Source organism: Brevibacterium sediminis, assembly GCF_024895295.1.
In the GTDB taxonomy this organism is placed as follows: domain Bacteria; phylum Actinomycetota; class Actinomycetes; order Actinomycetales; family Brevibacteriaceae; genus Brevibacterium; species Brevibacterium sediminis.
The window spans coordinates 115344-165842 of sequence record NZ_JAHQRN010000008.1; the positions used below are offsets into that span (position 1 = coordinate 115344).

The following is a 50499-nucleotide window of genomic DNA, read 5'->3' on the forward strand; positions in this document are numbered from 1 at the left end:
CGGGTGATCGTATCGTCGGCGTCGGGGCTCGTCAGGCCCGCCGTGAACACCTTCTCCGGGCCTTGGAAGCTCCAGTGCCAGGGAACATCGGACCAGACTTTCGGACCGTCGTCCGGCCCAGAATCTGAAGCGGATTCGGGCGCATTATCACCGTCGTTCGAAGCCGTGTCTGATCCTTCAGTGAGCAGTTCAGCGAGGAATTTTCCGTGGCTTTCGGCCACCGGTTCACAGGCCCAGGGGTGGTCGAGTGCATAGGGTCCGGCGGTGACGATGGCACAGTCACCAGCGGCGAAGACACCCGGATTGGATGTTGCCAAACTCTCATCCACACCCCACGCCTGAGCGGGTCGGTGACCATCGATCGGGATCAGCCGAGGGCGAGCCCCGACGCTGGTGACGAACAGGTCGTGAACATCGGCCGGGATGTCATCCGGGCTCGCAGTGTGGGTGACGAATTCGACTCCGGCGGCCTTGTGCTTGTCGAACAGCGCCTGCCTCACGGGAGCGGAGAGCTGCTTGCGCAGGGGTTCGTCCCCGCGCAGGTAGACCGTGGCGTGGTGTCCGGCCGCCACCGCCGAGGTGGCCACTTCCATTCCGAGATAACCGGAGCCCAGCACCCCGACGTTGAGGGCCTCGGTTGCGCTATTCACACGTTCAAGAATCCATTCGGCGTCGCCGAGGTCATAGACCGGCAAGGCGTCCGGATAAGCGGGGACATCGGGGCGATTCGCCTCCATCCCGGTGGCGAGAATGCAGTGGGTGAAGTCGATGGACTCCCCCGAAGCCAGCTGGATGGTGCCCGCGGTCGCGTGGTGGTTCGCCAGCGGATGGGGGTGTCGCTGGGTCTCGGCGGTGTAGCGGGAGTCCGCGACCGCCTCGGCGAGGGTGATCTCTTCTGCCCGGTCACGGACGAAGGTGATGTGCTCGGTCGATTCGAGGTGGTACGGCAGGTGGTGGCGGGAGCCGTCGAAGAGGTGCTTCGACAGCGGCGGCCGCTCACACGTTTCGCCGGCCTGGGGGTCGATGACGGTGACGGCCTGACCGCGCGCGTTCAGTTCCCGCGCCGCGGTCGTGCCGGCCAGTCCCGCACCGATGATGACGATCCGCTTGCTCATGCCTCCATGCTAATCCTCGCCGAGGCGGCCGGGTGGGAGGTGCGGGTGTGAAACCGACCTGGTCAGCCCTCGGTGACGAAATCCTGGATGATTTCGGGGGAGGCATGGATGCACACCATTTTGAGATTCTCAGTTCCGATGTTGCGGAAACGATGGACCGTTTCGGCTCCGACGGTGACGACGGCGCCGGCCTCGGCAGCGACGGTTTCATCAGCTGCGTCGATGCGCACTTGCCCCGACAGGACGATCCATGTCTCTGTGTAGGGATGCCAGTGCAGATCGGGACCCTTTCCCGGTCCGGTGTCGACCCAGAAGAACGAGACGTCGGCACCGTGCTCGGCGCCGATGAACTTGGCCGTCGGCGATCCGGGCAGCAGCAGGTCGGAACGCTGCATGACGGTGATCATGCCGGTCTGCTCGCCTTGCCGTCGAGCCAGAGCATGTCTGATTCATCGTTGTGTGTGCCGCCGGTGCCGACGTGTTTGGCGTCGATCTGCGGGCCCTTCTTGATGACGTGGACGAGGGCCATGCCGTGCCCGCGGCCAAGTCCATAGTCGATTTTGAGCCACTCGAGGATGGCTCCGGCCTTGACCGAGTCGTCGTCGAACCCCTTGTCTTTGGCCAGGTCGATGAACTGGCGAGGAGTGAGTCCGGTCTTGTCTTCGATGGTGTCGAGATAGGCCTGGAACGACATGGTGGGTCCCTTCAGCAGAACATGATGCCGAGCGACCTTGCGCGACACCGCGAGGCCCCGCACCGGACCCGCCTGAAAGAGAGCATAGTCTCTTCGGCGGGCCCGCTCCACAGTTATGTGAGTGGCTGATCCAATAGACCGTGCAGTCGCCTCGGCCGCTCGCTCCATGCGTTCAGATGACTCACCCGCTCAGAGCTCCGTGGTCTGCGTGCCGCCGGACGGGCGGTCTCCGGTGATCTTGGACTTGACCATGCGGAACAGGCCCGATGCCTTGCCGCCGGGCAGGCCCCAGTGCTGTGCGGAGTGTGTGACGACCTTGATGAGTCCGAGGTTCGGGTCGCGGCGGTCATCGAACCACGCCTTGGCGGAATCCGACCACAGTTCATCGACCTTGGCCTCGTCGTCGACGAACTCCACGCGCCCGGCCACCGACAGCCAGTTGCCCGCCTCAGCGATGCTGATATTGACTTCGGGGTTCGTCTGCAGCGCCTTCGCTTGGTCGCCGTCGAGGGCGAGGAAGAACCAGACGTCGGCATCCTCGGTGACCTCCTGAGGTGCCATCGGGTGGGCGAGGATCTTGCCATCGGCCAACGCGGTCGCGAGCATGACGGAGTCGCTGCCGCGCAGGATCTTGACGACGTCGGCCTGGTCGAGCTCATCGGTAGCCGCCTGGCCTGCAGGAGCCTGCCCGTCACCGGCTGCGGAGACCTGGCCGGCCTCCGTATCATCGGTGGCTGCGGTGCGGGCCGGGGGCCCGGAGTCCTCAGATTCGGCGCTCAGGGCTCCCTCGGCGGCTTGAGATTCGTCGACAGCCGTGTGTGAGCCGTCGGGGTTGCGGTAGAGGTTCGCACCTTGGCTGGCAGCGGCGTCGCGCGCCCGGGTTTCGACGTCCCCCTCGGTGTATCCGCCCTTTTCGCCCGGGGCGATGTTCGAGGTACCGGCGAACTTCTCGGTTGTCTCGTCGAGAAATGCGGCGGCGTCGCGAGCCTTCTCCTCGCCGCGGCCTTCGGTGCTCTTGTCTCTGCTCATCAGACTTCCCCTCTTCGTCAGCGGTGGTTCGTCATTCTTCCATGCGATCGCGGTGCGGAACGCTGACTGACTGAACATGGTGGGCTTTCCCAGTCGGCGCACAGACGCGCCGCCCTAAGAGACCTGCCCCACCTCACAGAGACGGGGCCCGGCCCGAGGCGCCAGACACCGCGCCATTTGGAGCTCGGGTGGTGAGCAGATCGGTCCGGCAGCCCATTGCGTCCGTGTCCTGGCCGATGTCTACACTGAAGCCATGGATGAAGAAACGACCGTCACCGTCAACGACATCCCCGAAGGGGCCGCCATCATCGACGTCCGCGAGGACGACGAATGGGAGGCCGGCCATATCGAAGGCGCGATCCACGTGCCGCTGGGCGAACTGCCGAGCCGCCTCGACGATCTCCCCCTCGATGACGACATGTACGTCATCTGCCGCACCGGCGGGCGCTCCAACCGGGCCGTTGCCTGGCTCAACCAGAACGGTTTCGACGCCTTCAATGTCGACGGCGGCATGGGCTCGTGGAACCTCGACAACGGCAAGCCCATCGTCTCCGAGACCGGCGAAGAGCCCTGGGTGAAGTGATCCTCTCCCCTGCCGTTTTCAGCCGCTAGATTCAGGCCGTTGATAAAGCTATCAAGCTGCTCTGCCTGGTCTAGTCAGCCTCGGCGGGGTCGGGGATCTCATCCGGGCGGTACTTCGGCAGCCTTGAGGCCGGCACTGCCGCGATCAGGCTGATGCCGGCGAGGATGAGGAAGCCGAGCTTGAGCGTGCGCAGCCGCTGTTGGGAGTTGAGCTCGACGGCATGCTCGACCTGCTCCGGTGTCGCCGTCGTCCCCGCGAGGACGTCGCGCAGTTCGTCGTTGCTCACGAAGTTCGCATTGTCGAGGTCGACCTGCTCGACGAGTTCCGGCGGCAGGTCGGGATGGTCACCGGCGGCCGATGCCAGACCGGCCGAGAGCACCGTGACCAGCAGCGCTCCCATCACCGCGGTGCCGACCGCCGAGGCGAGATTCTGCGCGGTGCCGCGGATCGAACCGACATCACCGGCCAGATGCTTCGGCGCGGCAGTGACGAGGACGTTGAAGACCAAGGTCACGAGCGCACCCTGCCCGATGCCGAAGACGATGAGGCCGAGGATCGTCGGCAGAGTCTCCCAGTTGTTCGTCACGACGAACGCCAGCCAGACGAGTGCCGCCGTCGTCAGCCCGAAGGAGAAGAGCGCAATGGTGCGCGGGGAGTAGCGCTTGTAGAAGCGGACGATGAGGGTGGCGGTGACGAAGACCGTGAGGTTGAACGGCAGCATCGCCAACGAGGTGTCGAAAGGGGTGCGCCCCTGGACGACCTGGATGTAGGTGGGCACAGTGAAGTTCACCGCCGCTTCCATGGCGACGATGACGAACATCGCATAGACCGCTGCCCTCTCACTCGGACGACCGAGCACGCTGATGTCGACGAGCGGCACCTTTCCTGCGGCCTTCCGACGCTTCGTCCAGACGAAGAACAGCTGCCCGAGGACCACGCCGACGACGATGAACACCGGCGCCGGTGACAGCCCCGCGATCGAGAACGGCGCCCCATCCTCGGCGCGGATGATCCCCCACCCGTTGAGGTTGTTGAACCCCAACGTCAGCAGCACGACCGCAGCACCGATGAGCGCCGAGGCGACGAGGTCGATCCGGATCGCAGCGTCCCCCTTGTCCGACTTTAGCGTGAACGTCAGCGCGAAGACGATGACGGCCAGGCCCAGCGTGATGAAGAAGATCGGCCGCCACCCGACAAATGTGCCCAATGTGCCGCCGATGAGGAAGGCGCTCATCCCGGAGAAAGCGCGCGCCGAACCGAGCGAGCCGACCGCTGCGGCCTGCTGCGCACCCCGGTAGTTCTCCGCGATGAGCGCGACCAGGGCCGGCACGATGATCGCGGCGGCGGCCCCGGCGAGCAGCTGACCGGTGATGACCCAGGTGACCGTCCGGGAGAAGATCATCAGCAGCGATGAGGCCGCGAAGACGACGAGGACGACGCGGAAGATGAGCACCCACCCGATCCGCTGTCCCAACTTCGCGCCAGTCATCACGAGCGCGGCCACGGCAAGGCCGTAGACGACGATCGTCGACGAGGCGACCGTGGGCGGAACACCGAAGTCCTCGACCATTCCGCCGAGCGAGATCGGCAGGGCGGCGACGTTGAACGACATGAGCACCTGGGCGAGGAAGAGCCCGATCATCGGTGCCCAGGATCTGCGCTCTTCGGCGATGTCGTGCGGTGTGGTTTCGGAGCTCATCATTGTCCTTTCCCTGGACGTTCGACGGCCGCGTTCGATGCGAAGAGGTTCATGCCCAGGACTCTGGAGATGTGAAAACACGCCCATTGACCGCGCACGCTGTTGCCCGCGGAGTCCAACCTCGGCGAAAAAGTGCCCAGCGCTCCCTTGCCTGGGGCGATGGCGACGATGCCGCCTGCGACCCCGGACTTGGCAGGCAGTCCGATCTCGAAGAGCCATTCGCCGCTGTTTTCGTACATTCCGCACGAGGCGAGCAGCGCGAGCGTGTCACGCGCCACTTCGGCGGAGACGACCTGCCGACCGGTCAGTGGATTGATTCCTCCGTCGGCCAGCGTCGCTCCCATCACCGCGAGATCGTGCGCGGTGACCAGCAGCGAGCACTGCCGGGTGTAGATGTCGACGGTGTCGAGCGGATCCGTGATGATCCGCCCGTAGCTCTCGAGCAGGCGAGCCAGGGCCTTGTTGCGCTGATTCGTCTTCATCTCCGATTCGTACACCCGTCCGTCGAGGCGAAGCTGCCGCCCGGCGAAGCGGGAGAGCCCGGAGCGGATGTTCTCCCATTTCTCCGCCGAGGTGGCCCCGGGCATGAGTGCGGTCGTGGCGATGGCGCCGGCGTTGACCATCGAGTTCAACGGTTTGCCGTCGTTGAGTTCGATCGCCATCACGGAGTTGAAGGCGAGTCCAGTGTTGTTGACGCCGACGCGTTCGTGGACGAGTTCGGAGCTGCGGGCCTGACAGACGAGCGCGAAGACGAAGGCCTTGGAGATGGATTGGATGGAGAATTCGATATCGACGTCTCCGGCCTCGTGCACGGTCCCAGCCGATTCGATGAGGCTGAGTCCGAACCATCGGGGATCCGCCTCGGCGAGGATCGGGATGTAGTCGGCGACCTCACCGTCGTCGAGTCCGCTGTACCGTGCGTGGATGTCTGCCAGGGCCGAATCGATGAAGCAGTCGGCAGGCAGGTCCCCGGTGAAAGCTCGCTGTCTGACCGTTTCCTGGTCGGGCCCGATCATCTTTGATCCTCGTCCCAATCTTCGGGGGTTGCCGTGGGACGGGCCGCTAGGCGCCTGTCCGCAGAATGATTTCACTCTAACTCAGGGCGCTTACCTTGCACAGGTCCCTGACCGCCGGTTTGACCCCCTTGCCCGCATGCCACGATGGGTCTACCGTCGGCACCATGGATCACTGAGGCACATCTGGTGATCTCCATTCCTCCGCCGAACGGCGAGAGCATGTTCAACTCCGAAAGGAGCGAAGTCATGAGTGACGAGAAGAAGAATCTCCCGGAGAACGCAGCAGAAGAGCAGACCGAAGACGAGCAGGAGATCGAGAGCTCTGCCGTCGGAGTCGGTGCAGATACCGACGCCGAAGGCAGTTCCAAGACTCCCGAAGAGAAGCTTGAGCGAATCGCGGCTGAGCACGATGTTCCGATCGATCGGGATCCTGAAGACGCCCAGGCCAAGGGCGAAGGGTCCTCCTCCCCCGACCAAGACCGGGATATCAGCGGCGGAGACACGAAAGAAGAGGAAGACGACTCCGTGGAGCCGCCTGACTGAGACGGCCACCGTTGAGCGAGGCTGCTAGTTCTCGCTCCGTGGAGCCGCCGAAGTCCACGATGCAAGAACTCCGTGGACACAACTGTGCGCAACCGCTGTCATTTGGTTAGGTAGAAGAATGACAACACGCGCCGGCCAGTTGGCCCAGGACAAGGATCTCGTTGACGTCCCTGCCCTTCTCGATTCCTATCACGACTTGGTTCCCGACCCTTCGGTGCCTTCGCAAGCAGTGAGCTTCGGGACCTCCGGCCACCGCGGTTCGAGCTTCAACCGCTCTTTCAACGAGGCGCACATCGCGGCCATCACCGCAGCCATCGTCGATTTCCGCCGAGACAAAGGCATCCGCGGACCGATCTTCCTCGGCCGTGACACTCACGCGCTCAGTGAGCCCGCGTTCCTCACCGTCCTCGAGGTGCTCGCCGCCGCCGAGGTGCCCGCGCTCATCGACGAACGCGACGGCTTCACCCCGACCCCCGCAGTCTCCCACGCGATCCTCGGCTTCAACGCCGGGAAGTCGCGCGAGGATGCGCAGGCCGACGGCATCATCGTCACTCCCAGCCACAATCCGCCCGCTGACGGGGGCATCAAGTACAACCCGCCGCACGGCGGGCCTGCCGGAACCGAGACGACGACCTGGATCGCTGATCGCGCGAACCAGTACCTCGCCGAGGGGTGGGAGAAGATCCCGCGCACTCCGTTCCAGCGGGCGTTCCATCTGGAGAACACCGAGAACTTCGACTACGTCTCGAACTATGTCGACGACCTCGAGTCGGTCATCGACCTCGATGTCATTCGCAGCTCCGGGCTGAAGATCGGCGCCGATCCGCTCGGCGGAGCCAGCGTCGACTACTGGGCGGCCATTGCAGAGGACTACGACCTCAACCTCGACGTCGTCCATCCGGACGTCGACCCCACCTGGTCGTTCATGACCCTGGATTGGGACGAGAACATCCGCATGGACTGCTCCTCCCCTTACGCGATGGCCGGCCTCATCGCCTCGCGAAACGACTTCGACATCGCCACCGGCAACGACGCCGATGCCGATCGCCACGGCATCGTCACTCCCGATGCCGGCCTGATGAATCCGAATCACTATCTGGCATCGGCCATCGACTACCTGATCGACTCCCGCACCGATTGGCCGAAGGACGCGGGGATCGGCAAGACTCTGGTCACCTCGTCGATCGTCGACCGCATCGTCGCCGCGCATAATCGCACCCTCTTCGAGGTGCCTGTCGGCTTCAAATGGTTCGTTCCCGGCCTGCTCGATTCGACGCTGGCATTCGGCGGCGAGGAATCGGCCGGTGCTTCGTTCCTCCGGCGGGACGGCAAGGTGTGGTCGACAGACAAGGACGGCATCATCCTCGCCCTCCTTGCCGCCGAGATGACAGCGAAGACCGGGCAGACTCCCTCGCAGCGCTACGCGGGACTGGCCGCGAATCACGGCGCCAGCTCCTATGCCCGCCAGGATGCTCCGGCGACGCGAGCGCAGAAGGAACGACTGGGGTCACTAGATGCCTCTCAGGTGAGCGCGAAGACCGTCGGCGGTGAACCCGTGAAGGCGGTGCTCACCTCGGCGCCGGGCAACAACGCGCCCATCGGCGGACTCAAGGTCACCACTGACAATGCGTGGTTCGCCGTACGGCCGTCAGGCACGGAAGACGTCTACAAGATCTACGCCGAATCCCTGCGCGATGAGGACCACCTGCTCCAGGTCCAGCACGATGCCCGCACTCTCGTCGACGGGGTTCTGGAGTAAGGTCCAACAGTCCTACGGCTGGGCTTTTGGGTGCGACGCAGTGAGCTGGCCCTGGTCTCGAGAGGCCCGGGCGGCGATTTCCCGGCGCGCCGTCTCTGAATTACTGCATCCGCGTGTTCAAAGTGTGAGCGCAGGGATCCTGATCGCTGCACCCACACTTTGAACACACGGCTACGTATGCGCGGGCGCAGGTGCGGCCGGTGATCGCAGCTTCACGGCACTGCGCGGACCCCTGCTCAGTCCCTCGCGGACTTCTGTTCATTTTGTAAGCCCTCAGCGGGTCACGGTCGGATATCGCTGTCCGGTCGAAATTGTCGCAGAACGGGCTCCCCAACGACTCCCAAACAGAACGAACTTCAGAGCGGTCAGCTTCATGTTCCGCCAGGTCGCACAGGCAGGAACCATTGCCGTTTACCTGGCGTTCGCCACCCTTTGACATCGCATGTCGCACGACTGCAATATTCCTGTCTTCGCGCTGTTATCCGCTTTGATTGTGCTCACAGTCACCGTTGCCTCTCCCTCAGGATCGGCGACAAGACTGATCTGCGACAACGACCCGTCGCCTAGTCACGACGACACAAAAGCAGAAGGGAAAGCACAATGAAACCCACTATCCGCACACGAACTGCAGCTCTCGGAATCGCCACCGTCGCCGGACTGGCCGGTCTTGGACTCGCGTCCGGACCGGCCATGGCCGCTGATTCCGGTGCTGCCGATGCCTCGACCCAGTCGGCCGCCACGGACGTCGACACGCAGTCCATCTATTATCCGATCGAAGCCGGCAAGTATGCAGATGAACTCGTCATCGCCTGGGGCCAGGACAACACCGACCGAGTCGAAGCGTTTGCCAACGACGAAGTCGCCGAGAAGCTGTCAGACCACGGCAATGACGACGGTTCTCACTGGAGGAACTCCGGAGCAGAAGGCGCCGCAGGAACAACGTACATCACGTACCGGAATACCGAGACCGGCGAGAAGATGACGCTCGGTGTCTCCAACCAGGCCATCGGCGACCAGGACGAATGGGGTGCAGCACCCCACGCTGTGCACCAGGTCAAGTTCGAAGGCTGACTCGCCTCGACCTCATCGCCTTTAGTTCCAGTCATCGATCTAAAACTCGATGACTGGAACTAAAGGCGATTATGCGTCCGCTGATATCGGCCGAAACTCGCCGTACAACAAGAGCCCCGCTCCAGAACGATCCTGGAGCGGGGCTCGGTGTGTGACTCCGCAGAGCTGGGCCTCGGCGTCCGCGGCTAAGGTGAGCCGCCTCGGCGAGGGTTGCCCGGGGACGAGCCGCCCCGGCGAGGTTTTAGAGGTGGGCCTCCGGGGCGTTCTGCACGTAGTCGGCCACGGTATCGTTCTTGAACGCGTCGCGGACCTTCTTCAGCTCATCCTCGTCGACGTTGACGATCGACTGACCGTCCGGGGAGGTGCCGACGCCGGCGACGGGCGCGGTGAAGAACTCGATGTCACCGGGACGGACGTCGCGCATATTGAACGCGGTCGCGGAGATGTACTTCGCGTCCATGCCCGAGTCGACGTACATGTACGGCGCGAAGTTCTTGACCATGTCCTGGATCTTCTTCGGGTTCGACAGCGTATCGGCCGAGATCATCTCATTCGTCAGACCGCGGATGAACGCCTGCTGATTGCGCGCACGCTGGAAGTCGCCGTCCTTGAACTGCTTGCGCTCGCGCACGAAGGTCAGCGCTTCGTCACCGTTCAGCACGTTCTCACCCTGGGTGAAGGTGTGGCCGTTCTTCTCGAACGCCTGCTCGGAATTCACGGTCACCCCGCCGAGGCTGTCGGTCAGTGCCTTGAATCCTTCGAAGTCGATGATCGCCACGTGATCGAGTTCGGTGCCGATGAAGTCCGAAACCGTCGATACGGCCAGCGGCAGACCGCCGTATGACAGTGCCGCGTTGATCTTCGACTTGCCGTGGCCCTCGATATCGACGTAGGTGTCGCGCGGGATCGACATGATCTGGACGTTGCCGCCGTCTTCGGGCAGGTGCATGACCATGATCGTGTCCGAACGCAGGCCGCGCGAATCGTTGACGTCGACATCTTTCATCGACTCGTCCGAGCCCAGCAGCAGGATGTTCGTGCCGTCGCCGTCCTTGCCGCCGCCGGACTTGCCGAAGACCTGCTCATCGCTGAGCTGGTTCGCGTTCTTGTCGAACGACCGGCCGACGCTCCAGACGTAGAGCCCGATGCCGAGCACGCCGAGGATGACGATGATCAGCAGTGCGACGAGTACCTTGCGCCAGACGCGCTTCTTCTTGCGCGGGCGCTGCTGTTCCTCGTTCTGGTGGTCGAAGAGATCGTCGAAGGTGGTGTTGTCCGTCATCGGCACTCCGGGGTTTGAGCGGTCGGCGCCGGGCGCCGGGGTCATTGGGCAATCCCGCTCATTGTATAGCGACCGAGGTGACCCATTTCTCAGCCACGCGACTCACCCCGTACCGCACTGCGGAGGCGAACGGGAGGGCAGGGCCGCCTCGGCGAGGTGTTCTGCCTTGTCAGACGCAGTGATCCCCGGTTTCGACCGGGTGGACCGGGACTGATACCGGTTCGTTACCCACCAATGACCTCCGGCGCCGAGGTGAGGGGACTCACCAGTAATAACGCACAATTCGTCTGGCTGTCGCTGAGGGCGCTCGGTAGACTTTCCTGGTGTTCAATAACTATCGGGAAATTCTGTCGCTTCCCGGTGCTCTCAAGTTCTCCTTGGCCGGTCTCGTCGCCCGAATGCCCATCGCAGTGCTGGGGCTGGGAATCGTCCTCTTCATCCAGGGCGTGACCGGGTCGTACGGCATGGCGGGCATCGTCTCCGCCGTCTACATGATCGTCCAGGCGCTTGCGGGCCCCGGGATCGCTCGCCTCGTCGACCGCCTCGGCCAGGCGAAGGTCATGGTGCCCATCGTCATCACCCACCTCATCGCGTTGGCGCTGCTCATCGTCTCCGTGTACGAGGAATGGTGGACGGGATTCGTCTTCGTCTTCGCCGGCATCGGCGGCGCCACCGTCGGCTCCGTCGGTTCGCTCGTGCGCTCACGTTGGTCGCATATCGTCGACACCCCGAAGAAGCTGCAGACCGCGTTCTCGTGGGAATCGGTCGCCGATGAGCTGATGTTCGTCTCCGGGCCGGTTCTGGCCACGGTGCTCGCCACCGCTGTGTGGCCGCCGGCCGGAATCATCCTCTCGATGATCACCGTCGGCGTCGGCTCGCTGCTGCTCTACATCCAGAAGTCGACCGAACCCCCACCGGTGGAGCGGACCACCGAGGCGAAGGGCCACGTGTTCTCGAATCCGGGCATCTTCGCGATCATCATCGTCAACATTTTCCTCGGCGTAAACTTCGGTGCCGTCGACGTCATCGCCGTCGCCTTCGCCGACGAACTCGGCGTGAAGTCCTCTGCCGGTGTGCTGCTGTCGTGCCTGGCGCTGGGATCGCTCATCTCCGGCGCGCTGTACGGGGCCCGCAACTGGCAGGCCGCCGTCCATCACCGCTTCGGCGTGGCCGTGTCCGCTCTGGCCGTGGGCGCATGTCTGATGCTGCTGGCCAACTCGATGATCACCTACGGCATCATCCTCATCGTCGTCGGATCCGCGATCGCACCGAGCCTCATCGGCGCGAACTCCGTCATCGAGCAGCTCGCTCCCCCGCGCAGGCTCACCGAGGCATTCGCCTGGTTGGGCACCTCGCTGGGCTTCGGCGTCGCCTTCGGATCGGCCGTCGCCGGCAACATCATCGACGCCTTCGATGCAAAGACCGCGATGCTGCTGCCTGCCGGCTGCGCAGTGCTGGGAGCGATCATCGCGCTGTCGCTGCTCAAGCTGCTCAACCCTTCGCGGTCGAGTCACGAAGCCCGGCTGGAGAAGGACCGTCGGCGCGAGCGAGTTGTGGAGGCGTAAAGCGCGCTGAGGCGCGCTTGCGCGATCGCTGTCTCGCGCGCTGGTGTCACGTGCAATGGGCGGCAGTGCCGCCTGCCGGCGACCGCCTCGGCGAGCATCCGTCACTGTTAGTGTCACGCCCTCACGTGAGTCTCTTTTCGCACCGGCCGGTGAGCATCCGTCACCCATAGCGACAAAACACCCCGTTGCGGCGGGGTGTTTTCGCGTTTGCGGGAGGTGATGTACGGAGGCGGCGACGGCCCGCTGGCTCAGCCCGGCCGTGGTGGCGCGATCGCGAGCCTGCGCGATCCCGCTACTGCAGGGCCTCCTCGGCGAACTCCCCACCAACTCTGCTGTCCACCTGTATGAACGACCCCAGACTGCCTGTACCAATGCCGCATAGCGGGCGGATGAGGGAGCGCGCAGGGTGGATCTGACACAACTACGAGGAGGTAGTCACGTGAAAGAAGCACCCACCGGCTCACCATCGAGCACGGCGACCGACGGCGGGAATCAGCTGAAGAAGGGCCTCAAGCAGCGTCACCTCACGATGCTCGCACTCGGCGGAGTCATCGGCGCGGGCCTGTTCGTCGGGTCAAGCGCCATCATCGCCGATGCCGGACCGCTGGCCTTCGTCTCCTACGGCATCACCGGGATCATCGTCTTCCTCGTCATGCGCATGCTCGGCGAGATGGCCGCTGCCAAACCGACCACCGGCTCATTCACCGACTATGCCCATATGGGGCTCGGCCGTTGGGCGGGCTTCACCACCGGCTGGCTGTACTGGTACTTCTGGGTCATCCTCGTCGGCTTCGAAGCCGTGGTCTGCGGGCAGACGATCCAACGCTGGTTCCCGGACATCCCGGTCTGGGCCACCGCCGGCACCGTCCTGGTCATCATGACGCTGGTCAACCTCATGTCCGTCGGCACATTCGGAGAGGCCGAATACTGGTTTGCGAGCATCAAGGTCGCGGCCATCATCGTCTTCATCGCCATCTGCGCGGCCTTCGTCGTCGGACTCTGGCCCGGTCAGTCCGCGGACTTCAGCAACCTCACCGCACACGGCGGACTGCTGCCCAATGGCGTGCTCACCCTCTTCACCGGAGTCGTCGCCGTGGTCTTCTCGATGACCGGCGTCGAAGTCGCCACCATCGCCGCAGCCGAGTCAGAGGAACCGGTCAAAGCCATCCGCCGGGCGGTCAATTCCGTCGTGTTCCGCATCCTCGCGTTCTTCATCCTCTCGATGATCCTCATCGTCATCGTCGTTCCCTGGAACACCATCGTGCCGGGCGAATCACCGTTCGTGACTGCGCTCGACCACATCGGAGTGCCCGCAACGGCTGACCTGCTCAACCTCGTCATCGTCATCGCCGCACTCTCCGTCCTCAACACGGGGATGTACACGGCGTCGAGGATGCTCTTCGTCATGGGCAACCGCCGGGACGCACCGAAGGTCCTGACGACGACGAACAAACGCGGCGTTCCCGTCATCGGCATCCTCTCGTGCACCGTCATCGGGTATGGATGCGTCGCACTGTCGGCGCTGTTCCCCGAGGATGTCTTCGACTTCCTCATCAATTCCTCAGGAGCCGTGTTCCTCTTCGTCTACCTGATGATCTGCCTCTCGGAACTCAAGCTGCGCCGCAAGTGGGAGAAGGAGCGTCCGGAGGTCCTCGTCTTCAGGATGTGGCTCTACCCGTACCTGCCCGCAGCAGTGACGATCGTCATCGCTGCCGTGCTCATCAGCATGCTCTTCCGCTCCGACCTGCGCATCGAGCTCCTGCAGGGACTGGCGGTGTGGGCGATCCTGTCGATCATCCACTTCGCCACCCGCCGTCGCCAACAGACTCCTTCAGTCGGCGACGATGTCGGCGAGGTCAATGCCGGTGCGGCGAGCGCTCTCGATCGCCAACCACAGCAGCGCCGTTCCCCGCGATGACGCGGGCGCGAAGCCGATGAGTTCGGTGACCTTGTTCATTCGGTAGACGAGGGTCTGCCGGTGGATGGTCAGCTGTTCGGCGCTGCGACTCCAGTTGCCGTCGTTGCCGAGGAATACCCTCACCGAGGCGACCAGATCGGTGGAGTTCGCCCGATCGTAGTCGATGACGGGACCGAGGATCCCTCGGACCAGGTTCCTCACTTCGGCGGGTGTCGCGGGGAACATCGACACGGTCTGGTCGTCGTCGTACCTGACGACGGGTGATTGCAGCTCCACTGCACGTGATCCTGCCAGCTTCGCTTGGCGGACCACCTCGGGGAAAGAGGAATTCGAGGTCAGCGTCGAGCTGACACCGGTGACGACGTCAGGGCCGACCGCCTCGGCGATTCTGTGCAGAAGATCAACGTCGTCGGGGACGACGCCCAGCAGCTGAGAGCCCTGGCGGAACAGCAACGGGGCAAGTCCATCGAGCCACGTGCGGCGGTGCACATCGCCATCGGCCGGTTCGGCCTCGGAGGTCGACCTCCAGCAGGCGATGACCACCGCCTCTGTCAGTCCGCGCCGGTTGAGCTCGGGCCACACAGCCGAAGGTGTGATCGTCTCTGCCAACAGTCCGGAGAACAGCTCCTGACCCGATTGCCGCAGACGGTCCTGCTCTGCACCTCGGTAGCGGAATTCCATGGTGAGCAGCCCGACCACATGAGCCAACAGGGGTTTGTCCGGCAGCGCATCGGCGAGCGGTGAGGCGACCAGTCGGAGGTGGGGATCACCGGGCAGCGCGATCGCTTCGGCGGCGGTGTCCGGGGCATCGCTGAGACCCGCGCGCTCGGCATGACGACCGGCGAACAGAACGGTGTCCTCCCGTCCATCCCATAGGCACAGCGCCCACCCGCTGATCTTCTCCAGAGCGCTGAGCCGGTTGCCGATGCTCTGTCCGGTTTCGACCTCCATGCTGTTGACGTCATACAGACGTCTGATCGCTGCGATGCGACGTCGTTCGGCGTCGATGGAGCTTTCGATGACGGCTCGGGCCAGAGTGACGAACTGCAGATCGAACCGACCGGTGAGCACCGGGAACTTGCGCGCGGTCGCAGCTTCCAGCATCTGCTCGCTTGCCGCGGGACTCTTCGGTCCGAGCGCGAGAACGAGTGCGCTGACTCCGGCGTCGACGATCTTATCCAACCATTCCACCTGGTCAGCAGGGGCTTTGGGGATTCCCGGGCCGGTGGTCATCACCAGGTCTCCGGATCCTACCCAGTTCCATGGGTCGTCGAGATCGCACACGTGTGCCCACGTGACCATCCGATGGCCGCCGGCCTGACCGGCCACGAACTCGAGGCCCATCGTCGGCAGGGCAGCCAGATCATCTACCGAGATCATCATCATCCTTCATTGGAGTACCCTGTCGAATCGGGCGGACAGATCCACATCATCACATGCGCGAGCCGGACGAGACTAGCCAAACGTATGAACGGGAGACAGAAGGCTGTGCACATCACGGGTGCCTGGGCGCAGAACGACCGCGAATACTGATCTCATACAGCTCAACAGCACTCCACTGACCCTCCAACGAAGGAGACCCCGTGCGCACTTCTCACTCCCCCAATACGCTCGCAGACACCACCGGCTCGACTGTCGCAGCGACACCGGCTGAGGGGACACCGACCACGTCGCAGGAGACAGCCCTGTGGAAGACCGACCGGACCGGGCAACGGCGGGCGGCTTTGGATGAGGACGTCACCGTCGACGTCGCCGTCGTCGGGGCCGGCTACACAGGACTGTGGACCGCGTATTACCTGCTCAGGGAAGACCCGAGCCTCAGGGTCGCCATCGTGGAGAGGGAGGTCGCCGGCTTCGGTGCATCCGGTCGCAACGGCGGCTGGGCCTCGGCGATCTTTCCTATCTCGCTGGCTCGGGTCGCCCATTTCCACGGGCACACTGCGGCACTCGACCTGCAGCACGCGATGAACGACGCCGTCGACGAGATCGGTCGGGTCAGCACTGACGAAGGCATCGACTGCGACTATGCGAAGGAAGGGTTCATCTCCTTGGCGCGCAACCCGGCACAGCTGGCCAGGGCGCGGGCATCGGTCAAGGCGACGGAGGACTTCGGTGCCCACGGTCAGTTCAAATTCCTCGACGCCGCCGAGGCGGCCGACCAGGTCAGGGCCACCTCGGTGCTCGGTGCGACGTTCACCCCACATTGCGCGGTCATCCAACCCGATCACCTCGTGCGCGGCCTCGCGGCGTGGGTCGAATCCCACGGCGGCGCCATCTATGAGGACACCCCCGCCCTGACGATGGAATCCGGTCGAGTGGGGACCCCTGGCGGGGTCGTCTCCGCCGAGGTGGTCGTGCGGGCGACCGAAGCCTATACTCCCGAGTTCCCTCAGCATCGCCGCGAAGTCGCACCGCTGTATTCGCTGGTGGTGGCCACTGAACCGCTGCCTGCCGACCTCCGCTCCGAGCTCGGGCTCGACGGCCGGAAGGCATTCAACGATCTGCGGAATCTGCGCATCTACGCCCAGTCGACAGCCGATGGACGGATCGTGTTCGGCGGACGCGGAGCCCCGTATCACTTCATGTCCCGGGTCGATCCGCGGTTCGACACCGACACTCGCATCCACAACAAGATCGTCGACACCATGCACGACTTCTTCCCACAGCTGCGCGACGTGCCCATCGCCCACCGCTGGGGCGGACCGCTCGGAGTCCCCCGCGACTGGTTCCCCTCGGTCGGACTCGACCGCTCCCGCGGAATCGCCTGGGCCGGACCCTACGTCGGCGATGGAGTCGCCACCAGCAACCTGGCGGCGCGAGTCCTGCGCAACCTCATCCTCAATAAGCCCGACGAGCTCAACTCGCTGCCGATCGTCGACCACCGATCACCGAGGTGGGAGATCGAACCGTTCCGATGGGTCGGGGTCAATGCCGGACTGGCGGCAGCCGAACTCGGGGACTTCGAGGAGCGGATCACGAAGCGGCCCTCGAAGATCTCGGCCCTGCTCGAAAGGCTCACCGGGGCGCACTGACCTCAATCCGTTCCACGTCTGCCAACCACCAATACTCACTTCCAAACTCAAACTCACACTCAGAAGGGATTCCCATGACCACTCTCACTCACATTCCCACCAACGACATCGACGGCTCACTCAAGGATGCCGGCGTGCGCGCAGGCGCCGACAGCGGCAATCCCCTGCTGCGCACTCTCCCTGTCGACCCGGGCAACAGCGCTCAGACCGGGATCTGGGAGTGCCAGCCCGGCGGCTGGCCGGTCATCGACCGCCCCGATACCGAGGTCTGCTACATCCTCTCCGGGCGCGCGACTCTGACCGATGACGAGTCCGGGCAGCAGGTGGAGATCTCGACAGGTTCGTTCGTCGTCTTGCCTGTCGGCTGGACCGGACGCTGGGATGTCACAGAGACGGTGCGCAAGGTCTACGTCATCTACTGAGCGCCCAGGCCCTGTGCTGCAGCCCTCACCATTGGTGCCACACCCTCGCGCTAGCTTCTCTTCACACCGCTGGATGCACATCCATCACCCATAGCGCGAAAACACCCCGTTGCGGCGGGGTGTTTTCGCGTTTGTGGGAGGTTGTGCGCGGAGGGGATGGCGGCGCGACCGCTCAGCCCAGCACCAGTGGCTCAAACGCGAGCCTGCGGGGTACGGAACTGCAGGGCCTCCTCGGCGATGTCAAAGATCATTGACATCACAATGTCAAACATGCTTTACTTTTAGATGTAAAGAGAAGTTGACATCAAGGAACGGTATGGAAGTTCAGACCTCGGACCTCAAGCAGGTTCGCAAGGCTGCGGTGCTGACGCAGGCACAGTTGGCCCAGCTCACCGGGGTGTCGCGGCAGACGATCATCGCGACCGAGCGCGGCGACTACGCCCCCAGCGTCTATCTGGCGCTGCGCATCGCCCGAGCCTTGGACACGACAGTCGAAGAGATCTTCTCACTTCAGGAGGAATCGTCATGAACAACATCAGCGACAACAAGAACCGCCCCAACGCCTTTGCCGACAGAATCGCCGGCTTCGACGACCCCTCGATGGGAGACGAACGCGAACGCGACGTCATTCTGCGGGCATATACCTTGGGGGCCGTCGTCTCCACCTACGTGTTCTTCGCGCTTGCACTCATCTTTGCCGTCTTCGGCGCGGGAATGTGGAGTGTGCTCATCGTCTTCGGCTCCATGGTGACCAGCATCGTCATCTCTGCATACTGCCAGCGTGAGAATGTGGACTTCTCCATGTCGATGGCTCGCGTCTCGCCGAGGCGGCTGATCGTCGGCAATATCGTCGGCGCCCTGTTCGCCATCGTTTGGGTCGGTGCAATCGTCTTTCATATAAGCAACGGCTACCCGCTCATCGATGTCGGAATGGGCAATCAAACGATGCCAGGTGCTCCCTCCAGCACCTATTCCATCGCGATCGGCGCTGCGTTCGGCTTCATCGTCGCGCTGACCATCATGACGATCTCCCGGGTACGAAAAATCAAGCAGGCCCGCGCCGAGGCGGCCGCCGCCGCTGAGATCGAAGACGAGGACTGATTCCGCTCGGTTCTTGAGGAGCAGTGATTGAGCGTCCATCACCCTCAACGCAAAAACACCCCGTTGCGGCGGGGTGTTTTTGCTGTCTGCGGTGCGACATACCACCTAGTTGCCACTGCTACGCTTGAGACTCCGTGAAAGAGACCGAGGAGGTGGTACCAGTGAACGCAGTTTCGAAGGTGCTCCCCTACGGAGTCACGGTCGGACGGTAGGTCGTCCGGGAGCGCCGATCATTCATCGCACTCCCGAAAGGCACGACCATGCATTTCACCTCCGAACAGCACTTCGACGGGGATTTCGTCGAACGTCAATTCCGCCTCGGCGATACTCCGGGCATTCTTTGGACTCCGTCCTCCGCATCAGAAACCGAGCCGGTTCCGATCATTCTCATGGGTCAGCCCGGCGGCATCGGCATGGAGCGGATGTACCCGCGACTGATGGCACGCGCCCGCAGCACCGCCGCACTCGGGTTCGCATCCGCTTGCCTAGAGATGCCCGGTTTGGGTGAGCGTCCACGCCTCCCCGGCATGGATCAGGCACGCAATCGGCTGCGTTCTGCCATCCTCGCCGGCGAATCACCCTCCACTGATGTCATCAACGAGCTCATCCTGCCGCTCGTCGAGCAGGCAGTTCCCGAATGGCAGTCGCTGCTCGACGAACTCCTGCGCCTTCCCGGTCTTGCTGACAGTGTCGGCTTCTCCGGCGGAGTGATTGCGATCGCTGTCCGGCTGGCTGCGATCGATTCCAGGGTCGCGGCAGCCGGGCTCTTCGCCGGCAGCTTCATTCCCCAGTCGACCATGGAAGAAGCCCGGCGCGTGACCATTCCGCTGCACGTCCTCCTGCAGTGGGATGACGAAGGCAATGACCGTGCGGCCGCCCTCGAACTCTTCGATGCTTTCGCTTCAACCGAGAAGACGCTCTACGCCAATATGGGCGGACACACAGGAGTCCCGGAATTCGCCGGCGAGGATGCCGCCCGGTTCTTCGCCCGCCACCTGAAATGAGCTGACCGCTGCGGCGGGGGCCCTGGGGACGAGGAGATACTCCATCGGCCCCGCCGCGTCAGGCCCAGTCCTTCTTCGCCGACGTTTCGCCGACTCCGGCGTTGAAGACGTTGTGCGGGTCGAGGTCCTTGAAGTGCGCTTCCATCTCCGGCGGCACGGGGTAGAGCCGGCCGTAGTTGTGCTCGGCGGGCACGGCCGCACCGCGGGCCTCGAGCAGCTCAATCATCTGCTGCTTCAGCGCCACCGTGTCGACGCCTTTTTTCGCCACGTGGTCCTGGTGGAAGACGTGGCAGAAGAAGTGCCCGTAGTAGGAGCTGATGTGCAGCTGGTCGGCGATCTCGTCGGGCAGCACCTCGAGCCAATCGTCATCGTCGCGGCGCAGCGCCACATCGAAGGTGATCATGTCCGAGGAGTCCTCACGGTTGAGGTTGAAGTACCGGGTCGCCGCACTTGCGGCACCGAAACGGTGGAGCATCGCGGACTGAGCCTCATCGGCACTGCACACGAAATAGTTACCGTGGTGGGCATCCTCGGCGAAGAAGTCGTTGAGGAACGCACCCATGCGATTCTTCTCCTCGGCGCTGACGACGAGGAGAAGATGATGCTCGAAGCGGTCGCGGTACTCGAGCATCCGCTTGGGCAGCTGCTGCGGCAGCAGGCCGAACGCGTTCTGCGCGATCGTGTCGGCGACGGTCTCGCCGAAGAACGGCAGCTTCGCGAACACGCCGTTGGCCCAGTTCTTCAGCGCGAACAGCTTGATCTGCTCGCGGCTGCCAGCGTGCTTGACCGAGACGAACGTGTCTTTGCCGTACTTCTCGGCGAGGTCGAACGAGGGTCGGCCCATGTATTCGCCCGAGATCGGCAGCGGCATCTCCGAGGTCAGTATCGCCCGTCGCAGATCTTCGAGTTCGGTCGAGGAGTTCGTGCCGACGTAGAACGTGGTCGCTCCCTCTTCCTTCGGGAAGGTGCGAGTGCGCACGGCGAAGACCATGAGTTTTCCGGCCGAACCGGAGGCCTCGTACAGGTAGTCGGAGTTCGAATTGAATCGAGCCGGTGAGTCGACGATCCTGCGGACCTGCTCGCCGTATTCGGTCTCCGTCGTGTCCTTTGGGGCGGGCGTGACCCCGGCGGGATCCCAGTCTCCGCGCTGGAGTTTGTCGAGGATGTGGGCGGGGTCGTCACCGAGCTCCACGCCGAGGTGGTTGACCAGTTCGAGTCGCCCCTCCTCGTTGACGCGGGCGAAGATCGCGTGCTTCGTGAACGCCGGACCCTTGCGGATCTGGGAGCCGCCGGAGTTGTTGGCGATGCCGCCGATGACGGAGGCGCCGATCGAGGACGAGCCGATGACCGAGTGGGGTTCGCGGTGGAACGGGGCGAGCGCCTCGTCGAGTTCGTACAGTGTGGACCCGGCCAGACAGATCGCCTCGCGGGCATCGTTGATGAGATAGATCTCGTTGATCCGCAGGGTCGAGATGATGACGATCGGACGGTCGTAGTCCTGCGCGCCCGGACCGGAGCCGCCGGTCAGGCCGGTGTTGGCCGACTGCGGAATGACGATGAGGTCGTTGTCGACGCAGACCTGCAGGGCCCGCCACATGTCGACGAGGCTGCCGGGTCGCAGCACGGCCAGCACATTGCCGCCGCCGAAGCGGTTGCCCTTGGCGTACGGTGCGGTCGCCCGCGCGGAGGTGAGGACGTGGCGCGGCCCCATGATGTCGATGAACGCGTTGACGGCTGGGGACTGGTGACGTGTCTTGCCGGGCATATGGTCGATCCCTATCGGTAGGCGACGGTTGTTCTCATGGTAGGTGTCTCGGTTCGCACCCCGCACCCCCTCTCAGAACTACCCGACGGCGGCCCAGCTACCTGGCGCCAGGTTGCTGGGCCGCCGTCGGGTAGCAATTAGGGGTGTTTGGTGGATATGGCGACTGCTGTGAGGCAGGCCAGGCAGATGACGGCCACGGCGGCCAGAGACACCGTGTACGACAGCACAGTCAGCAAGGCGGCGAGCACCGTGGGCAGCAGGAACCCGGAGTACGCCAGCGAATAGTAGACCCCGGTGATGCCGGCGAGCTCCTGCGGTGAGGCGATGGCCTGGACGATGATGAGCCCGGAGACCACACAGATTCCGTACGCGACACCGAGCACGATCGCCACGATGAACGCGAGGATCGGGTCCGCCAGAAGTGCGGCCACCGCCCCGAGCCCCATCCCCACGGTCATCAGCCCGAGTCCGACGACGAGCGCCCGCCCGCCGGTCAGCCGGTTGATCCACGGCACGATGTTCTGCACCAGCGCACCGGCTCCGAGCGTGACGACGGTGAGCACCGTGGCGTACAGCGTCGTCCACTCCCCCAGCTCGCCCTGCACGATCGCCGGCATCACGGCATAGGCGACCCCGGCGGCACCGAACACCCAGGGCGCAGCCGGCACGATCAGTCGCAGGATCGTCCGATGTGCGACGAGCGGAACACGCAGACCGTGCCACCAATGGCCTGCTGCCCGGTGGTCGCGAGGCATCGATTCCGGCGCGAAGATCACCAGGATCAGGGCGGCGAGGTTGAGCACTCCGTGCACGGCGTAGGGCACGACTTCGGGCACCGGTCCCCATTGGGCCAGGCATCCGGTGACCGCCGCGCCCATGGCAAACCCCAAGGTCAGCGTCAGTGAAGGACGCCGGGCACCGGCGGTGATTCCGGCCTGGTGATCGAACGGCGGGGCCGAGAGCTCCTTGATCCAGCTCGTGCCCACCGACATCGCCACCCCGACGCCGATTCCCGCGAGCACCCGGCCCAGGCAGAGCAGCCAGAACAGATCGAAACCGAGCCCGAGGCCGAGGCTGCCGGCTATCGCGGCGAGCGATCCGGCGATGAGGACCGGTTTGCGTCCGTGCCGATCCGACAGCGCCGAGGCGACCAACAATCCCGGAATGAGTCCGCCCACGTACATCCCCAGCAGCAGGTTCGCCTGCCAGATGGCGTATCCGCCGTCCTCCTCATACATGTGCACGAGCGGGGTGAAATGATTGCCGCCCCATGCGAGCAGGAACATCGCCGGGGCCACCATCAGCCACGCCCGTGCCCGCCATGGCCGTTCCGGCCCTCGATCGGGAGCCACCTCGCCGAGGTGGGACCGGGCAGGGTTCGGAACCGGCGTTTCGATGTCCGTGGTGGGGGCCGCCTCGGTGCGGGTATTCCTATTCCCGGTGGGGACTGCCTCGGCGGCGGTATCGGTCGTGGAGGTCGAGGGGTAAGCGGTCATGGTCCTCCTCAGCGGGACTGCGGGAAGTGGGAGCCTTCGATGTGGTCGCGGACGAGACGGGCGAAGCCTTCTGCGTCGCCCGCCTCGGCGCGGTCGGTGAGCGTTTCGTGCTCGGTCAGGAGCGTGTCGAGGGCGTGCGGCGCGTCAATGGCGACCTGGAAGGTCAGGCGGGCCAGGCGCGGGCCCATGGTCGTGAGCATCTCGGTGACGATGGCGTTGTCGCCGCTGCGGATGAGGCGGGCGTGGAAGGCATAGTCGGCGCTGGCGAAGCCGAGCGGATCGCCCCCGTCAAGTGCCTTCCTCTGCTCGCCGAGCAGGGTGCGCAGATCGGCGGCCAGAGCGGTGAGGTCGCCGCCGTCGGCCAGTGTCTCCACGGCGTCGATCTCGAACATCGAGCGCACGGCGAGCAGGTCGCGGCGCTCCTTGCCCGTCACGGTGGTCACGAGCGCGCCCTTCTTGGGGACGAGGCGGACGAGGCGCCAACGCTCGAGCTGGAGCATCGCCTCCCGGGCGGGGGTGCGACTGGCGTTGTGCGCAGCGGCGAGGTCGGACTCGATGAGGAGGTCGCCGGGTTCGTGTCGGCCTTCGATGATCTCCCGGGCGGTCGCCGCGGCCATCCGAACGGCGATCGGAGCGGAGTCGTCGATGCGCTGCCAGGGCAGTGTCAGCAAATCATTCACGGACCCACGATAACAGATGCATACATTGATGCATGCATCTAACGTTTCGGACTACCTGACGGCGGCCCAGCAACCTCGCGCGAGGTTGCTGGGCCGCCGTCAGGTAGTAATTATCGGGAGGGCACTTGGCCGGTGGTGAGCAGGTGGGTGAGTACGTCGGTGACGGTGGCGACCGCGTGGCTGCCGTCGGCCCTCTCCACCAAGGCCAGCTGCACGCTGTCCTCCCGCATCGCCTCGAACGCCCGCACCACGGTCATCGATCCGTCCACGACGGTGACGGGTCGGGCCGCCTCGGTGATGGGAGCATCCTCGGCGAGTCCGAGCACATCCCTGACGTGCACCACATGACTCAGCGGGCCGTCAGCCTCGGTGTGCACGAGGATGCGACGGTGACGGTCACAGCGCGACGCCTCGCGCACCTCCCCTGCAGTCGCTGCCGGACCGACGGCCGTCGGCTCCGGGCGACCGGCCACGAGCTCGTCAAGTGTGAGCCGGGTGAGGTCGAGGGCTCCGAGCAGAGCCTCCGAGGACTCCTTCTCCAAGGTTCCCGCCTGCGCCGAATGCTGCAGCAGCTGCCGCAGGTCCTCGGGCGTGTGCGCCTGATCGACCTCGTCGACGGGTTCGACCTTGACCAGGCGCAGGCACGCGTTCGCAGCGTTGTTGAGCACATGCAGCAGCGGGCGGGTGAGGAACATGAACGCCCGCATCGGCAATGCGAGCATGATCGCCGAGCGTTCCGGGTGCGCCACCGCCCACGACTTCGGCGCCATCTCACCGACGACGAGGTGAAGGAAGGTGACGATGATGAGGGCGAGGACGAAGCCGACGATGTCGGCGATCCACAGCGGCAGGCCCAGCGCCTCGGCGACCGGGGTGATCCAGTGGTGGACGGCCGGTTTCGTGATCGCCCCGAGCGCCAGGGTGCAGGCCGTGATGCCCAGCTGCGACCCTGCCAGCAGCACCGACAGCTCAGTCGAGCTGCGCAGGGCGGCTCGGGCCGAGCGGCTGTCCGCGGCCGCGTCTTCGAGACGGTGCCGTTTGGCGGCGATGAGCGCGAATTCGACGGCGACGAAGAACGCGCTGAGGCCGATGATGACGATCGTGATCACGGTGATGACCCAGGGGTTGCTCATCGTTCCACCTCGATTCCGATCCGCAGCCGCGCGGGCACATGCGTGGCCACCTCGATGACGTCGATGACGAGGCGCTCGGTCTCCGGGGTGTCGTCTCCGCCGAGGTCGGCGGGGTCGATCGGCAGTTCGATCGAGACCCGGTCGCCCACCTCGGGGAATCCGCGGAGGTGTTCGATGACGAGTCCCGACAAGGTCTGCGCCGAGGTGGTCGGCAGTTCTCGTTGGAGCACGCGGGCCACCTCGTCGAGGGGGATGATCCCGGGCGCCGTCCAGGTGCCGTCGCCGGTCTCGATGAGTTCTTCGACGATGTGGTCGTGCTCGTCGGCGATGTCACCGACGAGTTCCTCACCGAGGTCCTCCATCGTCAGGATTCCGGCGAAGCCGCCGTATTCGTCGACGACGCAGGCCATCTGCTCCCGCCGTTTGAGGAGCGTGGCCACCGCGTCCGGCAACGGGAGGGATTCCGGAACGAAGACCGGGTCGCGCAGGAGGGAACGGACCCCGGTCGCGGTGACGGTGTCGGTGGTGCCCGACCCCGCCTCGGCGAGGACGTCGAGGAGGTCGATCGTACCGATCACCTGATCATCGGCGTCGAGCACGGGGTAGCGGGAGTGGCCGCGGCTCATCAGTTCGCGCACCTCGTCCAGGGGCGTGTCGATGTCGATGACGTCGACGCGGGAGCGCGGCACCGTGGCGTGGGCGACGCTCTGCTGTGGGAAGTCGAGGATGCGGTCGAGGATGAGCGAATCGTCGTCGACGATCTCGCCGCCCTCCCGGGATTCGGCGACGATGTGCTTGAGGTCGCGCCGGGTGGCGGAGTGGTCGACGTCGTGGACCGGTTCGATGCCGAGGACGCGCAGCAGGGCGTTCGAGGCTTTGTCGAAGATCCTGATGAGCCAGCCGAAGACGGCGAGGTAGATCGAGGTCGAGCGGGCGAGCCACGTGGCGAGCGCCTCGGGGCGGGCGATGGCCAGGTTCTTCGGGAACAGTTCGCCGAAGAGCATCTGGATGAGCGTCGAGACGAGCAGGGCGAGGACGGTGCCGATGAGCACGCCTGTGCCGGCAGGGATCGGGGTGCCGCCGAGTGCCTCACCGACGGCGGTGCCGATGAGCGGTTCGGCGACGTAGCCGACGAGCAGTCCGGTGACGGTGATGCCCAGCTGCGCGCCGGAGAGCATGAAGGAGGTGCGGCGGGTGATGGACAGGGCCCTGTCCGCGGCGCGATCACCGGAGGCCGAACGTGCGGCGAGTCGGGAGCGGTCGACGGCCATGTACGCGAATTCCTGCGCCACGAAGTAGCCGGTGGCCACCGTGATGAGGAGGACGACGAGGAGGCCGACGAGAAGCGAGAGCAGCCAGGTCAACGGCGACCACCTGCCCGCGCGCTCTGTACTCGCAGAGCGTCTGCCCGCGCATTATTGAATTGTTCTGAGGTGCGAAGTGTGATGTCCCAGCAGGGACTTCGATAGTCGTCCATGGTCCTTCCGAAAGTGATCAAGTGGGCGGCCAGTCACAATTATCCTGGCCCCGGCTGGCAGAACGCTGAGCACGGACGGGCGGTTACCGACGAACCGTCAGACCGCCTCGGGAACCTTCCTCACCGCTCCCTTGTCTGCGGACTGAGCGAAGGCGGCATAGGCGCGCAGCGCGGTCGATACTGTGCGTTTGCGCTGGCGAGGACGGTAGGGCCCCTCCGCCTCGAGGCGGGACCGACGGCGGTCGAGTTCAGCCTCGGTGACCTCGAGGCTGATCGACCTGCGGGGGATATCGATGCCGATGATGTCGCCGTCTTCGACGAGGGCGATCGTGCCGCCCGCTGCCGCTTCGGGCGAGATATGACCGATCGACAACCCCGAGGTCCCACCGGAGAAACGTCCATCGGTGATGAGCGCGCACGACTTCCCCAGGCCCAGGCCCTTGAGGTACGAGGTCGGGTAGAGCATCTCCTGCATGCCGGGTCCGCCCCGCGGTCCCTCGTAGCGGATGACGACGACGTCGCCTTCCTTGATCTGTCTGCTGAGGATCTTCTCCACCGCTTCCTCCTGTGACTCGCAGACCACGGCGGGCCCGGAGAAGACGTGGATGGATTCGTCGACGCCGGCGGTCTTGACCACGGCACCGTCGACGGCGATGTTCCCGCGCAGCACGCCGAGACCGCCGTCTGCCGAATATGCGTGGTCGATGTCGTGGATGCAGCCGCTGACGGCGTCGAGGTCGAGACTGTTCCACCGGGCCGACTGCGAAAATGCCGTCGAGGAGCGCTTCCCTCCGGGGCCGGCATGCCAGAGTTCCTCAGCGGCAGATGCGGCCTTGCCACCGCGGACGTCCCATTCGTCGAGCCACGCGGACAGGGACGGAGCATGGACGGAGTGGACCTCCTCGTTGAGCAGACCCGCACGGCGCAGCTCCCCCAGAAGTGCGGGGATCCCACCGGCACGGTGCACGTCCTCCATGTAGAAGGTGCGGTCCCCGGCCACGTTCGGGGCGACCTTCGCCAGACACGGCACCCGGCGTGACAGGTCGTCGATATCGTCGAGGTCGAAGTCGACCCCTGCCTCATGGGCGGCGGCGAGCAGGTGGAGGATCGTGTTCGTCGACCCGCCCATCGCCAGGTCGAGAGCCATGGCGTTGCCGAAGGCCGCCGAGGTGGCGATCGCGCGAGGACGAACCGAATCGTCATCGTCCTCGTAGAGGCGACGTGCGAGTTCGACGACGAGGCTGCCCGCCCTTTCGTAGAGGGCCCTTCGCGCGGTGTGCGTGGCGAGCACCGAACCGTTGCCGGGCAGGGAGAGTCCGATCGCCTCGGTGAGGCAGTTCATCGAGTTCGCCGTGAACATGCCCGAACACGATCCGCAGGTCGGGCACGCCGCCTCCTCGATGCGGAGCGCATCGGCATCGGAGGTCGCCTCGTTGACGGCCTCGGACATCGCATCGACGAGGTCGAGCGAGCGGACAGTGCCGTCGGCCAAGGTGGTCCGCCCGGCCTCCATCGGTCCGCCGGAGACGAACACCGTGGGAATATCGAGGCGCAGCGCGGCCATGAGCATGCCGGGCGTGATCTTGTCGCAGTTGGAGATGCAGACGAGGGCGTCAGCGCAATGAGCGTTGGCCATGTACTCGACGGAATCGGCGATGAGGTCGCGTGAGGGCAGTGAGTAGAGCATGCCGCCGTGACCCATGGCGATGCCGTCGTCGACGGCGATGGTGTTGAATTCGCGGGGAATGCCGCCGCCGGCGGTCACTGCCTCGGAGACGATCCGCCCGACCGGGGCGAGGTGAGTGTGCCCGGGAACGAATTCGGTGAAGGAGTTCGCCACGGCGATGATCGGTTTGCGGCCGAGGTCGGCACCGGGGACTCCGGCTGCGCGGAAGAGGGCGCGGGCTCCGGCCATATTGCGGCCGTGGGTGACTGTACGAGAACGATAGGTCGGCATGGAATCTATCTCAGCGCGGTAGTGGCTTCGGCGGAAGCTACCATTGGTACCAGTACTGGGAGTACTATCAATCCATGATTCGACCCCGCACTCCCCGCCGTGAGCAGCTCGGTGAGTTCCTCACCAGCAGACGCAGGGAACGGCAGCGTTCGGCGGCTGGTCTGCCGCCGAATGCCAGGCGCGGTGACAGCGGACTCAGCCGCGAGGAGGTCGCCACCCTCGCAGGGGTGAGCAGCACCTGGTACACGTGGCTCGAACAGGGCCGGGACACCAATGTCTCCAGGCAGGTGCTCACCGCTGTGGCCCGGGTCCTCGACCTCAGCGCCGCCGAGACCGACTATATCCTCGGACTCGTCGAACGAGTCGAAGCTGCTCGGGACGATGAGCCTGCTGAGGTCTCGGAGTCACTGCAGCGTCTGCTCGATGCGCTCGATTTCCCAGCATTCGCTGTCGCCCCTGACTGGACGGTCGCCGGCTGGAATGCGGCCTACGAATGGCTGTATCCGGCGATCACGTCGATTCCGAAGCCCGACCGGAATCTCATCTGGCTCATCTACACCGATCCCACTCTGCGCAGGATGCTTCCCGACTGGGAGGCAGAGAGCCGTCACTTCCTGGCCGAGTTCCGGGTCGAGTCCGGGGTGCGCTTGAGCACGCCGGGGCACCGTGCGCTCATCCAGAGGCTGAGTCAGGCGAGTGAGGACTTCCGCGAGCAATGGGCCGAGCAGACGGTGGAGCGATTCGCGAGCAGGCGGCGCGTCTTCGACCACCACGCGCAGGGCATCGTCGAGTTCGAGCACCACCGACTCATCCCCTCCGAAGACTCCCGCCTGCACGTCGTTATGTACGTCCCTGCTACCTGACGGCGGCCCAGCAACCTCGCGCGAGGTTGCTGGGCCGCCGTCGGGTAGCAAGGGAGGTCAGGGGGTGAAGCGGTAGCCCATGCCCATCTGCGTGTGCAGGTACTGCGGTCGGGCAGGGTCGGTTTCGAGCTTCTGCCGCAGCTGGGACACATAGACCCGCAGGTAACCGCGCTCCCCTGCGTATTCCGGCCCCCATACCTCGGTGAGCAGGGTAGTCGCGTCGACGAGGGCGCCGCGGTGTTTGGCGAACACGCCGAGCATGTTCCACTCGATCGGCGTCAGATGCACCTCGGCGCCTTCGACCGTGAGAATGTGGGAGGCGAGGTCGATGACGACCCGCCCGTCGCCGGTGCGTACGAGAGACGAATCAGCGGCCGAACCCGAGCGTCGCTCGATCGCGCGCAGCCGGGCGAGCACCTCGCCGAGCGAGAAGGGCTTCGTCACATAGTCATCGGCCCCGGCGTCGAGGGCGGCGATCTTGCCGTGGGCATCGTGCCGGGCGGAGACGACGACGATGGGCACCTGACTCCACCTGCGCACCTGGGTGATGAGTTCGATTCCGTCGACGTCGGGCAGACCGAGGTCGAGGAGGATGACGTCGACGGCCGCCTCGGCGAGCGCCTCATTCATCTGTCGCCCGCTTCCGGCGATCGTGACCTCGTGGCCTTTGCCGCGCAATCCCACGCTCACGGCACGGGCGATGTCGGTGTCGTCTTCGACGATGAGCACATGCTTCATGGGGCTTCCTCCCTGCCCGTCAGTCCCGCACCGTCCTGACTCGCTGTTCCCGATTTCAGGGGCGCCCCGTCTCGGAACGGAATGGTCAGCACCGCAGTGAACCCGCCGCCGGGGGTCGGTTCCGCGCTGAGCTCGATGCCCATCGCCCGGCACAGTCCCAACGCCACCGCCATCCCGAGACCGAGGCCTTTCGTGTTGGACTCGTTGAGCCTGGTGAACGGTGTGAAGATGCTCTCAAGCGCCTCCGCTCCCACGCCGGGACCGGAGTCGGCGATGCGCAGGTGCACCGCGTCGGCGCCGGCGGAGGCATCGATCGTGATCGGAGCCCCTTCGCCGTACTTCACGGAGTTCTCGATGATGTTGACGAGCACTCGTTCGACGAGCCCCACATCGACCTCGACCCAGGTTTCGGGGTCGATGTCGACGGCGATGGGCGGGCAGGGGCCACCATCGACCTCGCCGAGCTCGGCGGCCCGAGTTTCCCCGCCGGTTTCATCGATCCCGGTCTTCCGGGCCTCCCCGCCGATCTCGTCGAGCGCCGAGGCAACGAGGTCGGCCACGAGCACCGGAGCGGTCGTAATCGCCACCGCACCGGACTGGATGCGGCTCAGATCGAGGAGGTTGTCGATGAGCTTCTCAAGCCGCAGGGCACCGTGTTCGATGGTCTCGAGCATGAGCCTCCGGTCGGACTCAGTCAGCTCGATCTCGTCGAACAGCAGCGTCGACGTCGCCGTGGTGATCGCCCCGAGCGGGGTGCGCAGGTCGTGGGAAACCGCGGTGAGCAGCGCGGTTCGCACAGCATTGCCGGCTGAGAGCTCCTCAGCCTCGGTACGGCTGCGCTGCAGGGCCGACTCCGTGAGCACCCGCAACAGTCGACCGGCGTAGGCGTCAAGGATCCGCAGCTCGCCGGCGCTGAGCGGTCGGCCGCTCAGCGCCAGGCTGGTGTCGCCGTCGAGGTCGATGACCTCGCTGGCCTGCGCCCGCGATGCAATCGGTTCCCCCGCCGAGGCGAGGACGAGGTCGGCCCCGCCCGTGCCGTCAGTGCGCGTGGTGCCGTCAGTGCGCGTGGTGCCGTCCGGGCCGGCAGCCGTATCGAGCCGACCGAAGCCACCGCCCCGGGTCAAGAGGGCGACCCCGTCGAGACCGAAACTCGTGCGGATACCTGTGACCATGGCCTCGGGGCTGTCGCCCTCAGCGATCATCGATCCAGCCAGCTCGCTGAGCACCGCGGCTTCGTGTTCGGCGGCTTGGGCTTGCCGGGAACGGCGAGCCGCCTGGTCGACGACGGTGGCCACGGCCACGGCGACCGCGACGAAGATGACGAGCGCAAGGATGTTCTCGAGCTGTTTGACCGACAGCGAGTTCACCGGATGAGTGAAGAAGAAGTTAATGAGCCCGGCCCCGAATACGGCCGTCATCACCGCCGGCCAACGCCCGCCGATGAGTGCCACGAACACCACGACGGTGATGAAGGCGAGGAAGTTCATGCTCAGCGAAGTCGATCCGGGGCCGAGGCCGACGAACAGGGCGGTGAGCAGCAGCGGGGCGATCGCACCGCTGATCCAGCCGAGGATGCGGCGGGCCTGCGAGAGCGGATTGGCCCGGGAGCGCTCGCGGTCGGAGCTCCACAGCCCGGCAGCCTGGGCGTGGGTGACCATGTGCACGTCGATGTCGGCCGCAGAGCTGATGACCCGGTTGGCCACTCCGGGCCCGAATATGCGCCGATACCAGGGTGTGCGGGAGACACCGAGGACGATCTGCGAGGCGTTGAGGGTGCGGGCGAATTCGATGAGCGCCTTGGCCACATCATCACCGACGACGGTGTGCCAGGTGGCGTGGTTGTCCTCGGCGAGTTCCCGGGCACTCAGCAGGTGCGGGGCGCCGGAACGGCGAGTCCCATCGGGTTCGATGACGTGGACGATGTGGAGTTCGCGGCCGGCGACGCGGCCGGCGATGCGCAGTCCGCGGCGGATGAGCGTCGTCGACTCCGGCCCGCCGGTGACGGCGACGAGGATCCGGTCGCGTGCGGCCCAGGTGGCGCGGATGCCCTTTTCGTCGCGGTACTTCTCAAGTCCTTCGTCGACACGGTCGGCCAACCACAGCAGGGCCAGTTCGCGCAAGGCCGTGAGGTTGCCGAGCCGGAAGTAGTTCGACATTGCGGCGTCGACCTTCGAGGCCGCGTAGATTCGACCGTCGACGAGGCGGGTGCGCAGTGCCGCTGGGGTGATGTCGATGAGTTCGACCTCGTCGGCGGCGCGGAGGAAAGGGTCGGGCACCCGTTCGGCTTGGTTGCGGCCGATGATCGCCCCGACCACGTCACCGAGGGATTCGAGGTGCTGGATGTTCACCGTCGTGAACACGTCGATGCCGGCGGCGAGGATCGCCTCGACGTCCTCCCACCGCTTAGTACGAGTCGGGCCGACTTCGCCTGCCACACCGGAATCGGGCGAGTTCCCGTTCCTGCCGGAATCGGGCACGTTCGTGTGGGCGAGTTCGTCGATGACGACGAGTTCAGGCGTCCGGGCCAGCACCGCCTCGGTGTCGAGTTCGTGAAACGTCCGTCCGCGGTAGTCGACGTGGCGGCGGTCGAGGGTCTCGAACCCTTCGGTCAGCGTCCGCGTGAACGCCCGCCCGTGGTCCTCGACGATGCCTAAGACGACGTCACGGCCGTTGGCTTTCGCCGTGGCGGCGGTCTCGAGCATAGCGACGGTCTTGCCGACCCCGGGCGCGTAGCCGAGGAAGACCGTGAGCGAGCCCCGCCGAGGTGATCCCATCAGTGTCCGCCGGTTTCCGCGCCCGAAGACGCCGTGTTCACACGCGCAGCACCCGAGGACTCTGCACCCACTTGTGTCGCTGTGCCGTTCGCGAGGTCGTTGTTGAGGGTGACGACGTTGACGCGGGTCTCGCCGATGAAGCCGAGCAGTGGATGCCGGGTGTTCTTCTCGACCATGGCTGCCACGTCCTTCCTGCTCAGTCCCGTCTCCCGCGCGACGCGGGGGACCTGGAGTCGAGCATACTCAGGGCTGATGTCCGGATCGAGACCAGAGGCCGAGGCACTCAGGGCATCCGCAGGAATCCTCGCCGGGTCGACGTGTTCACGACCGGCAACCTGGGCCCTGCGCTCGGCGATCTGGGCCACGAGTTCAGGACTGTTCGCCGCAAGGTTCGACGCCCCCGAGGCGAGTCCGTCGTAGTTCGAGACCGAGGGCCGGGGGTAGAACCATTCGTCCCCGCTGACCGGTTGAGCGAGGTGGGCATTGCCGACGACCCGGCCCGCGCTGTTGCGGATCGCGGCGTCCTGACCGGGCATGAGGCGGCCGATCGCGACCAGCGTCAGCGGGTAGGCGAGGCCGAGAATCAGGGTGAGCACAAGCAGCATGCGCGCCCCGGTGAGGAGCTGGCGACCGAGGATGGGACCCATGACGGGTGTCCTTTCTGTGTGGACGGGAGAGGAGGAATCAGAACAGCGGAATCAGAGCAGCGGCGCGATGACGAGGTCGATGACTTTGATGCCGAGAAAGGGGACGATGAGCCCGCCGAGACCGAAGACGAGAAGGTTCATCCGCAGCAGCGCCGAGGCCGTCAGCGCCCGGAACCGGACCCCGCGCAAGGCGACGGGGATGAGGACGAGAATGATGAGCGCGTTGAAGATCACCGCTGACAGGATCGCCGAGGCGGGGCTGTGCAGACCCATGATGTTGAGCGCCCCGAGTCCGGGGAACGCGGTCAGGAACATCGCCGGGATGATCGCGAAATACTTCGCGACGTCGTTGGCGATCGAGAACGTCGTCAGCGCTCCGCGCGTGATGAGCAGCTGCTTGCCGATCCCGACGATGTCGATGAGCTTCGTCGGATCCGAGTCGAGGTCGACGAGGTTGCCGGCCTCCTTCGCCGCGGTCGTGCCCGTGTTCATCGCGACCCCGACGTCGGCCTGCGCGAGCGCGGGTGCGTCGTTCGTCCCATCCCCGGTCATCGCGACCATCCGAGACCCCGCCTGCTCTCTCTTGATGAGGGCGAGCTTGTCCTCCGGGGTCGCCTCGGCGAGGAAGTCGTCGACGCCGGCCTCACGGGCGATCGCCCGGGCGGTGAGTTCGTTGTCGCCGGTGATCATCACCGTCCTGATCCCCATCCGACGCAGGGTCGCGAAGCGCTCGGCCATGCCCGGTTTGACGATATCGCGCAGATCGATGACTCCGAGCACCCGTGCGGGCGTGCCCGATTCCCTCGCCGAGGCGACCGTGCGGTCGACCTCGGATCCTGACCCCGGGACCGGGTCGTCGACCGCCTCGGCGACGAGGAGGGCGGTGCCGCCTCCGGTGTTGATGCGCTCGACCTCGGCGGTCGCTGAGTCGGGGATGGTGGCCCCGCGGTCGCGGGCCCAGGCGATGACCTCTTTCGCCGCACCTTTGACCACGGTGCGGGTGCCCGAGACAGCGGGGAGGACGATTCCGGACAGGCGGGTGGTCGCCGAGAACGGGATGAACTCGGCCCCGGGAAAGGCTTCGAGACCCGTCGCATCGATCCGGAACTCCGCTTCCGCGAGGGTGACGACGGATCGGCCCTCAGGGGTGTCATCGGCCAACGATGACAGTCGGGCCGCCTCGGCGAGGTCATCCGGGGTGGTCGGTCCGAGGGGGACGAAGTCGGTCGCCTGCCGGTCGCCCATCGTGATCGTGCCGGTCTTGTCGAGCAGCAGTGTGGACACGTCGCCGGCGGCCTCGACGGCGCGACCGGACTTCGCGAGCACGTTCGCCGCGACGAGTCGATCCATTCCGGCGATGCCGATCGCCGAGAGCAGCGCGCCGATCGTCGTCGGGATGAGGCAGACGAGGAGGGCGATGAGCACGGTCAGCGGCTGCGGGGCACCGGAGAACGCGGCGATCGGGGCGAGGCTTGTGACCACGAGGATGAAGATGAGGGTGAGCACGGAGAGGAAGACGCCGAGGGCCACCTCGTTGGGGGTCTTCTGCCGGTTCGCGCCCTCGACCATGGAGATCATCCGGTCGAGGAAGCTCTCGCCGGGGCTCGCGGTCACGGTCACAGTGATCGAGTCGGAGAGCGCCCTCGTCCCGCCGGTCACGGCGCACCGGTCACCGCCGGCCTCGCGGATGACGGGTGCGGATTCGCCGGTGATGGCGGATTCGTCGACGGTAGCTGCCCCCTCGATGACGTCGCCGTCTGCGGGGATCGTCTCTCCGGCGGTGACGAGCACTCGGTCCCCGGCCTGCAGCGTGGAGGCGGGCACGGTTTCGGTGTGCCCGCCTGAGAGCACGCGGGTCGCGTCGACGCTCACCCGGCTGGCGCGCAGGGAGTCGGCCTGAGCCTTGCCGCGCCCTTCGGCGAGCGCCTCGGCGGTGTTGGCGAAGACGACAGTGAGGAAGAGCCAGATGCTGATCGCCCAGGTGAAACGGTTGGGGTCGATGATCGCGAGGATGAGGGTGAGACACGCGCCGATCTCGACGAGGAACATCACGGGGTTGCGCCAGGCGGTGCGCGGGTCGAGCTTCTTCAGTCCGAGGAGGCTCGCCTGGGCCAGGGCGGGGGCGGTGATGGTTCTCATCTCACATGAGTCCTTCGTTGATCGGTCCCAGTGCGAGCACGGGGAGGAAGGTGAGGGCGCTGATGACGAAGCCGATGCCGACGACGACCCCGACGAACAGAGGTCGGTGGGTGGGCAGGGTGCCCGGGCTCGCCTCGGCGGGGGTCTGTCCGGCCAGTGACCCGGCGAGTGCGAGCACGGCGCCGATCGGCACGAGGCGGCCCAGCAGCATCACGATGGCCAGGGCGATGTTGAAGAACGGGGTGTTCGCGTCCAGCCCGGCGAAGGCGGATCCGTTGTTGTTCGCCGCCGAGGTGAAGGCGTAGAGGAGCTCGGACAGTGCGTGGGGGTTGAGCTGCGGGGTGTTGCCGGCGGCTGCGGCTGTGGCGGCGGCTGTTGTGGTTGCCGCGTGGGTGGCGGTGGTGTTGAGGATCGAGTCGATCGTGCCGGGCCATAGAGTGGCCGCGGCGGTGCCGAGCAGCGCGAGGGCCGGGGAGACGAGGATGAAGACGCTCGCCAGTGTGATCTCGGTCCGGCCGATGCGTTTGCCGAGGAATTCCGGGGTGCGACCGACCATGAGTCCGCAGACGAAGACGGCGATGATCGCGATGATGAGCATGCCGTAGAGGCCGGAGCCGACGCCGCCGGGCGCGATCTCGCCGATCATCATGTTGAGCATGAGCACTCCGCCGCCGAGGCCGGAGTAGCTTGAGTGCGCCGAATCGGTGGCTCCCGTCGAGGTCAGCGTCGTGGCCACGGCGAAGAAGGCCGAGGGGATGACGCCGAAGCGGGTCTCACGTCCCTCCATCGCCGCACCTGCCGCCTGGGAGGCGGGAGTGGTGTTTGCTGTTTCGAGGACGATGACGGCGGTCAGGGAGATGAGGAAGAAGGCGGCCATGGCCGCGAGGATCGCCCACCCCTGCTTGCGGCTGCCGACCATGATGCCGAAGGTGCGCGGCAGTGCCGAGGGAATGAGGAGGATGAGGAAGATGTTCGCGAGGTTGACCAGGGCGGACGGGGCGGAGAGCGGGTGGGCGGAGTTCGCGTTGAAGAAGCCGCCGCCGTTGGTGCCGAGGTGTTTGATGACCTCCTGGCTGGCATCGGGACCGCCGGGAATGGTCTGGGTTGCCTGGGCTCCTCCGGTGACGGTGTGGACGACCTGGTCGGGGGTGAGGTTGTCGGTGACGCCGAGGCCGATGTAGATGATCGCGAAGATCACCGAGATCGGGAGCAGGATGCGCAGGGTGGCACGGGTGAGGTCGACCCAGAAGTTGCCGATGAACAGAGAGTTCGAGCGCATGAGGCCGCGGATGAGGGCGACGGCCACGGCGATGCCGACGGCGGCGGAGACGAAGTTCTGGACGGCGAGGCCGGCCATCTGGGTGAGGAAGCCCATCGTCGTCTCACCGGCGTAGGACTGCCAGTTCGTGTTCGTGACGAAGGAGACCGCGGTGTTGAGTGCCTGATCGTCGGGGACGGCGGGTCGCCCGTTGGACAGCGGGAGGAGGTGTTGGAGTCGGAGCAGCCCGAAGAGGACCACGATCGAGACGGCCGAGAACGTCAGCACAGAGAGGAAATAGACCCGCCACCGCTGTTCTGAGGTGGAGTCGACGCCGGTGAGACGATAGAGCAGCGCCTCGGCGCGGGTGTCGGACGTCGACAGGAACACCCGGGCCATGTAGGTGCCCAGGGGAACGTGAGCGGCGGCGAGGAGGGCGAGGACGAGCAGGATCTGCGTGATGCCGGTGAACCAGCTCATGGGCGGCCCTCCCTGCAGGGGAGGTGGGGGCGCGAGTGTTCGCAGCGAATGCGGGACCGCGCGTTCGAACGATCGGCCGACCGCCTCGGCGATGGGGTGAGTGACATGCGTTCATCTCACCGCGGTGCGCCCCGGACGGCGGGCGATCTTAACGCGATCTTGACACCTCCCAACACAACCCCAACACCCCAATTGCTACCTGACGGCGGCCCAGCAACCTCGCGCGAGGTTGCTGGGCCGCCGTCAGGTAGTCCTGGGAGTGGTTATTGGGTGATGAGGAGGTGCCGGAGGGTCTCGTCGTCGGCGATGACGTCGACGGACGCGACTCGGCCGTCGGCGAAGTGGAACAGATAGAGTGCCCGGGCGACACCGTCGGAGATATAGGCGGCCGCGGGAACTCCGTCGATGCTGACCAGTTCGGTGGCCTTCGCTCGCCCGTTGAACACCCGGGCCACAGCATCACGGCCGACGACCTCGGGGCGGATGAGTGGGGCACCGAATTCGGCGCCAGCCTGGGCGAGACTCACGGCAGCAGGGTCGCTGCGCACCTCGATCTCTGGGTCGAGCAGCTGGAGGAGGCCGCCGAAGTCCCCTCCGCGAGCCGCCTCGAGGAAGGAGGTGATGGCGGTTTCCTGCCGGTGTCGGACCTCCGCCGCATCCACTTTGCGCAGGCGTGCGCGGGCCCGGGATGCGAGCTGACGAGCAGCGACCGGGCTGCGGTCGACGATCGGGGCGATGTCGTCATAGGCCAGGGCGAAGATGTCATGAAGCACCAACGCCAGCCGCTCCAAGGGACCGAGAGTGTCGAGGATGACGTGCAGAGCCACCGTGAGGTCGTCTCGGAGCACGGCGCTGTCCTCCGGTCGATCGGTGCGGACGCCGCTTCCTCCCCCACCACCTCCGGGAGTGCTGGCCGTGCCGGGTGCTTCGCCCGTCGAGTCATGGTCCGGGACTGCGTCGTCGTCCGATGCTTCCCAGTGCAGATCCTCACGTCTTGCGGCATCACGGCGAATGGCGTCGATGCAGACTCGCGAGATGACCGTCGTCAGCCACGCCTCGAGGTTGTCGATGGCCGCGATATCGGCTCGCTGCAAACGGATCCACGCCTCCTGCACGGCATCGTCGGCGGCCCACGGGGAACCGAGGGTGCGGTGAGCGATGGCGAACATCTTCGGTCGATGCGAGGAGAACTGGTCGGCCACCTCGGCGAGGGTCTGCGGTGATGTCTCCGATGACATTGGGATCCTGACGACGAACGCTTGTCACGTTTTCGGGCCGAGCTGCGACTCATCGTTGAGTCCGGCACACGTCGGCCTGATCACCAACACCAGCCAAGGAGTCATCATGACTGTTCTGCCGATCACCATTCTTGACGAGCTTCGCGCCACTGTCCAGGGTCGCACCTGGTTTCCCGGCGACTCGGAATTCGACGAGGTCCACCGCCCGTGGAACCGGGCCGTCGGCCAGAACGTCCTCGCCGTCGTCGAAGCCGCCGACGTCACCGACGTCGTCACCCTCGTGAACTGGGCCCGCGAACGAAGCCTGCCGATCGCCACCCAGCCGACCGGCCACGGAGCGACCGGGCGGGCCGACGACACGATCTTGTTGCGTACGACCCGCCTCGACCGCATTGACGTCACCCCCGCACAGCGCACGGCGACGATCGGCGCGGGTGTGAAATCCGGCGAACTGCAGAGAGCGGCGGCAGAACACGGGCTGACCGGCCTGCCGGGCAGCTCCCCGGTGGTAACCGTCGCCGGGGTCGCCCTGGGCGGCGGCCTGAGCTGGTTCGGCCGATCCTTCGGATGGGTCGGCGACAGCATCCGCGCATTCGACGTCGTCGACGCCGACGGGCGGGCTCGCCGCGTCTCCGCGACCGATGATCCGGACCTGTTCTGGGCGTTGCGCGGAGGTGGAAGCGAGCTCGCCATCGTGACCGGTCTTGAGGTCGGACTGCAGGCCGCCCCTGATGTCTTCGGCGGGCGTGTGCTCTGGTCCGGCGATCACGCCAGGCAGGTCGCCGAGGTGTTCCGCACGATGACTCACACCGTTCCCGAGGGGCTGACCCTGTGGTTGGAACTCCTCCATTTCCCAGGCTCGGAGCCGATGGTCGCCATCGACTCGACGTACCTCGGCGGAGGGGAGGAAGCACGTGAGCTTATGCGCCCACTCGAGACCCTGCCGACGCCGCTGTCGGATACCCGGGCGCAGATGAGCGTCGCCGAATTGGGTGCGATTACGGCCGAACCGACCGACCCCGGAGTCGGCAGCTCCCGCGCCGAGCTGCTCACGTCCCTTGACGATGACACCCTGGACACGCTCCTCGATTCGCCCATCGACCCGCTTCTGTCGGTGCAGGTCAGGCACCTCGGCGGCGCGTTGGCGCAGCCGACCGACAACCCGCACGGCGCCCTGGACGAGCCGTACAGCGTCTATATGTTCGGTCTTCCCGTCACCGAGGCGGCCGCGGAGTCGATCGAGCAGAAGCAGGCCGATCTGGCGCGGGCATTGCCTGCCAGTGGACGCAAACCCGTCACGTTCCTCAATCCACACGAGGGCCTCGCCGACGCTTTGCCCGAGGAGTCCCTCACACGGCTACGCCGACTCAAAGAGGAACGGGACCCGGGTCGGGTCTTCCGCGGCAACTTCAGCATCGCCGACTGACCGCGTTCCCAGACCCCCAGTACTACATGACGGCGGCCCAGCAACCTCGCGCGAGGTTGCTGGGCCGCCGTCGGCCGCGTCTCTGAATCACCGTGACATCGCTGAATGCGCCCAGAGCAGTACGTACTCAGTGGCGTCGCGGTCGTCTGGCAGAACGCTGAACGGCGAAGGTCTCAGCCGCCGAAACTCTCCAAGAGCGCGATCACAGACTCTTTTCCGAGCTGATTCGCCGCGAGCGGACTGTCTCCGGTCAGGAGGTTGCGGTCGCGTGTGGTGGCACCGGTCATCTCATCGTTGATGATCTCGATGCCATCCTTCTTCAACGTCTCGCCGAGAGCCCATGGCATCTCGCCAGGCAGATAGCCGATGTCGAGGTTCGCTCCGAAGTCGAGTGCGTCCGGAAACGCGGTGACACGGTAGCCGGCAAAGGGATTCGTGGAGCGACCGAGGCCCGCGGCCAACAATGCCGCCGGACCATGACAGAGGGTGATGATGAGCCTGTCGTTGTCCAGGAAGAAGTCCAGGGCAGCCTGCACGTCCTGGTCGAAGGGGATGACGTTCAGGGCACCGTGACCGCCCGGGATGAAGATCGCGGCGTAGTCGTCGAGGCCGTTCGCGATGACGTCGGAGAGCCTCAGCGGAGCCTTGAATTTCGCCTCGGCGCTCGACCATGCCGACGCGATGGCCTCGTCCTGCCCGGGGTAGGCCCACCATTCGAATTTTCCGGGTCCGCCGCTGACGGTGGCCACATCGATCTCGTAGCCAGCCTCGGCCATGTGGTGGAGTGGCAGCAGCGTCTCGACGGGATGGTTGCCGGTGGAGAAGAATGTGCCATTCTTCATGAGCATGTACCGCTCGTCGGTGGCGATCGTGAGGATCTTCCACTTCCCGCCCGTGTATGTCTCCTCGGTGACGGGGCCGTCGAAATCGGTCCTGCTCGACGTGTACTGGGAGAGCGAGTACGAGCTCGGGAAGAAGGCGTTGGCCTCCGCCTGGTCGGGCGCTGGGCTCCGGTCCTGAGAGTTGTCGCTGTCAGTCATGTCTTCACCTTTCGCTCGTGTGGCTCACTTGCATGTCGGTGTCGTCGGTGCATCGACTGACCTGTCAGCATACGACACACGGAGAGACGCCGCCAACGAATCGGACCAACGGGCGCAGGAGGATAAGCCGATCGCTGGACCCCACCCCTCCCAGAACTACCTGACGGCGGCCCAGCAACCTCGCGCGAGGTTGCTGGGCCGCCGTCAGGTAGTAATTATTCGACGAGTTTGCCTTCTTGGCTGATTTCGCCAGTGTGCATGAGGGCCGCGACATCCGCAGACACTTCTGGGATCGACTCGCGGATGACTCCGGCCGACGGCGACCAAACCAAGTTGACCTGCAGGTTCGGGTCCTGGTCCGGGTAGTCGCTGCGGTTGTGGCAGCCGCGGGTCTCTCGCCGCTCCAGCGCACATTCGAGCGTCGCGCGGGCCGCGAGCACCGAGGACCGCAGGTCGAAGGCGTGGGAGAGATCGGCGAATCCGGCGATGTCCGGGTGGATGCCGACGTCGGCCATCCGCGCTTCGATGCCGGCGAGCTTCTCCAGCCCGGCGAGCAGTCCGGCCTCGTCGCGAACGACTCCGGCGTGCTCGGTCATGAGGTTGCGGACCTCCCGCTGCAACGCCCGCACGTTCTCCGTTCCTTCGGAGGCCAGCAGATCGGAGATCTCCGCTCTGGCCTCGTCGACCGCGGCATGCGACCGCACCTGCGCCTCCAACGAATCGGAGTACGCAACGGCGGACCGCCCGACGATCCGGCCGAAGACGAGCAGCTCGATGAGCGAGTTCCCGCCCAACCGGTTCGCCCCGTGCAGACCGGACGAGGCCTCACCGATGGCCCACAGACCTTCGACGTCGGTGCTGTGATCGACCGGGTCGACCCACACTCCGCCCATCGAGTAGTGCGCGGTCGGCGCGATCTCGATCGGCGAGGCCGTGATGTCGAGCATCTGGGTCTCCATGAGCGTCTGGAACACTCGGGGCAGCCGGTTCATGATGGTCTCGCGCGGCAGATGGGACACGTCGAGCCACACGCCGCCGTTCTCGGTGCCGCGCCCCTCGGCGATCTCCGTGTAGGCGGCGAGCGCCACCCGGTCACGGGTGGAGAGCTCCATGCGCTGCGGGTCGTAGCGTTCCATGAACCGCTCCCCCAGACCGTTGCGCAGGATCCCACCTTCACCGCGGGCCGCCTCGGAGACCAGCGTGCCGGCGGCGTTCTCGGGTTCGATGATGCCCGAGGGGTGGAACTGGACGAGCTCGGCATCGCGCAGCCGGGCACCGGCTTCGACGGCCAGACGGAAGGAGTCACCGGTATTCTCATCCCGACGCGAAGAGGTCCGCCTCCAGATCCGGTTGTGTCCGCCGGCGGCGAGGATGACGGCGTCGGCGTAGATCCGGTAGCCGGTGCCGTCGATGACGTCGAAGCCGAAGGCGCCGAAGATGCGGCCGTCGGCGACGAGCAGCTTCGTGATGTAGACGCGGTCGAGGATCGGGATGTCTAAGGCTTCGGCGCGACGAATGAGGGTGCGCTGGATTTCCAGCCCCGTGTAGTCGCCGGCGAAAGCGGTGCGACGCCAGGTGTGGGCGCCGAAGAAGCGCTGAGAGATCCGACCGTCGTCCTCCTTCGCGAAGTCCATTCCATATCGCTCCAGGTCAGCGATGCCTTCGGCTGCTCCCTGGGTGACGATTTCGACGGTCCGGGGGTTGGCGAGGTCATAGGATTCCTTGATCGTATCGGCAGCATGCTGCTGCCACGTGTCGTCCGGGTCCATCGTCGCCAGGGCCGCGTTGATGCCGCCGGCGGCCAGCGAGGTGTGCGCGTCCTCCTTCGGCCGTTTGCCGACGGCAAGGACATCGGCGCCGGCTTCGGCGACCTCGATCGCGGCCCGCAGGCCCGATCCGCCGGTTCCGATGACCAGCACCGAGGTGGAGATGGAGTGTTCTTTTCGGCGGGGTCCGCCCTGTGTGGTGTGCATGGATTCCACTATGGAACCACCCACTCCATACGTCCAATGCATTGTTTGAGTCAAGTCGATAGCGATAGACTATTGCCATGTCTGACCTGCACGGAGACCCACGATGAACCTCGAACAGCTGAGAAGCTTCGCCGAGGTGGCCGCCACCGGCCATTTCACGAAAGCCGCCGCGACGCTCCATTTGGCCCAGCCCTCGCTGTCCCGACAGATCTCGACGTTGGAGAAGGAACTCGGGGCCGAGCTCTTCCACCGCGCGCACGGACACATCACACTCACTGACGCCGGCCAGACCCTGCTGCCGACGGCGAAACGCATGCTCGCCGATGCCGAGGCGGTCCGCCGCGACATGGACGAGCTCGCCGGTCTGCGGCGCGGTCGCGTCCGGCTCGGTGCGACCCCGACCCTGTGCGTGAGCCTCGTGGCCGAGGCGATCAGCCGGTTCCACACGGCCCATCCCGGCGTCGAACTCGAGCTCGTCGAAAAAGGCTCTCGTGAGCTCATCGAGTCACTGGCCGGCGGCGAACTCGACCTCGCGCTCATCACCCGCACCTTCGACCTCGCCCCGCAGCTGCCGAGGCTCAGCCTGCGCGGGATCCTCGCCGAGGATCTCGTCGTCATCGCCGCCGCCGGTTCCGATCTGCTTAACTCAGACCGTGCGCAGACCGATGGGATCACCCTCGCCGAGGTGGCCGACCGTCCCCAGGTCCTGTTCCATCATGGCTACGACCTCAGGGAGGCGACCTCCGCAGCGTTCGAGACGGCCGGACTGAGCCCCCGAGTCGTCGTCGAAGGGGTGGAGATGGATGCGGCGCTGCGGTTCGTCGAGCGCGGCCTCGGGGTCGCGATCGTCCCGGCAATGGTCCTCGTCGACCGGCCATTGCTTGACTCGGCGCCCCTGGCCGATCCGCAGCTGACGCGGACGGTCAGCCTCGCGACGCGCGCGGACGTGCGGGCGACCAGGGCCGCCTCGGCGATGGAGTCGACGGTCCTGTCCACCGCCCGCACGCTCGCCGACACCGAACCCGGACTGGCGGCGCATGTGCGCCTGGTGGGGTGAGGTCGAGCCTCGGTGAGGACGGAGTGCCTCTATGCTTCAGTCGAAAGCGTGCGGACCATGGTCGAGACCTTCGGACCGTTCGGCACCTGCGTCTCGGCGATGGTACTGAAACCGAATCGGACGTAGAGAGCGACATTGCGCGGATCCGACGTCTCCAGCGACACCAGGGAGCCGATCGTGTCCATCCGGCGCAGACCTTCGGCGAGGATCGCCGACGCGATGCCCGACCCCCAGCTGTCGGGTTCCACACCGATGGTGGCGAGATCCCACGCGGCGTGGGGCCGCGACGGCAGGTGTGTGGCCATCAGCACCTCGAGGCGATCACCGAGCAGCTCGCTCACGCGGTTCTGTCGCTCGGAGTTAAGGTCGGGAGCTTCCGGGGGCACGAAGGCCGCCACGCCCCGGTACTTCTCCTCGACGATCACCAGCCCGCACTCGACCGCGTGGGCGAGATAAATCGCCTGCAGCTCCTCCAGCCGCGCGCGATAGCGGTCGGCCGGCACCGACCACCGCGTCCAGGAGTATTCATCAAAGGCTCTGGAGAGCACTCCTGCGGCGGCGGGGACATCGGCGGCAGTCGCCTCACGCACGGCAATCATCACGATACCAATCTACCGCGGTTCGACGGGTTCGCCGACACCGTCGATGTCCACAGCCAATGGCCGAACGGCGGCTCGCGCCCCAGCCTGGGGTCCGCTCAGTCGTCGCCTCAGAACCAGGCGTCGGCGAGCAGCTCCAGCGACCGGCGCTGCACCTCAGGGTCGTAGGCGTAGGTGACGGTGATGAGTTCGTCGGCGCCGGTGCGTTCGACGAACTCGGCCATCTGCGCGGTCGCAGTATCCGGTGAGCCGACGGCGCTGATGGACAGCATCGGGCTCGTTCCGCCCTGCGCATAGATCTCGGCCGGGTCGACCGGGGGCTGCAGATTGCGGCGGCGGCCTGTGCGCATGTCGTTGAACATCTGCTGCACCGAGGTGAACTGGCGGGCCGCCTCGGCGTCGGTATCGGCGACCATGACGTTGATCCCGGCCATGACGTAGGGTTCGTCGATCTGGGCGGTCGGCGCATCGGCGGTGAACGAATCGCGGTAGGTCTTGATCGCGATGTCGATCTGGTCGGGCGCGAAGTGCGAGGCCAGGGAGAACGGGAGGCCCAATTGGCCGGCGATCGAGGCGCCGTTCATCGTCGATCCGAGCACCCAGATGGGCACGTTCATCCCCGCCGAGACCGCGGACTTGATCGGCATCGTGTGCGCCTGCCCTGTCTCGGAAAACCAGCCCTGCATGTCATAGATGTTCTGTGCGAAGTCCTGTGGTTCTGCCGAGGATCGGGCGAGCGCCTGCGCGGTCATCCCGTCCGTGCCTGGTGCGCGCCCGAGGCCCAAGTCGATGCGATCACCGTGGATATTCGCGAGCGTTCCGTACTGTTCGGCCACCATGAGTGGCGCGTGGTTGGGCAGCATGACACCGCCGGATCCGACCCGGATCTTCTCCGTCACCGAGGCGGCCTGAGAGATGAGCAGTGCTGTGGCGCTGGCAGCCAGGCCCATCGTGTTGTGGTGCTCGGCGAACCACAGGCGCTTGTATCCCAGTTCGTCGGCGAGCTTCGCGTTCGTCATCGACTCGGAGATGCCCTCGCGCGCGGTCGCTCCTTCCCGGATGGAGACAAGATCGAGGATGTTCAACGGAACGGACAAGGCGGAAGGCTCCTTCGGTGGGTGTACGGTGCGGTTGCGGGATGCAGTCGCAGAATTTCAGTCATTTGAGGCAACAGTCCGAGCAGACGGTTCTATTCCTGTGCAGACGGTCCCAGTCGGCGGCAAGCGGTTCAGTTCTTGAGCGGCCGACGGATAGTCTTGTGCCACCGGACTCCCCGATGAAGGCGAGATCATGAGCACCTCAGCACACTTCCGCACCCGGCGGCTCCTCACCGGTGCCGCCATGTCCCTGGCCGTCGTCCTCAGCGCCTGTTCCTCCGATTCGGACTCCGGCGAGACCGACGGTCGGGACGAGTCAGCGGCGGGGGCCGCCTCGGCGAGCGATGGTTCCGGATCATCTGACACCGGGTCCACATCGTCAGCACCGGGCGCGGGCTCCCCCGAGGTCGTCGCCACCGGACTCGAATCCCCGTGGTCGATCGCCTTCCACGGGCAGACCATGCTGGTCAGCGAACGCGATTCGGGTCGCATCCTCGAAGTCTCCGCAGGTGGAGACGCTCGCGAGGTCGGCCGGATCGATGATGCCTCGGCCTCGGGAGAGGCAGGCCTCCACGGTCTCGCCGTCGACGATGACCGTCTCTACGCCTTCTTCGCCGCTGGGACGGAGAACCGGGTCGTACGGTTCGACCTCCTCGGCGAGGCCGGGAATCTGTCCCTGAGTGAGGAGAAGACGATCCTCGACGGGCTGCCGACCGCGAACTTCCACAACGGCGGGCGGCTCGCGTTCGGACCCGACGGAATGCTCTATGCCACTCTCGGCGATACGGGTGATCGCGACAGTGCGCAGGACGAGGATGCGCTGTCGGGAAAGATTCTGCGCATGACGCCCGACGGCGACGTTCCCGATGACAATCCTTTCGGCGATTCGCTCGTCTTCAGCATGGGGCACCGGAATCCGCAGGGCATCGGGTGGGACGACGAGGGCACGATGTACGCCTCGGAATTCGGGCAGGACACGTGGGACGAACTCAACGTCATCGAAGCCGGCGGGAATTATGGATGGCCCGAGGTCGAAGGCATCGCCGAGGGCAACGGTGCGAGTGACGGCGGCTCCGGTGACGGGGACGGTGATTTCATCGACCCGGTGCAGCAGTGGTCCCCCGACCAAGCGAGCCCCAGCGGCCTGGCCATCACCGATGACAGCATCCTCATCGCCGGGCTGCGCGGTGAGCGCCTGCACCAGGTTCCGCTCGACGATCTGAAGTCGTCGTCAGAGCTGTGGAGCGGCGAGCATGGGCGACTGCGCGATGTGGTCGAAGCGCCCGACGGGTCGCTGCTCGTGCTGACGAACAACACCGACGGTCGCGGAGAACCCGGCCCGGACGACGACCGTCTCCTGCGTTTCACACCCTGAGGTGCCGGCCCGATCGCCTCACTAGCCTCTCCTTCAAGGCGAAGCACACTTATCAGCCGGTGTACCTCGCCATAACCGCGCTGACGCTTGAACGAGATCGCCGCCGATTCCACCACGGACCGGATACACCGAGGCCCCGAACGCTCTTCGCGTTCGGGGCCTCGTGTCAGACGTGCTGTGTGGGAGTCCTCGCTCAGTTGTCCTTGGTGCCGGGCAGGCCCTGGGACTTGCGACGCATGAGCAGAACGACGATGACGATGATGGCCAGGCCGCCGACAGACAGCAGCACGATCATCGGCGTCGACATTCCGGAGTCGCTGCCGGTGGACTCGCCGATCTCGCCGCGATCCTCGGTGTCCTTGCCGGGTTCGTCGACGACTCCGCCGCCGAGTCCGGCCTTCGTCGACTCTCCGGACGATTCCTTGACATCACCGCCGGCGCCTTCGGCATCCTTGATCGCGAACGAGTAGTCACCGGAGATCGGGTGGCCGTCCTGCGACACCACGCGCCAGGTGACCTTGTAGTCGCCGGGTTTGAGATCATCGGGCAGAGCGACGCTGAGTTTCTTGCCCTCAACGGTCAGCTCACCTGCGGAGACATCCTTGCCGTCGACGACGACCTTGACCTCGGAGCCGACTTCCTGGATGTCGCCGGAGAAGGTCATCTCGAGCCATTTGGGCTGCTGATCGAGTTCGGCACCGTCCTCGGGATTCGACGACACCAGCTGATCATGGGCACTGGCGGCGGGGGCGAATGCGAACACGCTCATCGCGGCCACCAGCAGGGCGGCGAAGCCCAGCCTGAGAGCGGACCAGTTCTGTCGTGTCATGAGACGAGTCATGAGAGTTTCTCCTTCGAGGCGTACCTGCGATGTCGGTCGTGTCAGCAAGCTTGTGCCTACTAGTATCACTGAGTTTTCGCGGCCAGCGCGCGCAGACGATCCGTGATTCCCGGCACGGACACTTCAATTGTCTCAAGAGTTTCTTCGAAATCCTTGAATTCGCCGTACCAGGGATCCTCGACATCCGGCGCCGGAACACCGTCGCCCTCGACCCCGGCCACCCGCGGATCGAACTCGCGTAGCATCCGCAGCTCCGGGGCCGCCTCGGCGGGAAGACCTGAGATCATCCGCTCCAGGGCACGATAGTGGCGGGCGGTCATCGCCACCGCCAGATCGCGGTCGGCCAACCATTCGGGGGTGATCTGCCGAGCGACGTGATCGTCGGTGCGGTAGCCGGCCGCGGCGAGCACACGCGCCTGACGTGGGTCGATGGGGTTGCCGGCCTCCTCGTCGCTGATGCCGGCGGAGTCGACGACCGCCTCGGCGCCGGTATCGGCCAGGTGATGTAAGAGCACACGTTCGGCGGTGACGGATCGGCAGATGTTGCCGGTGCACACGAAAACGACGGATGCCAGACTCATATCTCCTCCTCGGGCAGGGCGTGCGGGGCTCTGATCACGATACTGTGGGGCCATGACTTCTGAAACCTCACTGACCTCGATCAGGCCTCAGGACGACCTGTACCAGCACATCAACGGCGAGTGGATCGACTCGTTCACGATCCCCGATGACCGGGCCGGCGACGGAGCCATGCGTGAGCTCTTCGACACCGCAGAGACCAAGGTCCGCGACATCATCACCTCCGTGTCCGACGCCCCGCAGGAGCCGGGCTCCGAGGGGCAGAAGGTCGCCGACCTGTTCACCTCGTTCATGGATGTCGATCGCATCAACGAACTAGGAGTCGCCCCGCTGACCTCGACGTTCGCAGCCATCGACGCCGCCGAGGACAAGTCTGAGCTCGCCGCCCTTCTCGCCCGGTTGGAGACCGAGGGTATCGGCGGTCTGCTCGGTGGGTACGTCACCGCCGATGCGAAGGACTCCGACGTCTACGCCCTCTATCTCGTCCAGGCCGGCATCTCCCTGCCCGACGAGGACTACTACTTCAACGACGACCACGCCGAGGTGCGCGCGAAATTCCTCGCCCACGTACAGAAGATCGCGGCCCTTGCCGGCCTCGGCGAGAAGTCCGGAATCTCCGACGCCGAGGTGGCCGCCAAGGTGATGACGTTCGAGACCGAACTCGCACGCCACCACTGGGACCGCGTGGCCTGCCGTGATGCGGAGAAGACGTACAACAAGTATTCGATCTCCGAGCTGCGCGACCTCGGACCCGAGTTCGACTTCGACTCCTACCTGGGGATCCTCACCGCCGATGCGTCTGATCTGAAGTACCTCGTGGTCTCCCAGCCCTCATTCGTCACGGGCATGGCGAAGGTGTGGGCAGAGACCGACATCGAGACCATCAAGACGTGGCTGCGCTTCGTCGTAGTCTCCGACACCGCCTCGCTGCTCTCCGATGAGTTCGTCGAGGAGAACTTCGACTTCAACTCCCGCGCTCTCTCGGGCACTCCTGCCCTGCGGGAGCGCTGGAAGCGCGGGGTCAGCCTCGTCGAGGGCTACCTCGGTGAGGCCGTGGGCAAACTCTACGTCTCAGCTGAGTTCCCGCCGTCGTCCAAGGACGCGATCGACCACCTCGTGGGCATGCTCATCAAGGCCTATGACAAGTCGATCCGCGAGCTCGACTGGATGAGCGAGGAGACGAAGGAACGCGCCCTGGTCAAGCTCTCGAAGTTCACCCCGAAGGTCGGCTACCCGGAGGTGTGGCGGGAGTACCCGGCCGCGATCGACTCCTCCGACCTGGTGGGCAACGTGCGTCGCTGCTCGCAGGCCGAGCATGTGCGGCAGGTGAAGCGGATCGGCGGGCCCATCGACCGCACGGAATGGCTGATGACCCCGCAGACGGTCAACGCCTACTACCACCCGGTGATGAACGAGATCGTCTTCCCGGCGGCCATCCTGCAGCCGCCGTTCTTCGACGCCTCCGGTGAGGTGGCCGCAAACTTCGGAGCGATCGGCGCGGTCATCGGCCACGAGATCGGTCACGGGTTCGACGATCAGGGATCGCGCTATGACGGTGACGGCAACCTCGTCGACTGGTGGACCGAATCGGATCGGACCCTGTTCGAGGAGCGCACGAACGCACTCATCGCCCAGTACGAAGAGCTGGTCCCGACAGGTCTCGAACCGAATCAGCACGTCAACGGGGCGCTGACGGTCGGTGAGAACATCGGCGACCTCGGTGGTCTGTCGATCGGGTGGAAGGCGCTCGAGCTCGAACTCGGCGAACGGGCGGGCACTCCGGGCGTGCCGGTGGCGCCGTCGGCCGAGCAGGCGAAGGCGTTCTTCGAGGCATGGGCGAAGGCATGGCGGTCGAAGATGCGCACCGAGGAGCGTGTGCGCAGGCTGTCGATCGACCCGCATTCGCCGGAGGAGTTCCGCTGCAACCAGGTCGTGAAGAACATGACCGCCTTCCACGACACCTACGGCGTGGCAGAGGGCGACGGCATGTACTTAGCCCCCGACCAGCGAGTCACCATCTGGTAATTGCTACCT

Annotated in this window: 42 protein-coding genes (1 of these 42 cut by a window edge); 16 read left to right on the plus strand and 26 right to left on the minus strand. The window is 65.6% G+C overall.

Annotated elements, in window-relative coordinates; genetic code table 11:
• The 4 genes from KTJ89_RS16745 to KTJ89_RS19275 all read right to left on the minus strand — a co-directional run.
• A protein-coding gene (locus tag KTJ89_RS16745; RefSeq protein WP_172172287.1) for an FAD-dependent oxidoreductase crosses the window boundary here: on the minus strand, positions 1-1115 show its 5' portion. It extends 199 nt beyond the left edge of the window; only the first 1115 of its 1314 coding nucleotides appear in the window; the start codon lies at positions 1113-1115; its stop codon lies off the left edge, out of view.
• Positions 1116-1177: 62 nt separating this feature from the next.
• Positions 1178-1522, minus strand: coding sequence for a cupin domain-containing protein (locus KTJ89_RS16750; protein WP_172172289.1), 345 nt, complete (start codon positions 1520-1522; stop codon positions 1178-1180).
• Positions 1519-1809, minus strand: a complete 291-nt coding sequence (locus KTJ89_RS16755; protein WP_172172291.1) for a DUF4287 domain-containing protein — start codon at positions 1807-1809, stop codon at positions 1519-1521. The genes KTJ89_RS16750 and KTJ89_RS16755 overlap by 4 nt, the downstream gene beginning before the upstream one ends.
• A gap of 189 nt (positions 1810-1998) precedes the next feature.
• Positions 1999-2838, minus strand: a complete 840-nt coding sequence (locus KTJ89_RS19275; RefSeq protein ID WP_172172293.1) for a pyridoxamine 5'-phosphate oxidase family protein — start codon at positions 2836-2838, stop codon at positions 1999-2001.
• A 253-nt stretch (positions 2839-3091) separates the two neighbouring features.
• On the opposite strand from KTJ89_RS19275, the gene KTJ89_RS16765 reads away from it, so the two are divergent.
• Entirely contained in the window at positions 3092-3421 is a 330-nt protein-coding gene (locus KTJ89_RS16765; RefSeq protein WP_139469974.1) for a rhodanese-like domain-containing protein, read from the plus strand.
• A 70-nt stretch (positions 3422-3491) separates the two neighbouring features.
• Here the strand turns inward: KTJ89_RS16765 and KTJ89_RS16770 are convergent, their stop codons facing one another.
• Complete coding sequence (locus KTJ89_RS16770; RefSeq protein ID WP_253903921.1) at positions 3492-5120, minus strand: MFS transporter; 1629 nt, start codon at positions 5118-5120, stop codon at positions 3492-3494.
• Positions 5120-6136, minus strand: coding sequence for a glutaminase A (gene glsA, locus KTJ89_RS16775; RefSeq protein WP_259358560.1), 1017 nt, complete (start codon positions 6134-6136; stop codon positions 5120-5122). The genes KTJ89_RS16770 and glsA overlap by 1 nt, the downstream gene beginning before the upstream one ends.
• A 246-nt stretch (positions 6137-6382) precedes the next feature.
• On the opposite strand from glsA, the gene KTJ89_RS16780 reads away from it, so the two are divergent.
• From KTJ89_RS16780 to KTJ89_RS16790, 3 genes are all read left to right on the plus strand, one after another.
• Positions 6383-6679, plus strand: a complete 297-nt coding sequence (locus KTJ89_RS16780; RefSeq protein ID WP_172172297.1) for a hypothetical protein — start codon at positions 6383-6385, stop codon at positions 6677-6679.
• Between the two features lie 118 nt (positions 6680-6797).
• Positions 6798-8438 (plus strand): phosphoglucomutase (alpha-D-glucose-1,6-bisphosphate-dependent), encoded by a 1641-nt coding sequence (gene pgm / locus KTJ89_RS16785; RefSeq protein ID WP_259358561.1) that lies wholly within the window; start codon positions 6798-6800, stop codon positions 8436-8438.
• A 600-nt stretch (positions 8439-9038) separates the two neighbouring features.
• Entirely contained in the window at positions 9039-9509 is a 471-nt protein-coding gene (locus tag KTJ89_RS16790) for a hypothetical protein (protein ID WP_259358562.1), read from the plus strand.
• Positions 9510-9750: 241 nt separating this feature from the next.
• On the opposite strand, the gene KTJ89_RS16795 is transcribed toward KTJ89_RS16790, so the two are convergent.
• A complete protein-coding gene (locus tag KTJ89_RS16795) occupies positions 9751-10791 on the minus strand; it encodes an LCP family protein (RefSeq protein ID WP_139469966.1) in 1041 nt (346 codons plus the stop codon).
• A 323-nt stretch (positions 10792-11114) separates the two neighbouring features.
• Here KTJ89_RS16795 and KTJ89_RS16800 point away from each other — a divergent pair, with 323 nt between their 5' ends.
• The gene (locus KTJ89_RS16800) at positions 11115-12356 is read left to right on the plus strand and encodes an MFS transporter (RefSeq protein ID WP_259358563.1); all 1242 of its coding nucleotides are present in this window, start codon (positions 11115-11117) and stop codon (positions 12354-12356) included.
• Positions 12357-12795: 439 nt separating this feature from the next.
• Positions 12796-14274 carry an amino acid permease gene (locus KTJ89_RS16805; RefSeq protein WP_259358564.1) on the plus strand — a complete coding sequence of 493 codons (1479 nt, stop codon included), beginning with the start codon at positions 12796-12798 and terminating at the stop codon, positions 14272-14274.
• Here KTJ89_RS16805 and KTJ89_RS16810 read toward each other — a convergent pair.
• Positions 14188-15654 (minus strand): PucR family transcriptional regulator, encoded by a 1467-nt coding sequence (locus tag KTJ89_RS16810; protein WP_259358565.1) that lies wholly within the window; start codon positions 15652-15654, stop codon positions 14188-14190. The two genes, KTJ89_RS16805 and KTJ89_RS16810, sit on opposite strands and share 87 nt — an antisense overlap.
• A 203-nt stretch (positions 15655-15857) precedes the next feature.
• Between KTJ89_RS16810 and KTJ89_RS16815 the strand changes: the two genes are divergently transcribed.
• From KTJ89_RS16815 to KTJ89_RS16835, 5 genes are all read left to right on the plus strand, one after another.
• Positions 15858-17306: an NAD(P)/FAD-dependent oxidoreductase gene (locus tag KTJ89_RS16815; RefSeq protein ID WP_259358566.1), complete on the plus strand. Its 1449-nt coding sequence runs from the start codon at positions 15858-15860 to the stop codon at positions 17304-17306.
• Between the two features lie 74 nt (positions 17307-17380).
• Positions 17381-17728: a cupin domain-containing protein gene (locus KTJ89_RS16820; protein WP_259358567.1), complete on the plus strand. Its 348-nt coding sequence runs from the start codon at positions 17381-17383 to the stop codon at positions 17726-17728.
• A gap of 316 nt (positions 17729-18044) precedes the next feature.
• Positions 18045-18257: a helix-turn-helix transcriptional regulator gene (locus KTJ89_RS16825; protein WP_172172305.1), complete on the plus strand. Its 213-nt coding sequence runs from the start codon at positions 18045-18047 to the stop codon at positions 18255-18257.
• The gene (locus KTJ89_RS16830) at positions 18254-18829 is read left to right on the plus strand and encodes a hypothetical protein (RefSeq protein WP_172172307.1); all 576 of its coding nucleotides are present in this window, start codon (positions 18254-18256) and stop codon (positions 18827-18829) included. Before KTJ89_RS16825 ends, KTJ89_RS16830 begins: the two co-directional genes overlap by 4 nt.
• Positions 18830-19089: 260 nt before the next feature.
• A complete protein-coding gene (locus KTJ89_RS16835; protein WP_172172309.1) occupies positions 19090-19833 on the plus strand; it encodes a dienelactone hydrolase family protein in 744 nt (247 codons plus the stop codon).
• 58 nt (positions 19834-19891) lie between these two features.
• Here the strand turns inward: KTJ89_RS16835 and dld are convergent, their stop codons facing one another.
• The 6 genes from dld to ilvD form a co-directional block, all read right to left on the minus strand.
• Positions 19892-21598 carry a D-lactate dehydrogenase gene (dld, locus tag KTJ89_RS16840; RefSeq protein WP_172172311.1) on the minus strand — a complete coding sequence of 569 codons (1707 nt, stop codon included), beginning with the start codon at positions 21596-21598 and terminating at the stop codon, positions 19892-19894.
• 137 nt (positions 21599-21735) lie between these two features.
• Complete coding sequence (locus KTJ89_RS16845) at positions 21736-23094, minus strand: MFS transporter (RefSeq protein WP_253903923.1); 1359 nt, start codon at positions 23092-23094, stop codon at positions 21736-21738.
• 8 nt (positions 23095-23102) lie between these two features.
• Positions 23103-23774, minus strand: coding sequence for a GntR family transcriptional regulator (locus KTJ89_RS16850; RefSeq protein ID WP_172172313.1), 672 nt, complete (start codon positions 23772-23774; stop codon positions 23103-23105).
• Between the two features lie 110 nt (positions 23775-23884).
• The gene (locus KTJ89_RS16855; protein ID WP_259358568.1) at positions 23885-24907 is read right to left on the minus strand and encodes a CNNM domain-containing protein; all 1023 of its coding nucleotides are present in this window, start codon (positions 24905-24907) and stop codon (positions 23885-23887) included.
• Positions 24904-26271 (minus strand): hemolysin family protein, encoded by a 1368-nt coding sequence (locus KTJ89_RS16860; protein ID WP_259358569.1) that lies wholly within the window; start codon positions 26269-26271, stop codon positions 24904-24906. The genes KTJ89_RS16855 and KTJ89_RS16860 overlap by 4 nt, the downstream gene beginning before the upstream one ends.
• Positions 26272-26481: 210 nt before the next feature.
• Positions 26482-28341 carry a dihydroxy-acid dehydratase gene (gene ilvD, locus KTJ89_RS16865; protein WP_259358570.1) on the minus strand — a complete coding sequence of 620 codons (1860 nt, stop codon included), beginning with the start codon at positions 28339-28341 and terminating at the stop codon, positions 26482-26484.
• A 74-nt stretch (positions 28342-28415) separates the two neighbouring features.
• Here ilvD and KTJ89_RS16870 point away from each other — a divergent pair, with 74 nt between their 5' ends.
• On the plus strand, positions 28416-29204 hold the full coding sequence (locus KTJ89_RS16870) for a helix-turn-helix transcriptional regulator (RefSeq protein WP_259358571.1): 789 nt from the start codon (positions 28416-28418) through the stop codon (positions 29202-29204).
• A 57-nt stretch (positions 29205-29261) separates the two neighbouring features.
• Here the strand turns inward: KTJ89_RS16870 and KTJ89_RS16875 are convergent, their stop codons facing one another.
• From KTJ89_RS16875 to KTJ89_RS16900, 6 genes are all read right to left on the minus strand, one after another.
• Positions 29262-29942: a response regulator gene (locus tag KTJ89_RS16875; RefSeq protein WP_259358572.1), complete on the minus strand. Its 681-nt coding sequence runs from the start codon at positions 29940-29942 to the stop codon at positions 29262-29264.
• The gene (locus tag KTJ89_RS16880) at positions 29939-32716 is read right to left on the minus strand and encodes a DUF4118 domain-containing protein (protein WP_259358573.1); all 2778 of its coding nucleotides are present in this window, start codon (positions 32714-32716) and stop codon (positions 29939-29941) included. Before KTJ89_RS16880 ends, KTJ89_RS16875 begins: the two co-directional genes overlap by 4 nt.
• Entirely contained in the window at positions 32716-33363 is a 648-nt protein-coding gene (locus KTJ89_RS16885) for a potassium-transporting ATPase subunit C (protein WP_172172327.1), read from the minus strand. Before KTJ89_RS16885 ends, KTJ89_RS16880 begins: the two co-directional genes overlap by 1 nt.
• 51 nt (positions 33364-33414) lie before the next feature.
• On the minus strand, positions 33415-35502 hold the full coding sequence (gene kdpB, locus KTJ89_RS16890; RefSeq protein WP_259358574.1) for a potassium-transporting ATPase subunit KdpB: 2088 nt from the start codon (positions 35500-35502) through the stop codon (positions 33415-33417).
• A 1-nt stretch (position 35503) separates the two neighbouring features.
• Positions 35504-37240, minus strand: coding sequence for a potassium-transporting ATPase subunit KdpA (kdpA, locus tag KTJ89_RS16895; protein WP_259358575.1), 1737 nt, complete (start codon positions 37238-37240; stop codon positions 35504-35506).
• A 263-nt stretch (positions 37241-37503) separates the two neighbouring features.
• The gene (locus tag KTJ89_RS16900) at positions 37504-38478 is read right to left on the minus strand and encodes a sigma-70 family RNA polymerase sigma factor (RefSeq protein WP_259358576.1); all 975 of its coding nucleotides are present in this window, start codon (positions 38476-38478) and stop codon (positions 37504-37506) included.
• Between the two features lie 106 nt (positions 38479-38584).
• Here KTJ89_RS16900 and KTJ89_RS16905 point away from each other — a divergent pair, with 106 nt between their 5' ends.
• Positions 38585-39904: an FAD-binding oxidoreductase gene (locus tag KTJ89_RS16905; protein WP_259358577.1), complete on the plus strand. Its 1320-nt coding sequence runs from the start codon at positions 38585-38587 to the stop codon at positions 39902-39904.
• Between the two features lie 173 nt (positions 39905-40077).
• Here the strand turns inward: KTJ89_RS16905 and hchA are convergent, their stop codons facing one another.
• Positions 40078-40944 carry a glyoxalase III HchA gene (gene hchA / locus KTJ89_RS16910; RefSeq protein WP_259358578.1) on the minus strand — a complete coding sequence of 289 codons (867 nt, stop codon included), beginning with the start codon at positions 40942-40944 and terminating at the stop codon, positions 40078-40080.
• Between the two features lie 215 nt (positions 40945-41159).
• Positions 41160-42917 (minus strand): FAD-binding protein, encoded by a 1758-nt coding sequence (locus tag KTJ89_RS16915; protein WP_259358579.1) that lies wholly within the window; start codon positions 42915-42917, stop codon positions 41160-41162.
• A 103-nt stretch (positions 42918-43020) separates the two neighbouring features.
• Between KTJ89_RS16915 and KTJ89_RS16920 the strand changes: the two genes are divergently transcribed.
• Complete coding sequence (locus tag KTJ89_RS16920) at positions 43021-43974, plus strand: LysR family transcriptional regulator (protein WP_259358580.1); 954 nt, start codon at positions 43021-43023, stop codon at positions 43972-43974.
• Positions 43975-44003: 29 nt separating this feature from the next.
• Here KTJ89_RS16920 and KTJ89_RS16925 read toward each other — a convergent pair whose 3' ends face one another.
• Both KTJ89_RS16925 and KTJ89_RS16930 read right to left on the minus strand, forming a co-directional pair.
• Complete coding sequence (locus tag KTJ89_RS16925; RefSeq protein ID WP_216657127.1) at positions 44004-44573, minus strand: GNAT family N-acetyltransferase; 570 nt, start codon at positions 44571-44573, stop codon at positions 44004-44006.
• A 110-nt stretch (positions 44574-44683) separates the two neighbouring features.
• A complete protein-coding gene (locus KTJ89_RS16930) occupies positions 44684-45670 on the minus strand; it encodes an LLM class flavin-dependent oxidoreductase (protein ID WP_259358581.1) in 987 nt (328 codons plus the stop codon).
• A 193-nt stretch (positions 45671-45863) separates the two neighbouring features.
• On the opposite strand from KTJ89_RS16930, the gene KTJ89_RS16935 reads away from it, so the two are divergent.
• The gene (locus KTJ89_RS16935; RefSeq protein WP_259358582.1) at positions 45864-47045 is read left to right on the plus strand and encodes a PQQ-dependent sugar dehydrogenase; all 1182 of its coding nucleotides are present in this window, start codon (positions 45864-45866) and stop codon (positions 47043-47045) included.
• A gap of 193 nt (positions 47046-47238) precedes the next feature.
• Here the strand turns inward: KTJ89_RS16935 and KTJ89_RS16940 are convergent, their stop codons facing one another.
• Positions 47239-47886, minus strand: coding sequence for a copper resistance CopC family protein (locus KTJ89_RS16940; RefSeq protein WP_229664247.1), 648 nt, complete (start codon positions 47884-47886; stop codon positions 47239-47241).
• Between the two features lie 65 nt (positions 47887-47951).
• The gene (locus tag KTJ89_RS16945; RefSeq protein ID WP_139470328.1) at positions 47952-48467 is read right to left on the minus strand and encodes a low molecular weight protein-tyrosine-phosphatase; all 516 of its coding nucleotides are present in this window, start codon (positions 48465-48467) and stop codon (positions 47952-47954) included.
• A gap of 52 nt (positions 48468-48519) precedes the next feature.
• On the opposite strand from KTJ89_RS16945, the gene KTJ89_RS16950 reads away from it, so the two are divergent.
• Positions 48520-50490, plus strand: a complete 1971-nt coding sequence (locus KTJ89_RS16950; protein ID WP_259358583.1) for a M13 family metallopeptidase — start codon at positions 48520-48522, stop codon at positions 50488-50490.
• The last annotated feature ends 9 nt before the right edge of the window (positions 50491-50499 follow it).

Excerpts from the sequence above, each read along its gene's own strand:
- KTJ89_RS16750 (WP_172172289.1), bottom strand. The coding sequence starts at position 1,522 with ATGATCACCGTCATGCAGCGTTCCGACCTGCTGCTGCCCGGATCGCCG.
- KTJ89_RS16755 (WP_172172291.1), bottom strand. The coding sequence starts at position 1,809 with ATGTCGTTCCAGGCCTATCTCGACACCATCGAAGACAAGACCGGACTC.
- KTJ89_RS19275 (WP_172172293.1), bottom strand. The coding sequence starts at position 2,838 with ATGAGCAGAGACAAGAGCACCGAAGGCCGCGGCGAGGAGAAGGCTCGC.
- KTJ89_RS16765 (WP_139469974.1), top strand. The coding sequence starts at position 3,092 with ATGGATGAAGAAACGACCGTCACCGTCAACGACATCCCCGAAGGGGCC.
- KTJ89_RS16770 (WP_253903921.1), bottom strand. The coding sequence starts at position 5,120 with ATGAGCTCCGAAACCACACCGCACGACATCGCCGAAGAGCGCAGATCC.
- glsA (WP_259358560.1), bottom strand. The coding sequence starts at position 6,136 with ATGATCGGGCCCGACCAGGAAACGGTCAGACAGCGAGCTTTCACCGGG.
- KTJ89_RS16780 (WP_172172297.1), top strand. The coding sequence starts at position 6,383 with ATGAGTGACGAGAAGAAGAATCTCCCGGAGAACGCAGCAGAAGAGCAG.
- pgm (WP_259358561.1), top strand. The coding sequence starts at position 6,798 with ATGACAACACGCGCCGGCCAGTTGGCCCAGGACAAGGATCTCGTTGAC.
- KTJ89_RS16790 (WP_259358562.1), top strand. The coding sequence starts at position 9,039 with ATGAAACCCACTATCCGCACACGAACTGCAGCTCTCGGAATCGCCACC.
- KTJ89_RS16795 (WP_139469966.1), bottom strand. The coding sequence starts at position 10,791 with ATGACGGACAACACCACCTTCGACGATCTCTTCGACCACCAGAACGAG.
- KTJ89_RS16810 (WP_259358565.1), bottom strand. The coding sequence starts at position 15,654 with ATGATCTCGGTAGATGATCTGGCTGCCCTGCCGACGATGGGCCTCGAG.
- KTJ89_RS16820 (WP_259358567.1), top strand. The coding sequence starts at position 17,381 with ATGACCACTCTCACTCACATTCCCACCAACGACATCGACGGCTCACTC.
- KTJ89_RS16825 (WP_172172305.1), top strand. The coding sequence starts at position 18,045 with ATGGAAGTTCAGACCTCGGACCTCAAGCAGGTTCGCAAGGCTGCGGTG.
- KTJ89_RS16830 (WP_172172307.1), top strand. The coding sequence starts at position 18,254 with ATGAACAACATCAGCGACAACAAGAACCGCCCCAACGCCTTTGCCGAC.
- KTJ89_RS16835 (WP_172172309.1), top strand. The coding sequence starts at position 19,090 with ATGCATTTCACCTCCGAACAGCACTTCGACGGGGATTTCGTCGAACGT.
- dld (WP_172172311.1), bottom strand. The coding sequence starts at position 21,598 with ATGCCCGGCAAGACACGTCACCAGTCCCCAGCCGTCAACGCGTTCATC.
- KTJ89_RS16845 (WP_253903923.1), bottom strand. The coding sequence starts at position 23,094 with ATGACCGCTTACCCCTCGACCTCCACGACCGATACCGCCGCCGAGGCA.
- KTJ89_RS16855 (WP_259358568.1), bottom strand. The coding sequence starts at position 24,907 with ATGAGCAACCCCTGGGTCATCACCGTGATCACGATCGTCATCATCGGC.
- ilvD (WP_259358570.1), bottom strand. The coding sequence starts at position 28,341 with ATGCCGACCTATCGTTCTCGTACAGTCACCCACGGCCGCAATATGGCC.
- KTJ89_RS16870 (WP_259358571.1), top strand. The coding sequence starts at position 28,416 with ATGATTCGACCCCGCACTCCCCGCCGTGAGCAGCTCGGTGAGTTCCTC.
- KTJ89_RS16875 (WP_259358572.1), bottom strand. The coding sequence starts at position 29,942 with ATGAAGCATGTGCTCATCGTCGAAGACGACACCGACATCGCCCGTGCC.
- KTJ89_RS16880 (WP_259358573.1), bottom strand. The coding sequence starts at position 32,716 with ATGGGATCACCTCGGCGGGGCTCGCTCACGGTCTTCCTCGGCTACGCG.
- KTJ89_RS16885 (WP_172172327.1), bottom strand. The coding sequence starts at position 33,363 with ATGGGTCCCATCCTCGGTCGCCAGCTCCTCACCGGGGCGCGCATGCTG.
- kdpB (WP_259358574.1), bottom strand. The coding sequence starts at position 35,502 with ATGAGAACCATCACCGCCCCCGCCCTGGCCCAGGCGAGCCTCCTCGGA.
- kdpA (WP_259358575.1), bottom strand. The coding sequence starts at position 37,240 with ATGAGCTGGTTCACCGGCATCACGCAGATCCTGCTCGTCCTCGCCCTC.
- KTJ89_RS16900 (WP_259358576.1), bottom strand. The coding sequence starts at position 38,478 with ATGTCATCGGAGACATCACCGCAGACCCTCGCCGAGGTGGCCGACCAG.
- KTJ89_RS16905 (WP_259358577.1), top strand. The coding sequence starts at position 38,585 with ATGACTGTTCTGCCGATCACCATTCTTGACGAGCTTCGCGCCACTGTC.
- hchA (WP_259358578.1), bottom strand. The coding sequence starts at position 40,944 with ATGACTGACAGCGACAACTCTCAGGACCGGAGCCCAGCGCCCGACCAG.
- KTJ89_RS16915 (WP_259358579.1), bottom strand. The coding sequence starts at position 42,917 with ATGCACACCACACAGGGCGGACCCCGCCGAAAAGAACACTCCATCTCC.
- KTJ89_RS16920 (WP_259358580.1), top strand. The coding sequence starts at position 43,021 with ATGAACCTCGAACAGCTGAGAAGCTTCGCCGAGGTGGCCGCCACCGGC.
- KTJ89_RS16925 (WP_216657127.1), bottom strand. The coding sequence starts at position 44,573 with ATGATTGCCGTGCGTGAGGCGACTGCCGCCGATGTCCCCGCCGCCGCA.
- KTJ89_RS16935 (WP_259358582.1), top strand. The coding sequence starts at position 45,864 with ATGAGCACCTCAGCACACTTCCGCACCCGGCGGCTCCTCACCGGTGCC.
- KTJ89_RS16940 (WP_229664247.1), bottom strand. The coding sequence starts at position 47,886 with ATGACTCGTCTCATGACACGACAGAACTGGTCCGCTCTCAGGCTGGGC.
- KTJ89_RS16945 (WP_139470328.1), bottom strand. The coding sequence starts at position 48,467 with ATGAGTCTGGCATCCGTCGTTTTCGTGTGCACCGGCAACATCTGCCGA.
- KTJ89_RS16950 (WP_259358583.1), top strand. The coding sequence starts at position 48,520 with ATGACTTCTGAAACCTCACTGACCTCGATCAGGCCTCAGGACGACCTG.